The following is a 57,671-nucleotide window of genomic DNA, read 5'->3' on the forward strand; positions in this document are numbered from 1 at the left end:
AGCAATCTCTTAAGAGATGAAATCTCGAACGATGCAGAGTTTGCAGCAAATGCGCAAAAATTGCAGTTAACAAAAAAATGGAAACTTACAAACACAAATGCTCCTTACAGTCTCACAAAAGTCCAGTTTGGTGTATGGACAGTCATCATTGCTTCAGCTTACATCTACCTTTCGCTCTGCAAAGGAGATCTTAACCTGGATTCCATCAATAAAACAGCCCTGGTACTGATGGGTATTTTTGCAGGGACCGCTGTGGCATCCACTTTTATGGATAAAAATGAAATCAGCGACAATCGGCCCCGTCACCAGAATACTCCCACCCAGGGATTTTTGATGGATATTCTCTCAGATGATAATGGTATCAGCCTGCATCGTTTCCAGAATTTTACCTGGACTATCATTGCAATAATAGTATACCTGTATAAGTTATCCGATGCCGTGGCCGGATCAGCACTACCGGAACTCAGTGACACTTTACTGGCACTTACCGGCATCAGCAGTGCAACCTATCTGGCGCTGAAAACAAAAGAGAACGACCCCCCGGTGGCTTCTGCGGGACAGGATGTTCCTGATAACGCAACCACCTCAGTACCAATCGCTCAGTAACATCCCTTCACCACTAAAACAAATATTATAGAAAAAGATAATAAAGCTTCAAAATTAGTACTACATGTTAGCACCTGAAAGAACGCCTTCAAAAAGAGCGTTCTTTTTTCATTATTGTCAGTTTTCAAAAATCAATAGCCTGTTTTAGCTATTGTCGAAAAAATATATCCTGCTTATTTTTGTTATCTCCAAATTCGGTAAAACCTTCCCAAAATCACCGGAATCATTCTGTTTGCAACATATGTTCAAGCCCTGGAACATATGTGATAGTCCCTGCAACAACTTTTATACTTCATGCAACAAGCGGTATAGCCTTCAGCCGCGATTCTCAGCAATTTTACATCACGATATTTTACTGCGCAGGTAACCAATCGTATCGGTTCTAAACAAAAAAATTAATAGTAATTCTCTTATCATCATTAAAAAACTATCAAAGTTCATTTATGAAAAAGTTGAACATACCCTTATTAGGTTTATTGACACTGGTGGTGGCAGCCTGTGCATCCTGCACAAAAACTCCACCGCTGGATAACTTGTCAAGCGATTTTGTTGTACAAACAAAATATGACACTTCTGCAAGTTTCGGCTCCTATAAAACATTTGCCATTCGTGATACCATAACTGTAGCTACAGAAAATCCCAAAGATTCTGTTTGGTATGATGCGGATGCTCAATCCATTATCAATGAAGTAGCGAGTCAGATGAAAGCTGCAGGATATACCCAGGTAGCTGCAGGGCAAAAAGGGGGTGCGGACCTCGGCATTCAGCTGGTTGGCATCCGTAATAAGACCGTATTTGGTGTAACACCTGGTTACTGGTGGGGGTTCCCGGGATACGGTGATCCTTACTACTGGGGAGGATATTATGGTTACTCTTACTGGTCGCCATACTGGTATAGCTATTCAATTAAGACCGGAAGTTTAATCGTGGAAATAGCAGATTTGAAAAATGCTATAACGGATCAAAAATTAAACATTGTCTGGACCGGCATTGGCAGTGGACAGATCGGCAATTCTAAATCCTTTATTCTCGACCAGTGCATCAAAACAGTTGACCAGGCATTTTTACAGTCACCGTATTTAAATCAACATTCAAAATAAGCTTCCCAACGTCAATAAAAATTTTATGAAAAAGATTATAACATTTTCCCTTGTCCTGTTTGTTGGTATTGTTTGCTATGGACAGCAAAAAGAGGGCTCAGAACTATATTTTAACTGGAATTTAGGTGCTCCCGTCTCCAACAGTTTTGTAAAAGGATTTAACGGTAGTGGTGCTAACCTGGGTTACAATAAGTTCATCCAAAAAAATCTTTCTGTCGGTGCAGCCATTGGATGGAACAATTACAATACCTATTATGACCGGCAAACCTATAGCAACAAAACGGGCGCCATTACCACCGACATGTATACTTACATTTTTGCATTGCCAGTTACTTTAACCGCGACGAAATATTTCGATCTCGGAAAAATAGTCTCACCATATATCAAAATTGGGGCAGGTGCGATGTACAGTGAACAAAATCAGTATTACAACATCTACCAGGATGGCAACAACAACTGGGGATTTACTGCAATCCCGGAAATAGGGGCACGATTTGATTTGGTGCCCGGGAGTAAATGGTCCTTGAATGCATCGGCCCAGTACCTGTATGCAACCAATAAAGCAAGCGACTATGGGTTAAAGAATCTTAAGACACTTAGTGCGAATATCGGTGCTAGCTGGAGATTTCACTAAAAGTTCGATCATTTGACTAATTACTAAAACCAGTGATCCCGGAGGTGATCAAATTCCTTAAGCATATTATAGAGAATTCATTATTCAAATTTAATTGGAAAAACAAGTTGGATAATAAATAACATCACTCTTAGCTATCAAACAAAAAGTTCCGCAATCAAAATTTTATTATCACAAAATCGATTCAAAACAAATACAACATCTATTAATTAATAACGGAACATATTCTTAAAAATCATCAAAAAATTATCAAAAAATCAGTTCAAAAAATCAATTCAAAAAAAATCAACATTTTAACATCAAAATTTATGAAAAAGTTTTTTTTAGCATCAACAGTAATCGTTTTAACATCTATTTCATTGCACAGTATGGCACAAACAAGCTCAACACTGCAGGTTGTAAATAAGAAAGAAATAAGAAAACAGGCACGCGCCATCAGGAAAATAGAAGTAGGGGAAAGGACTTTGTCACAATTCGCAATTGATTTTCCGGGGGCAAAAAGACTTACTTCCGGCGTAAACAGCAATATGAGCGTAATCGCTTTTATTAGTAATGGGGTTGAGTACAAAGCTTATTACGACATTGACAATAACCTGATTGGTACGATCTCACATAAACTTACATCGGATCTGCCCGCTGCTGCATTAAAAAGTATTAAAAAACATTATCCTGGTTATACAATCAGCAATGTGATACTTTTTGATGACAATGAAGCAAACGACAGTGATATGTTGCTTTACGGAAGGCAATTTGCGGATGCCGATAATTATTTTGCAGAATTACAGAAAGACGGGAAAGCAATTGTGTTGCAGGTAAAGACAAATGGACAGGTTTACTTTTTTAAAAATTTGTAAAATTTAATTGTCAGACTTCAGAGACCGGCTCAGCAATGAGCCGGTTTTTTTGTCTGCGTGGTCAGGCAGATCGATGTATGTGAACGGGTTAATCAGTTTCATGTAAATGAAACCGACAATCATTACCAGCAGCATTGGCGTTCTCAGTGAAGTGAAATGTAAAAAAGCGGGTAGTAGTGGACTGGTTCATAGTAAGTACCAGATAATGCTTTCGCTGTTGAAAGCTGTTAGGAATTGTTTCTTGCAATGTAAAGATGAAATCAAAGTTCGGATAAGTACATATACATAACTGACAACAAGATGGACTGAATTAATGTAGTTCCAAAGACAAGGATCGGGTAGAAGCATCACGGGAACAGGCGCCTGCTAAGTCAAAAGCCCCGTTCTTAAACGGGAATTGCCCGGCAAGCCGGGCAGAAGTTAAGGATGTAGCCACATCCGGAAGGAAAATATTTTTGTCGGTTTGGATTTTTAAAGCTTTAGCTGCTCCGATTACCCTACAAAATTACAGCTGGATAGAAGCTTACTCTATACGGGTTGTTTCGATTACTATTAAAATTTGTGCATAGGAGAAAACATATTGAAAACGATAGGGATAAATTGTAAACTGAGATAAATTGCAAATTGATGAACGAGGTATGAAGATCTTATAAAACCAAAAGCCCGGATAAAAATCCGGGCCGAACCAAAACCAACCGCCTGCCATCATAAGATTGTATCAGCTCATTGATTTGCCAGCTTTTTAAACAAAGCGCCAGCTGAAATAGTGAGTATTGGTTTTTCAGATGGGTCATTCACTTCAGTATCTATTTCTAAATTTTGTTCCTTAATTACAAAGCGGTCTATAAAATCCAGTATCAATGGGAGTTGCGTAATCATCGGTATAACAGAAACCTCATGGCCGAGATTTTTTGCCCTGTAGATATAATAGGGATAACCATTGGTTTTATAAATATCAGCCAGGCTCGAAGAACCAAAAAGACCCTTGTTGAATAAACGGATAGATTTGTATGGAACAATTTTATCTGCGGTGCCATGAAAAAATAATGAAGGGGCAGGACTTGTTTTGTACGCAGGTTTACCTTTATAGCTGAAGATTGCACCCGAAAAAGCAATCACACCAGCATAACTGAATTGTTGCGGTAATTTCCTGGTTTGCTGATTACATTTTATGAGCTCCGCCTGTAAAACGGTTATCGCTCCTGAACTGGATCCTGATAAAATAATTTTATGCGGATCTACTTGCAGGCTGTCGGCATGTTTAAGTATCCAGTTAGTAGCATCATAAACATCGTCTACTGCCATATCAATGGCTTTTTGTAAAGGTTTTGTATGAATTACAGACAGGTCGGTTACTCCCTTTAGACCCAAACGGTAAGAAATGGAAGCTACTTTAAAACCCTGCTCCGCCAGGCTATTGAAATAGCGGATATAGTTTGTGTCATCACGTCTTCCTCCTACAAAAGCGCCACCGAATACAAATAACACACAAGGCTTTTTGACTAAGGTATCGCCCTTTCTGCCATAGAAATCAAGGGATAACGTTTGCGTATCTTTCGTGGCATAAATAAAACTTTGTTTGGTTACCTGTGCTTCCGCACTGAGACAGGTACCCAGCCACAGACTTATTAATAAAATTTTTTGAACCATATTAACTGATAACATTAAAAGCGAATAATAGTGTTGTGATGAATAAAAGAAATAGCCCGCACATAAACACCAGGTCAGCTATGTTTTCAAATGCGCTTGCTCTTTTACCGAATCTTCTGAATGAGAGAAATGAAAAACAACAACTTGACATAAAAAAAATAATCGCCGCAACTGCTAACTCGTCTATTATCGTTCCTTTTGATTTGCCCAATAGTTTTAAAGAAGTTAAAACCACGAAACAAATACCTAGTAGGGTAGACGAGACACTTAGAATATGAGCGCTTTTGCGAACACCGGTTTCTTTATCGGGAGATGGGCTTTGAGCCATTGAATAGATATTATTGTAAAATTTGCCATAAAAATTCATCACTCAGGATGGTTTCGACCAGCTCCACCGGCACACCAGCATCATCAATTATGGCAACCTTGTATCCGGTAATGGGTTCATATGGGCCGAGAAGAAGTTTTTTGCCCTCGATTGCAGTATTAAGGTCATCAACTTCCAGCGCCACATGCGGCATGGTTTGAATAAGTGGATGTAACGGACACCCAGGGTCAAAACGATGGTATTGTATCCGGAAGCTTCCGGGGTTATCTGTGGTATACATCTTAAGGGCAGAGTTGTATCTTTCCCCCGGCATTATGGTATTGGTCGGAATGCCCAGGTGATGAAATCTGAATTTTAGATTGTTAGTCAGGCTCATAAATTTTACGACATATTTTTTTTAAAACACCAGGCAGGTTGCAATTACGCTGAAAACGATAAAATCATAAATCAAACTGATCCAGCCGGAAGCTGTGGCAGGTTTTTTAAAATCATGTTGAAGGCCCGCCAGGCCCAGGTAGACACCAACGGTTATCGCCGCTAATAGTGATCCTTCGCTGCTTGCGACGCACAGAAAACCAAGGGCTGACAATACCAGGTTAGCAACTCCCGTTGCTTTTTTTACCATCCCGCTGTCCTCCCTGGCCGAGAGATGATTCCGGCTATTCGACTTCCGGGTAAGCTGCATGAAACCAGCTACTAACAGGCGTATTCCTATTGCCCAGAATGCAAACCATTTACCGATTAGCGTTCCTGTCAGGGCCGCCTGGCCAAAATGGTGTTCGCAGGCAACCGACAACACCGGCAGCGCAGTCAGCAGGATAGCGTTTGTAAATCTTGATAAAGACTGGCGGTATTCCAACGATAACCCGGCTGCCTGAAAGGGACTTAACTGGTACTGCATAGTGTGTTTTTTTATGGATACAAAACTATCCTCCAGGCAGAAGTATCGCTATACCACTTGTTGTAGAAAGTATAAATTTTGAAGCAAGAACCGTGTGCGTATTGGCTATGACACAATGTTTATAGCCTTGTGCAACGGGATTGATAGCATGTGGAGTCGATCCTTAACCGGTTTAACCAAATCGTTCACTGGTTCCGCAAGGTCGCGTTAAAGATCTGTGTCTAACTGTCGGTGTTGTTTACAGTAGGGATTAATGAGTTCTCAATTAACGATTAACGGTTCCCGATTGAAACAATAATTACAGTATACGCCGCAATGGATATGGTCGCCCTTCGGGCTGCAGGGTAGCTTTGCATCTTAATCAAAAACAATTTTATTTATGAAGATCAGAAAGTTTCAGCCCAAAGCATCCCTGCTGATTGGGCTTGTACTCACCGCGTCAATCCATTTTGCGGATGCCCAGGATATGAATCACCATACCTCGCAGCGTTCCTTCGACAACAGCGGTCGTAACAACCACGCTTCTAACGGTAGAAATTTTAATTTGCCAGGTAGAAATGGCCCAATTTCACCGGGTTTTATCAGAAGACCCCCTAACACCTGGCAAGGAAAAAGGTATTATTCTTTTCGGCCCTATTTTTATCATCCATACCGTCCTTATTCCTGGGGGCCGCTGTGGCGCCCATGGGGATTCTTTTCACCCCGCATCCCAGCAAGCGCCATTGTTATAAATTTTCAAAATCGAAATTATCGCTATGACCAGGGTATTTGGTACAATCCAACTAATGGGGGATATACTGTTGTGCAGGCACCTATCGGGGCACTGATATCTTTTCTTCCCGCGGGCACACAAACCCTGTTTAACAACAATGTCCCCATCTATTATTATGGAGGAACATATTATCAGCAATCAGGACCAGGATATGTCGTGATAGCTCCACCAGCCGGAACAATAGTGCAAAATTTGCCTCCCGGTGGACAGGAAGTAACTATCGGTGGCCAGGTATATGTAAATGTAAATGGCGTGTTTTACCAGCCTGTTGAGAATAATCAATATGAAGTTGCACAGGTGGATTCAAATATTTAGTGATCAAAAAATCCTGTTTTAGCTTCTAAAAAAGAAAATAAACCAAACGATTCAAAATTTATACGCATTGCAACATCTGGTATACTTGAATGAAGCTGCGCAGTGTAATTTTGATTTATCAATCAGCTCTTTAATAAACAATATAAACAGATTTATTACGGGTTAAACCGTGAGTCAAACATGGGTGCAAAAGCACCCTCAACTTTTTTTCATGCAGGCAGTTAGTTTTAGTCCGGCCCGGGTTTCTACCCGGGCTTTTTTGTGTGCGCCACGCACACCATCGCTCTTTAAGGTTCAAGTCCTGAACAGGCCATCTAACGGGAACTGTTAGTCCGAAGCAAGGGTGTTTACTGCGAAGTAAAATCTGAAGGAAGCAGAGGACAAATTTGTGAGTTAACGCACAGAAACAGGATATAAGGCTTACTCATTGGATGAACTGGCATTAGACAGTAAAGTCCTACAGTTAGACGTACAACATGAGGTAGTAAACCCTGTAGCTTACAAAGGCGGAGTGATGAGTTTACCATGGGAGATCTGTTTAAGTATCAGAGGCGGAGGTACGAGAGAGTGCCCGAGCAATGGGGGCTAAACAGAAGTCAGCAGAGGCCGTAGTAGTGAAGAAGTTTCTGTAATGGGGATGGAGCGAAGGGCTGAATTTTCAAGGCGGGTGAGTTATCCGTTGAAGTAGTAAAAGTCATGAACAAGAGTACAAACAAGGATATCAAAGTGTTGCGTTCCCGGATGAATCCGATGGAAGAACGAGGAGGTAGCAACGGCCTGTTCGCAGAGGCTGTACCCGTATGGTATGGCCAAAGCGGAGAGGTAAATCCTGAATGGCTTTCTGCATGCACGGAACAACGCAACCTGACGAAGCGTTTAATGGATCGCATAGCCGATCCATTGAATTTAAGTAAGGCATACCAAAAGGTTAAAAGCAACGGCGGTAGTGCGGGCGTAGATAAAATGACAGTAGACCAACTGCAGGAATGGTTAGGTGCAAACCTAAACCAACTGCAGGACCAACTACTTAATAAGCACTACGAACCACAAACAATCCGCGGAGTTCAAATCCCAAAAGCATCCGGAGGCACTCGTCAGCTTGGCATACCCACGGTGATAGATCGGTTGGTTCAACAGGCTATACATCAGGTGTTGAGTATTGAGTACGACAAAACTTTCTCCGATAAAAGTTATGGGTTCCGTGCAAACAAGAATGCCCACCATGCACTAAAGCAGGCAGCTACTTATGTGGCATCCGGCAAAAGTTATGTAGTGGACCTCGACATGGAAAAGTTCTTCGACGAAGTAAATCATCACCGGTTGATGTGGTTGTTGAGTACACGTGTAGGAGATAAGCGGGTACTGCATTTAATATACCGGTTCCTGAAAGTTGGTATGATGCAGGATGGGCTTGCCGCACAACGCATCAAAGGTACACCGCAAGGCAGTCCGCTAAGTCCTCTTCTATCCAACATCGTGCTCGATGAATTGGATAAAGAGCTGGACAGGCGCGGGTATAGCTATGTTCGGTATGCGGATGATGTGAAAATTTTTGTCAGCAGTAAGCTCAGGGCCGAAGAAGTGCAAGCGAAGATCACTGGCTATATTACGGAAAGACTCAAGCTCAAAGTAAATCCGGGCAAGAGCCGGATATGTCGGGGATACGAGCTGAACTTTTTGGGCCATAGCATCTTGCAGAAGGGACGTGTTGGGCTGAGCAAAGAAAGTGAACGTCGACTCAAGGATAAAGTCCGTGAAGTGACCAAACGCTCAAGGGGCGTGAGTCTGGAGAAGATAATATCTGAACTGCGAACTAAAGTACAGGGATGGCTTAACTACTTCAAGCACGCAATGATGAGTTCAAGGATGGAAGCAATGGACGGATGGATAAGACGCAAACTAAAATGCTTCCGGCTGAAGCAATGCAAACGAACGATAGGCGTTGTCAGGTGGCTTAGGCAACTGGGCGTGCCCGAGAGGGACTGCTGGCTAACGGCTCTGAGTGGTAAGGGGTGGTGGCGATTAAGCAACGCTCCGGCACTCGGTATTGGTATGAACAAAATGTGGTTCGCGAAGCTCGGCTTTTATAGCCTGCACGAGAACTATAGATCCTTACATCGTACATTACCTTGAAGAAACCGCCGTACACGCAAGTACATACGGTGGTGTGAGAGGGCGGCAAAGGTTATACCTTTGCCCCCTACTTTAATTTGCCGGACCTTGCCTTTCCCACAAAGGCAAAGTCTTTTGTTAGTCCTTTTACTGAATCCGCAAATTTTTTACAGGATTAGCCATGGCAGCTTTAACTGCCTGTAAACCCACCGTCAGCAACGCAATAAATATAATTGCAAAGCCTGCGATGAAAAATGCCCACCATTCAAGACTAATTCGATAGGCAAAATTTTCCAACCATTTGTTGGCAGAATACCATGTAAAAGGAATTGATATCATAACTATCTGCCATCCCTCACATTTAATACTTAAAAAAGGGGTGATTCATTAACTTGGGCTATAACTTTTCAGGGCATTATGAGTGATGGCAAATACCTCCTGTTTTTCGTGGGTGCAATCGGGGCGTTTAATGGTCTCATGCTGAGCATTTACTTTTTACGTTTTGTAAAAAAGAAAAACCTGTCAAGCTTTTTTCTGGGTTGCCTGTTGGCGGCATTAAGCATCAGGATCGGTAAGTCAGTTTTTGTTTATTTCAACCCGGCTTTGCCAAAAGTTTATTTGCAGATTGGACTGTCTGCCTGTTTGCTGATCGGTCCGGCATTGCTGTTTTTTATCAGATCCGCGATCGAACAACCAATAAATTTGCCCCGAAGCTGGAAAAATCAGATCATTGCTTTGATATCCGTCATCCTGGTAGCAGGGTTGTTAGTTCCTTATGCAAAATACCCGGAAACCTGGAATGCTTACATTATCAGGATTATCTATGCCATATGGCTCGCCTATGTGATAGCAGCCGGACTAAGGTTAAATAACATATTTGTAAGGCTCTTTAAAGATCCTGCATCCCTAAAAACTGCCGAGCAGTGGCTGGCAGCCATTTTTGCAGCAAATGCAATCATATTTTCATCTTTTTTATTCTCAATGCTATTCCCCAAATTGTACCCGGTCTATTATGGTGGTGCGGTGATTTTTTCGTTTGTGTTATATGGGATGATTTTCCTTCAACTCAAACAGGCAAAAACTACTGACCAGATTTACCTGGTCTCTGTTAAACCGGTAAGGAAACAACTAAATATAAATTCTTCATTATTGTTAAAGGAGTTAGACCAGGTAATGTCTTCGAAAACCCTTTTCAAAAATCCGAACCTCACAATTGGCGAATTGGCTAAATTAATCAATGTCACCAGTCATCAGCTATCCCAGATTTTGAATGAAGATCTTGATAAGAATTTCACCTCTTATATAAATGAATACCGGATTAACGAAGCTTGCCGTATGATCGCTGCAGGCCACCCATACTCGCTGGAAGCAATCGGCTATGAAGTTGGATTCAATTCCAAATCCACATTTTATACCGCCTTCAGGAAAATAAAATCAACAACTCCTCTCGCATTTAAAGAAGGTCTGGCGAAAAATCCACGGGCTGAATCTGCCTGAACCTCAACCGGTTGACTTTGTCACTCCGTACGGATTTATAATTCCGTACTACTGAAATCTTTAATTCAGACGTCTGTAGCAGCACCTGCATTTATTTTTGGTTTGATTGATTCTCAAACAGACCAATTGTAATTCATGACGAGGATTCTGCTTCTACTTTCAGTTTTGTTTATCAGGGTATTTTCCGTCGGTGCGCAGGTGACTATCACCGGTATAGTGACCGATGAAGAACGAAAAATTATTCCGCATGTTAGTGTAACCATATTGACGGCGAAGGATTCAGCATTCATAAAGGGGATGCTGACTGATTCAACCGGCAGTTTTACATTTGCCAGGATGCCGGCAGGACAATATTTGTTAAAAATTTCTTTCGTGGGATACAAAATTCATTGGCATGAACTGCTAATCAATGAGCATGAAAATCTGAAAGAGAAGCCGGTAAATATGATTTTGTTCAAAGAACAAACACAGCTTGATGAAGTAGTTGTGAAAGCCGAACGAAAAGCCATCAGGTATGATCCCTCAAAATTGACGCTGCAGGTTGCCGGGAATAGTATATTCAAAACTTCGGCAAACGTGATGGATATACTTCGCAAAGCACCCGGACTAACAGTGAACCCGGATGGTTCGCTGCTCGTGACCGGCCGCAACATCCCGGTTGTTTTTATCAACGGGAAACCGACATTGATGAGCCCGGAAGAGTCATTGGCCTGGTTGAATGGTCTGACTCCTGATCAGGTAGCCACGATTGAGATAATAGATAACCCTTCATCGAAATATGATGGTCAATTTAAGGCGATAATCGATGTTAAACTGAAAAGCGATGAGACACTTGGCTGGAAAGGCAACCTAAGTTCATCTTTCCGCCAGAATATCTACTCATCATCCGATAATAACCTGGCCATTTCTTACCGTCCGGGCAAAGCAATTTATACTTTGCGGGTTGGTTATGTTTTTGGAGACGATTTTTATCGTTATACCGCCTTACAAAAGTTGGCAAATACCAATTATATGGCCACGTTCACGGAAACGCGTAACAAAAACAATAATCTTTCCCTGCAACTGGGAGTTGATTATGCAATCAGCAAAAATCGAAGTCTTGAGTTGTCTTTGAAAACCTACCAGGCGAACAGGAGACTGAATGCCTTCAATACACTTACTTTCAGCGAACCGGAACAAAAAGATATCCTCGGTATCAGCCAAACCATAAATCTGTCAGAACCTGGCCAGGTAAACTATGCTTTCAACACCGCCTATTCCCAAAAGCTGTCGCAAAAAAGCAACCTCATATTTTTGGGTTCGGCAACTGAGGTCAGTAACCGCTTGAATGAAGACATTCAAATCAGCGACCAACTCACCGGTAAACCGCGAAGCTATTGGAAGACCTTATTAAGAAATGATATAAAGATCAGGAACTTGCAGGCTGATTACTCCAGGATTTCCAAATCAGCCACAATTGAAGCCGGACTGAAGTTTACTTTTATTTCAACCGATAACAACATAAGATATGATACGCTGTCTCCTGCCAGTGTGTTTGTGCGTGATTCAAACCGCACCAATCATTTTATCTATAATGAATATGTAAACGCAGGATATTTTGCCTACGGGTATAAAAATGAAAAATTTGATTTTAAACTTAGTCTGCGTACCGAGCATACTCACACGTTGGCAAATTCAGTGACCGAAAATAAAACCATAAAGAGAGCGTATCTCACCTGGCTCCCCGGAGCCAGTGCCGGATTTATCATCACTAAAAACCAACGCATTAATATTGTCTTTGCCCGGCGAATGACCAGGCCTGATTTTGGCCAGTTAAATCCTTTTCGATTTTACCTGAGTCCACTCAATTACCGTGTGGGTAATCCTTACCTGCTACCATCAGTTATCACATCATTAAATCTTTCATACAATTTTCGTGATTTAAATATCGCCTTCACAGCCGGCCGTGAAAAAGATTTGATGACAAGGTACCCGGAATATAACAGGGTAACCAATGAACTGCTTTATCTCGGGGCGAATCTGCCTTATAATGACTTTGCCAATATTCAGACCGGGTATAATTTTTCCATAACAAAGTGGTGGAAAACAACCCATACTCTTGGTGTCTATTACAACAAAGAACAGATGCCATACCTGGGCAAGACTTATGCGATAAGCGTTTTTGATTATGGCCTAAATGGCAGCCAGGTTTTCCTGCTGCCAAAAGGTATCACTGCAGATCTCGTTTATCGTTATCAATCACGAAGCGGAAATAGTCTTTACCTGGCTATCCCTGCGGGCTATGTTGATATAGGATTGCAAAAGAACTGGGCTGCAGGGAAGCTTAATACCAAATTAAATGTTTATGACCTGTTTTACACGAATAAAATCAAGCGTGTATTTCGGGAAAAGGAAATTATTGACAATCGCCTTACCCACCAGTGGGGTACCCGAAGAGTGGTGCTGACCATTGCATATAGCTTTGGAAAGGCCAGTTACAAAACAAAACAAAGCAGGACCAGCGATGACGAAAAAAGAGCCGGTAATTAAATATTAAAATATTGCAACATTTTACCGTGTTGGCATTCTAATCTGATATCATACTTCTTTTTTTCCTTCAGGTTAACTCAGCAAACATGATTCTTTCTAAAAATTTCTTTTTGAGTATTACATTGTTTATAACGACCGGTGCCAACACGATCGTTATAAGCCAGGAGCAACTTCAAACCAAATCCCATTTGAAAGAGAATGTGATTTATGGAATGTATTCGGGATTCGCATTGCTGATGGACGTTTATCATCCGGATAAACCGAATGGTTATGGTATAATATTTATTGCCGGTAGTGGGTGGAGCGGCCCGTTGGCCTACAGTGCCACACCGTTAAAAAATAACTCCCAGGTTGAAATGTATTGTAAACCATTAATTGATGCGGGTTATACTGTTTTTGCGGTTAATCATCGTTCTTCACCGCGGTTTCATTATCCGGGTGCGGTTGAAGATGTACAAAGAGCAGTAAGATATATTCGTTATAACGCCGGTGTTTTCGGGATCGATTCAGAAAAGATAGGAGCGGCTGGTGGCTCTTCCGGAGGGCACCTGGTGAGCCTGCTTGGAGTATTAGACGGGAAAGGAAATCCGGATGATCCCGATCCTGTAAGCCATAAAAGTGCAAAGGTGCAGTGTGTGGTTGCAAGGGCTGCGCCCACTGATCTGATTAACGGCATTCCCGATGCCGGAGATTCTACCTGGTATTTTGCAGTTTCTGCCTTTATGGGATGGCATATTAATGACTCTTCCTCAGCTATTGTTTATAAAACATATAAAGAAGCATCCCCTGTTTCCCATGTCTCCCAGGATGATCCTCCGTTTCTTCTTATAGATGGAGATGCGGATAAAGTGGTAAATATCAGGAATTCTGAATTGATGGAACAGGCCCTGAAAAAAGAGGGAGTGAAGGTAAAACTACTGCGCATTAAGAACGGAGGGCATGGCTCTGATTTTCCTGGAGCAAAATATCCCCCGGATTATCTCCGGGAAATAGTCCTGTGGTTTAATCAGTATTTTAAACTCAATTAAGCTACTTCCTGAATATATATGCCACCAATCGCTGCACTTTTGGTGAAACCATTATGATAACCGGAATCGCCGTGAAATAAGCTATCAGCCATGATTTGATCCAGGCTTCAATAAACCCCGGCACAAATCCCCGAAGTACAACAACAAGGGTAAAAGACACAATAGCTGTGGTCACTATTCCCATGAGCATTGCGAATGTTAGTCTCTCTTTCATAATTATCTGATTTATAAATTATCTGTTTTTCCGGCTAAAATATACCGATCGGTATATTTATCACAAAAAAAAATCAGCGTTTTAATTCCCTATCAATAATTTTGTGTATTCTTTCAACACAGGTTTGTAATAGTGAAATATCGCCTGTTGTCCTGGCTAACAAAATTCCACCTTCTATCAGCGCTATATATTCTATGGCAAACGCTGCCGGATCCACAGCTGATTTTATGATTTTTTCCGCTATGCCCTGTTTAACCAAATTCTCAAGATCTTTTTTCCATTTTCTTAGGCTTTTAGAGGCTTTAGCCTTTAAGAGAGGATGGGTGTCATCTGCTTCTACAGCTGTATTCAAAATAGGACAACCGCCCCGGGTAACGGAACCTCCGTTTTCAGCGATGTAACAATTTGCCATCTTATGGAGCTTGCTGACAGCATTGGTGCTGCCCTCAGCAACAGCACTTACCCTTTTGTTGAGTAAGGAAACATTATAATCAAATACTGCTAAGGCGACTTCATCCTTATTCTCAAAATTGCCGTAAATGCTCCCTTTAGTTAAGCCTGTTGCATTTGTTAAATCGCTTATAGAAGTTCCAGCAAACCCTTTCTCATTAAAAATCGGTGCTGTTTTTTCTATTATCAGCTGTTTTGTTCGTGTTGCCTTGTCCATAATGTGTATTGGAATCACAAATATATACCGATCGGTATATATTATGAAAATATTTCTGTTGTGTTTTAGTTAAAGGATAAATTTACCCTATCCAGGCCCGTTGGGCCACCGGTTATTTCGTAACTGGGATACTTAGCCTCAATGCCATTGTTCTAGTTTTGTGATAAATAAATCTTGTAAATTTTAAGAAATGAAAACACGAATTAACATTGCAACATTAGAACCAGCGGGTTACAAAGCCGTTCTCGGACTGGAGAAATACATTGAAAGTACTCAGCTTACAAGAAAACATAAAGACCTGATTAAGATCAGATCGTCGCAAATAAACGGATGTGCTTTTTGCATTGACATGCATACTAAAGATGCCCGTAAAGCCGGTGAAACAGAACAGCGCATTTATGCTCTCAATGCATGGCGGGAGACTGCTTTCTTTTCAGAAGAAGAGATGGCGATATTGGCCCTGACCGAAGAAGTTACTTTAATTAATAATCATGTAACAGATGCAACCTATGAGCGCGCAGCCCAGGTACTGGATGAGAATTACCTGGCGCAGGTAATATTGGCAATCACTACGATAAATGTGTGGAATAGAATTGGTATCGCAACCAGGTTAATGCCAGTATAGAATGTATATCAGGAAATTAAAAAATTAAGCCCTCGTACAGAGGGCTTTTTACATATTCACACTTACACCGATCATAAGTTTTGATTTACCTGCTTCGAAATCATAAGCCGGCATTGACCAGATGGTTGATGATAGCTTTGGGAAGATGAAACGGAGGTTTGGTCCTGCGCCGTGGAATCTCCAGGCGGTAACGCCTAAGGTAAACCTGTCTGTGTATTTATGAAATAGGTTTGCCTTATACAAATAGTTCTTTTTTCCCTGCCCTAATTCACCTAAAATAATAAATGAAGTTTTTTCTTTCCCCGTCCATATACTCATGCCGAACCTGGGACTTTTCGTACCATGTTCTATACCGGCACTGGCACCAATGGAAAATGAGCCTGTTAAAGCGTATGAAGCCCCAATTAGCGCTTCACCCCATTTTTCTTCAACAAGGCCAAAGAAAGTCAGTGAGAATTTTTCTGTAATTTTTTTTGTTCCAAAGAAATTGATATTCGGTTGAACCGCCCCGCCTGTAGTATATCTGCCGTATAATTCAAGTTGGGCTAGTGACCAGGCAGGCAGAAAAATCAGTAAAAACACAAGTTTCTTTTTCATGTAAGAGAGGTTAAACCGCTGAATAAACGAAAACATATTTAATCGGCTTTAAGCCTGAGGAAATTGTCAATACTCCAATCGTAAAAAGGAACTGTTGCTAGTAACAGGCTGGCGGTACTGACTGGAAATACTGCGAAGTTGATGGGCGCTTTTACGCCTAAAAATGCTGACATGGCCAACCCGAAAATAAGTGTCAGTATAAAGCTGCTGATTGCGGCCAGTCTTATTTTAAATCCAATGATAAGAAGGACTGCAATAGTGACTTCCGTCAATGTTGCGATACTACCCAGAACGTTGACAACTGGCTTATCCAGGAAAGGCATTAGTGTTCCGGTATAATTAATGAAACTATCCCAGTTACCCCATTCAATATTGTTGGTTCCAAAAGGACCCAAAAAGCCAAGCCTGTCCGAGACCGTCGCCAGGAAGCCTATACCCAATGCAATCCGTAAAAGAAGTTGTGGAATTTTAAATGAATTTTTCATAAACATCACTTTATTGTTATTATTTAATGATGTAAAACTAGCACCTTGCTAAACTATATTTCCAGGCCAGTTGCAACAAAACAACTGGCCCAGGTTATATAAAGGATAACGTTTAAGGTTAACTTTATCTACTATTTGTTATTAAAACTCCCATGTCGATGTTGCCATACAAATCACTGATTCAGATTGACCGGAACGCTTCTGTATCATTATATATTCAGGTTTGCAATGCCATAATATCATTGATTACGAATGGCACGTTAAGGCCATCTGAATTGCTTCCAGGTTCCCGTATCCTTGCAGAATTGATTGGTATTAATAGAAACACGGTGAAACTGGCATATGAGGAATTAATTAACCAGGGGTGGGCTGAGTCGATCGAGCGCAAAGGGGTGTTTGTTATTTCGAGGATTCCAACAATTTCCAAAGCTAAAGTACCGGAAACCAGCAAAAACAATAGTCCACAGGAAGCTTTTATATGGATTAATAATTTTGAAAATGCTACAGCAAGTGAGAATTTCCAGAAAACTATTCTTACTATTGATGATGGGTTTCCCGATGTGCGCCTGGCACCGGTGGAACAGCTTATGCGTGAATATCGAAGTATTTCAAAAAAAGTTTATGGCAAAAACTTTCTGAAATATGGTAGCTCAATGGGATCAGAACATCTACGCGTTTCTATTTGCGACTACCTTGCAAATACCAGGGGGCTGATTGTCTCTTCTGAAAATATTCTGATTACAAAAGGCAGCCAGATGGGAATCTACCTGGCTGCTCAACTGCTGCTTAATCCTGCTGATAAGATAGCGGTCGGAATTTCAAACTACGGTTCTGCAGATGACACTTTCAGGCATGCCGGTGCCAACCTTTTACGGGTTCCAATTGATGGCAATGGAATGGATGTAGATTATCTCGAAGAAATTTTACTTCATAATAATATCAGGGCGGTATATATAATACCACATCATCATTTTCCCACTACAGTAACCATGACTGCTGAACGGAGGATGAAACTATTAAATCTCGCGAGAGAATACCGTTTTGCTATTATCGAAGACGATTATGATTTCGATTTTCATTATGATAATAAACCCTTCCTGCCCTTGGCAAGTATTGACCACAATCATAATGTAATTTATATTGGCTCGATTTCTAAAACGTTCACACCCGCATTGCGGATCGGGTTTTTGGTGGGTCCTTCCGCTTTTGTAAAAGCTGCATCTTCATTAAGACAATTAATAGACAAACAGGGTGATACCTTGTTAGAAGAAGCTTTTGCTGTGCTGTTTAACAATGGCGAGATGGAAAGGCATTTCCGGAAGTCGTTAAAGATTTACAGGCAGCGAAGGAACCTTTTTTGTGAGATACTTCAGACTGATTTTCAAGATGAGATTGAATTCAGCATGCCGGAAGGAGGACTTGGTATATGGACCAATTTTGATAAGAAAATTGACTTAGTCAGGATGTCAGAAACGGCATTTAAAAAAGGGCTCTATATCGGCAATGGAAATTTTTATAAAAACGAGTCTTTTTCTACGAATGCTTTGAGAATGGGCTTTGCTTCTCTTAAGGAAAATGAAATGGTTGAAGCACTCGGGATTCTGAAAAAGATATTAAGTTAGGTTCGCTGGACTACCTGGTATTTTGTAATTGGCATAATAAGGGTAAATGTCATTATTCTAATTTCGTTGCAAAAAAAATGGCAAATACGTATGAGGTAAAATTAGTCAGGACTGCATTAGAAATTCAACAATGTTGGGAGGTTGCTTTTTTGTTGAGGCCGAAGTTGAATAAAAATAATTGGTTTTCCATGATTTCGGAAATGATGCAAAATGAAAAATATGCCATCGCAGGAATTATGGACAATAACAAATTTGTTGCATTTGCAGGCTACCGCATCATGACTTCATTGCACAGTGGTAATATAATTTATATTGATGATCTTTGCACGCTGGAATCTTACAGGGGAAAAGGGCTGGCGACAGAACTACTGGAACATGTGAAAGCTGTTGCTTTATCAAATAATATGGATGCGGTTATCCTTGACACAGATTTTAATAATAACACAGCTCAAAAACTTTATCTAAAGAGTGGACTTAAACTCTCTGCGCTTCATCTCACATATAATCTAAGAAATTAGCAATCAAATTATAAAAAAATCATGGAGAAATTTAGAATGGTATTGTTTGTCCTGATAGGGTTGGGTTTCATGTTGTCTTCAAAAGCCCAGCAACCAAAGCAAGCCATCAGGGAAAGTATAGAATGGCTGGATGTCTGGATGCCCGACACTAATGATTCGGCTTTACCAAGGATACTGCTGATCGGGAATTCAATAACAAGAGGATATTATCCGGAAGTTCAAAAAACCTTAACCGATAAAGCTTATGTTGCCAGATTAACAACTTCCAAAAGTATCGGGGATCCGGGTTTATTGTCGGAAATAGCGCTGATCCTGGATTATTACAGGTTTGATATAGTTCATTTCAATAATGGCTTGCATGGCTGGGGATATACTGAAAAGGAATACGCTGATGCCTTTCCCGACTTTATTAAAATCATTCGACAAAAAGCGCCTGATGCAAAGTTGATTTGGGCGACCACTACATCAATTCGTACCAGGACTGACATCAATACTTTTGATGCCAGGACAGAAAGAGTAAAAACACGAAATAAGATTGCTTATGATTTTATTTCAAAACAAAAAGACATAAAAGTTGATGACCTTTGGGGATTTACTATAAACAATCCTGAATTCTACCAGGGCGGTGATGGTACTCACCCAAACCCATCGGGATATCATGAAATTGGTCAGAAAGTTGCCTTAGAACTTTCTGCTTTGTTAAATGAATTGAAAACAAAATCAATGCGGCTAAAAACAAATCAATGAAAAAATCCAGTGTTTGTAAATCCCTGCAGGTATTAGTAGTGTTGATCGTTTTCATGATCAGCAGTTGGAGAACTTTGGGACAAAAACTTTCCGACAGTGTTGGGTTTATAAAAATATTTGATGGCAAAACGCTAAAAGGTTGGGAAGGCGATCCGGCCTACTGGAGAGTAGAAAATGGCAACCTGGTCGGAGAGATAAAGCCTGATAAGCTTTTAAAAAATAATTCTTTTATAATATGGCGCGGAGGCCGGCCGGCAGATTTTGAATTAACACTTGAATATCGAATCACGAAAACAGGAAATAGTGGCATTAATTACCGAAGTGTAGAATTAAAAGATTTGCCTCATGCATTAAAAGGTTACCAATCAGATATTGATGGGCAAAACCAATACACAGGACAAAACTATGAAGAACGAGCCCGGACAACGCTGGCATTTATGGGAGAAAAAGTTATCATAAATAAGGCCGGGAATGCTGCTGATTCTCTGAAAAACCATGTTAAAAATAATGCATGGACCGAAAAAACCGTAACAGAATCATTAGGCGATCCGAATTTATTAAAGGCCAAAATTCATGTTGACGGTTGGAATAGATGCCATTTAGTTATCAAAGGAAACCATCTTCAACATTTTATCAATGGCATCCTGATGAGCGATGTAACAGATAATGATCCGGCAAATAGCAGGCAGGAGGGATTGTTGGGAGTGCAGGTACATGTGGGGCCGGCGATGAAGGTAGAATATCGGAATATCCGGCTCAAAAGACTTTAACAACTTAAAGGAGCTTAACAATTACAAGATGCTTTTCATCCACCCTGTAATTTTATTTAAATTCATTCCCGTACATTATTTTTTGAACCCAAATGCATTCATCATTTTGCTGAAGATATCCGTATTATCATAGATGCCTGAGAAGCTTTCAGCACCTGGGCCAAAAGCAAAGACCGGTATCATTACACCGGTATGGCTCTTGGTATTGAACCTGGCTTCAACCTTTCCCTCGTTTGTATTACCGCTGGTTATAGCCATGCCACCTGTTTCATGATCACCGGTTATGATTACCAGTGTGTTTTTATCTTTTTCTGCAAAATCAAGTGCTGCACCAATTGCTTTATCAAAATCAATCATCTCGTCCGTGACATAATCAGTATCATTATCATGCCCGCCCCAGTCAATTTGTGAACCTTCGATCATCAGGAAAAAACCTTTTTGGTTTTTACTTAGAATATCCAACGCAGATTTGGCAGAGTTTAAAAGCTGACCGGCTCTACCTTTGGAGGCCCTGGCCGGTTCTTCGTCTGCAATAAATCCTGCAAGTTTACCTGATTTTATTTTCAGGATAGCAGGAAGGCTATCAGCAACCTGGTATTTTTGCAGGCGAAGATTATCAATGAGATTGGCCCCGTCTTTTCGTTTTGTGAAATGATCTTTACCGCCACCTATAAAAACATCCGTACCGGATTTTAAAAGATCCTGCGCTATCTCCTCTACTGATGCGCGTGAGGATTTGTGGGCATAAAATGATGCCGGAGTTGCATGTGTAATCGAACAGCTTACTACCAATCCGGCTGACAGTCCATGTTGTTTTGCGATTTCAAGTATTGACGGTTTAGCAACTCCTGTGCTATCAACGCCAACTGCGCCATTTGAGGTTTTCTCCCGATAGCAAAAGCCGTTGCACCAGCACCCGAGTCGGTGACATAATCATCAGAAGATTGACTGTTATGAAATCCGATTGCAGTACAACGATCCAGGTTCAATTTTCCCTTGTTTGCTGTTTTTCCTGCATAGATCTGTGCAGTACCCATTCCATCACCAATCAACAGAATGATGTTTTTGACCCTCGCAGCTGAACCTGCCTTTTGAATGGGATCGTTTTCAGAGCTGCAACCGGAAATGATTATCAGGAAGAGGTACAGCCATGCAGGCCAAAATTTCTCTCTTTTGAACAGGCTTGTTAAAAACATTGTTGGCAGCATTTAGGCAAAAAAAGCAAGTTAGTGATTTGGGAGCCAGTATTCCTGCTGTTATTGCTTTATAATTTTGTAGATGCGGCGCTGTGTTTTTGACGTCATTTCAACCAGGTAAGTGCCCGATGGATAATGGTCAATTTCAACATGCTCTGTATATCTTCCGTGGTTCCTGAGATTGTTTTTTAAAACTCCCAGACTTCGGCCATTCATATTCAACAAGCTTATACTTACGCGCGATGCCTCATCCAGGTAATAGGACAGTTTAAACGAACCATTGTTTGGATTTGGATAAACAAGATTGTCCCGGCCCACCAGAGTTGCGTTTGGAGTACGCGACGGCCCCAATTGCGCAACGGTAACAGCTGACCGGAGATGTATCTTATTGACATGTTTTTGAGGCGATGCACCGGTGCCAAGTATATAAAAATCATCAATATCGATTTCAGTATTTGACCATCCTTCTTTATCGAGAAATATCGGGTAGTTCATTTGTGTTTTGTTCCAATCCAACGATTCACTTACAATAAGATTGCGCTCCGTCCAGGTAGTCAGATCTTTTGAAAAACGCAAAGCCACCTTAAACTTTTTAGCATCCGCTACATCAATATATTCTTCTACACCGATAAAATAGTCCTGACCGCGTACCTTGGCTACACTGAATCTGATCTCCTGGGACAAGCCTGTTGTATCATTCATAATGTCAGTAGACTTCGCACCCTGAACAGCGATAAAATTCAACATGCTTTCTTTGGTAAAGCCGATCGGCAAAGATGGCAACCAGGATTCCCTTCCAGACTGGTTCTTGTAGTAAACCTTATATGCCTTTGGATCCAATGCATCAGCAATCGGTGCCCGCGCTACTTTTACACCTTCCTGCCGCCCTTCCTCAACTGGAATATTATTGCCAAATGGACCGCCATCAGTATAAAAAACATAAACATAACCGCCTGCTATAATCGACGACGGATGTTTCAGGCCACTAGTACATTTAACCCCGTTAACTGTTATATATGCAGTGGAGGGCCATACAATTGGTCCCAACTCATTATTAAAAAGTTGCTGTCCCCAATTTGTACCTGCGTTATTTGGAACCCAGGCAGCGCTGATCATTGCATTGTATGCGTTCCAACCCTCTTCGAAGGGTTCACCGCCAGAATAAGATTGATGATCAGCCGTATTTATGAGCAAATTTTCCTGGATGGTGTTTTGATACTTGCCGGCAAAAGCGTTATTGAGACTGCCCACTACCTGGTTCTTATTTTCGCCATGTAAAAAACCCAGGGAGACAGGTCCATGAACCGGATGCTCGATATAAGCACCGCTGTAAATGGCATGATAATTCCGTTTCCAGTTTTTTATTTTGTTTGCAGGATGATAACCAGGGGTATGAATATAGCTTACGGATGCCAGTGAGGGACCCACTGCATTATCGAGGTCAAGGAGCTTATCATGGACCATGGACGAGGAAGTTGACCATATATAAGTATCGCTGCCGTCAACAAAAAAATAAGATCTTAATCCGCCCCCGATGATCCAGGGCGGTACTTCAGCTTTATTTTTTCCCTTGCCGGATGATCCGGTTTGAGAGAAGTTAACTGTTGAAATATCGCTTAAGATATAATCTTCAAGGTAGGGAAACTGAGCATTCGAAACTGGACATACGAACAATGCCAGCAGATTGAGCAATGCTAATCGTATCAATTCAAGAGCTTTTAGGGACAGGGTTTTTCCATTATCGACAATAAACAAATTACTACGGCCTGACGGGCAAAAGTGGATTAAAAAGGAGTAGGCCGGTTAAGCGTATGGGTGAGATTGTTGTAACTAGTAGAAAATGCTTATTCAAAGTACTCATAAACCCGAATCTGGATGGCTACTGAAGCACTCGCCTGGAAAGTGGCGAAACCACTCCGCAATCCAAATGGATTGCTATCTTGGGTAATAAATAAATTGATAAGTGGAATTATTTTTTAGAGTTTACAAGCGGAATCACCTTCTTCCCAATCAGTTCAATAGATGACATCAGCTGTTCATGTGTTAGACCTGCATTATCCATTTGGAAGGTAAACCGGTCTACACCACCTAATGCTTCGCTATGACGTAATAACTTTTCAGCTACCTGTTCAGGACCGCCGAGTACGAGCACACCCCTGGGTCCGGTCAACGCATCAAACTGTCCTCTGGTCACTGGTGGCCAACCACGTTCACGACCGAGCTTTGTCCAGAGTTCAGCATAACCAGGATAATAATCTGTAGTCGCCTGTTCGTTGGTCGGCGCAACATATCCGGGAGAATGAAGTCCTACCTTTAATTCTTCAGGTTTAAATCCTGCAATGGTACCTGCCTTGCGATAAAGATCAACCAAAGGACGGAAACGATGAGTTTCTCCTCCGATCACTGCCACCATCAGTGGAAGTCCCAGGCTCCCGGCCCTTGCAAATGATGCCGGTGTTCCGCCCACACCCAGCCAAACAGGAAGTTTTTCCTGGACAGCCCTTGGATAAACAGGTAAATTTTGTAATGCTGGTCTGAATTTACCGGACCAGGTTACAAACTCATTGTCCCGGATTTTGAGCAATAACTCAAGCTTCTCTTTAAACAGTGCATCATAGTCATCAAGACTGAACCCGAACAGGGGATAGGCTTCAACAGAAGAACCACGTCCCACCACCAGTTCGGCCCGGCCTTTTGAAACCAGGTCAAGGGTTGCGAAACTCTGGTAAAGACGAACGGGATCTGCAGCACTCAGTACTGCAACTGCACTACTGAGCCGGATCCGTTTTGTTCTTGAAGCAGCAGCTGCCAATATCACCACCGTTGCAGAATCCAGGAATTCTTTTTTGTGATGCTCACCAATCCCAAAAACATCAAGTCCAGCTTCGTCAGCAAATACAATTCTATCTACCAATTGTTCCATTGCATCAACACTATTAAGTGTCTTGCTGCCATACATTGCTGAAGCGAAACTATCTATGCCTATTTCCATCTTAATTTAACCGTTGAAGTTTTTATAACGATGTGTTTACTCTTTCTACAAAGTTCCTGAAGTACTAAAGGTAAAAGAAAATTTACGTCATCAACAGGCATCACAGTTTATGCAAAGCAGAGAGCTTCAAAACATACATCCGGTTTCAATCTAGTCCCGTTTTTGTGCAAAAAGCCACTCAATCAGGCCAGGTGTAAACTTTACTTCATTCCAGATATTATGAGCCTGGTCTTTATATTCTGTATACTTTGGATTTCCACCAGCTTTTTTGATTGCATTGATCATGTCGCGTGATCCGCTGACTGGTACATTTCTGTCCTTTGCCATGAAAAGCCCATACAGCTCCATCAATCTGCCTGATCGTATCAGTTCCCGGTTGACCTCCATATGGCAAACTAATCACAAGGGGGTAAAACTTTGATGAATCATAGTTAAGTGGCTTCAATAAGCGGTAACGCAAAATCTCTCCCTGCTTATTAGTGAAACGCCTTGCTTCAAAAGTTTCAAAAAGAGTTGAAGTTTGTTGATCATTACGCTTTTTCCAGTATAAGGTCGAAGAAGTTTCGATAGCGATCATAACTCCGAAAATTGCAGTACAAAGTACAACCGGAAAAAGCACCAGCAACATAATATCCTGGAATCGTTTTATGGAAGGTTTCTCTATTTCAACAGGGAGTAGTCGAAGATTTTGTTTAACAAAATGCACAATTAATAGCAGGGAAGGGATAACACCAATCATTATTATCCAGCTTTCTGAATTTCCTGACCGGTCAGCAGATAACAATGGCAACTTTATTAAGGGAGAAATCAACCTCGCCCCATGGAACATTGAAATCAGCATTGCAGTAATCGCCGATGCCTTTAAAAAAAGTTGGTTTTTTATATTTGCGAAAAGAACCGCGAAAGCATAAATAATATTTGCCAGGATTGAAATAAGCAAAAGGGCTGCACTGTATGTAAACTGTTTGCCTGAAATCAAAACTTTATAGACGGTAGATATATAGCACAGTTGCAGTAGAATGGAAACAATTCCCGCGTAAAATATTGCCATGTAATTCCCGGAATAAAAATACTTCAGCATTAGTATATTAGTGGCAAGGATCAAAATGTTCAGCGCTGAAAACCAGGCTATAAATGTATCAAGCCAGAACATCTGTGGTCCCAGTTGCCAATAAAGGATGCCGTGAAATAATCCTGTAGCTGCAGAGAAGGCTAAAAAAAAGATCAATAAATTATAAAGTGTCTTGCTCATTGGACTATGTCGTGTGTCAACATGTACAATTAGTTTTGAAAACATGTTGTTCTCCGGATTTCACTTGTCGCAACTAAATATAACCAATTTTCTCATTTTAATTTCTCCATCAGCTGTTTCCATCTTTCATCAGATCTGAGTGGTTCCAGATCCGCATCGTCCTCATAGTTTTTCTTTGCGTTGTAGCCGAGCTCCACGGCTTTGTTGAGTCCATCAAATGCCTTGTCTTTGTTACCTATATGTGCATACCCACAGGCACGGTTGTACCAGAAAACACTGTGAGAACCGATGGCCATTGCTTTTTCAAAATATTCATCACTTCTTTCAAACTTTGCCATTTCAAAAAGCGAATTGGACAAATACAGATATTTCTCCCGCGGTTGATTTTCAGCTGCCAGAACCGGTGTTAATAGTTTGATTGCTTCATCATCTTTGTCAAAGGCGAATTTTATCAGCGCCTGTTCAATGATGATGTTTTTATTGCCATTCCACTGCATGGCTTTTTTAGTCAACAACTCTTCTGCTTCTGAATAACGTTGTTGTTTTCTAAGGATAGAACCATAAATCAGGATAGCGTCAAGACTGTTGGGATAAACATTCAGCCATTGATTTATTAAAGTTGCAGATTTCGCAACATCATTATGATAAAGTGCATCTATTATTTCATTACCCAGGTGGTGATCGAGTATCATACCAGCTGCTCTGTCTTTTTTCAATTCATCTATCACCTTTGCATCTATCCAAAAAATATCAAAACCCCAATTGGTATCTGACATATTCCTGCTGCTACCAAAAAATAAATATTTGCCATCGGGTGAGAGCCTGGCAAACCGTTCAGAACTCCCGGAATTAATTTTCGGACCCATATTAACCGGGATTCCCCAGGAACCAATTTTATTTTTAAACGAAATATATAAATCCAGGCTGCCTTCAATTCCCCCTGGTCTTTGAGATTCGAAAATCAGGAAGCTTTCATCGGGAGCTATATATGGACCATCCTCATAGTCCACGCTGTTGATATTGAAAGGAAGTAAAACTGGTTTGATATTAGCCCGGTTGTTTTTTCCGATTTACGAATATTCATGTTCGTGCCTCCGCCCAAAGCGGATGAGAAATAAAGAGTCCCTTTCTCTGAAACGGAATGTGCATAATCCTGTCCTTTTGAAACAGTCGTATCAAAGGGGACTGGTTTGCCCCAGCCATTTTTTTTTCTTTCCACCTCCCAGATACATATATCCTTTCCCTGTGTATATCCCGCTGGCATTTTCCTGCGTGAACTGAAATACAATTTCCTGCCATCTATTGAAAAGGATGCATAATAATCATCAGCTGTTGTGTCTGCAAAAGAGGGGCTTGATGGTTTCGACCATTTGCCATTTTCATTTCTCATTTCCAACAGGTAACCACGATAACTTTTATCCATAACTGTCCAGATAACAGTGTTTCCGTCCGGTGAAAATGCCGGTGCACTATGTTCACTCAGCCCTGTACTTATCAGGCCCGGAGCAAAAACCTCGGCAATCAAACCTGGTGATTTTTGATTGAGATAGTTTATTGCTGTTTTTGATTGAGCGACAAGTTCTGTGCCTGTGAAGAGTAGCAAAGTGACAATTGCTGTTTTCATCATAATAATTTAAGTGGGAATAAAAGATGATTCTGCTTCGCACCCTGACTATAAATTCCCGAAAAATATTGGAAAGAGATATACTATTGGTATGAGCGGTTGAGGAAGAATGACAAACAGAAGCAAAGATTAGTCAAACAGAAGCGAAGATTATTCATGGAGAACTTAGTATTATTCGTGTAGAACTTAGTGTGTTTCAAAAATTAATATTCTTCGAGGCCTTGGAAAACTCAAATATTCCTTTTAACTTTGAATTGCAAAGTACTTTTATATGAAAAAAGACCAGGATTATATCCAGGATATAGCCGAGATGCGTTCAATGATGGAGCGTACTTCAAAATTTATGTCGCTCTCCGGTTTGTCGGGCATAATGGCTGGCATCTATGCTTTAGCAGGAGCCTATATCGCTTATAAAGTTTTTGATTTTAATATTGATGCAGTTTTATTCAACGACTCACCAGGTAATCCGTCATTCGGTTTATTGAAGGTTGTACTCTTAGCTTTTGTGGTATTGATACTTTCTATAAGTACAGCAATGTTTCTTTCCTGGAGAAAGGCAGACAGAAATGGTGAAAAACTATGGAATGCTTCGGCAAGGCGGCTGGTAATAAATATGGCAGTGCCTTTAATTACCGGTGGGCTTTTGATTCTTGTTATGATCGTTAAAGGGATGATTGGTTTTGTAGCACCCTTTACATTGATATTTTATGGCCTCGCTCTATACAATGCCAGCAAATTCACCTATGAAGAAATGAGAAGCCTGGGCCTGATCCAGATAGGGCTGGGGTTGATCAGTTCATTTTTTGTTGAATATGGATTATTATCCTGGGCATTGGGATTCGGAGTGATCCATATTATTTATGGCATTTATATGCATTACAGGTACGAAAGATGAAAATAGCAATCCATAATTTTCATAAAGCATTTGAAAGCAGGATCAGGCTCGGTATTATGTCGGCACTGGCTGTTAATGATATGGTTGATTTCAATTCATTGAAGGAATATCTTGACCTGACGGATGGCAACCTGGCCAGTCATCTTAAAACTTTGGAAAAAGAGGCTTTTATTGACATGAAAAAATCATTTGTTGGCAAAAAGCCAAACACAAAATATTTTATGACCAAGGCGGGAAAAAAAGCATTTGATGATCATCTGAAAGCCCTGGAAAAACTTATTAAGGGGAATGGCAGGAGAGAAAGTTAAAATCTTATTGTTTTGGTTTTGAAAGGTGCATCGGCCCTGCAAAGGTCTTTATTGATCAACAAAATAATCTTGAAAAATGGTTAAACTATAAACTAATGAAAGACGAAATACTTGCTCATATAAATGAGCCAAGGGAACTTGAGAAAATGTATCGCAATAACAAGGCGCCTTTTAAGCGTGAGTTCAGCTCATTGTATCCGCAGGTTAAAGGCAATGCAATTGCTGATTTCTGGAATGAAAGGCTTAATTACGAAGGTGATGAGATTAGTTGGGGTTCGGGCCGGGAATTGGTTTTTGTATTAATTGCTTCGCTGGTAGGAGGTGTTATAGCGAAACTGCCTGCATTGTTGAACATTGATGAAGACTTTTTTTATCCGAGAAACCTGGGATTCACGATCTTTCCTGTTTTGGCCTTTTATTTTGCCTGGAAGAATAAGCTATCAGCCGGTAAATCAGCCTTTATATTAGTTGCAACGCTGGCGGGCCTGGTCTTTATCAATTTACTTCCTGATGTCGAAAATAGCGATACCCTGATTTTATCATGTATTCATTTAGTCCTTTTTCTATGGTCGATAATGGGTTTTGCTTTTGTTGGTGAATACCGGAACAACGAGGAGAAAAGAATCAACTTTCTAAAATTTAACGGTGACCTGGTTGTAATGACAACACTCATAGTAATTACAGCCGGAATTTTGAGCGGAATAACTATCGGACTTTTTTCATTGATCGGTTTTAATATTGAAAAGTTTTATTTTGAAAACATTGTGCAGTTCGGCCTTCCGGCAGCACCGATAATAGGCACTTATCTTACCCGGACAAATCCACAATTGGTTAGTAAAGTTTCACCTGTGATTGCTAAAATATTCAGTCCATTGGTATTAGTGATGCTCGTGGTCTATCTCGTCGCTATGGTTTATTCAGGTAAGAATCCTTATAACGACCGTGAGTTTTTGTTAATATTTAATGCTTTGTTGATTGGGGTCATGGCCATCATTTTCTTTTCTATCGCCGAAACATCCGGGGAAACTAAAAGCAAGGCCGGATTATGGGTGCTCTTCCTGTTATCTATTATCACTGTAATTGTAAATGTTATTGCGCTGTCAGCTATTCTGTTCCGGATTTCTGAATTTGGTATAACACCGAACAGGGCTGCAGTATTCGGAGGCAATTTGCTGATCCTGATAAATCTGGTATTGGTCACTATTCAATTTTTCAAAATCATTTCAAATAAAGGAAACATAACCAGGGTGCGTAACACGATTACCTATTACCTGCCGGTTTATTTCTTCTGGACCATCATAGTGACTTTTATATTTCCGTTAATTTTTGGTTTTAAATAAATAATAAAAACTAAAACAATGCCTATTATCATTTTAATTATCGTGCATGGATTAACCCTGCTAAAGATGAGCTTTTCATAAATCTATTTTTTTGCCCACAAACTTTGAAATGCAAAGTTCTTTTTAAATTTAATCTGACATGAAATACATCCTCATTGCATTTATTTTTCTTGCCTGTGATAATCATCCTGGCGAAATCGATTCCCGGAAAATTTCAACCGAACTGCTTGATACTATTAAATCATCACCGGGAAAAATTATTGCAACGCCTATTCTGTTTGAGACGGCTTTTATAAATGGATCGACACAACTGGTTAATAAAAATGTCTTCAGCTTTTATGGAATAACAATTGGTAAAATAAAAATCAACAGCGGATATGTTATCGCCTGCGACCCAATGCATATCGATGAGTATGGGATACCGTTTACCCAGGTCTTTCCAGCCGGTGAATTTGCTATGCAGCTCGCTATAACAAAATTTAAAAATCAGGAAAGCATTGCATTCGCGAGGATCAAATTCAGTGATGAACCAGTTCAGAAATGGGAATTTGCATTGCTTAAAGGACAAAAGCCAATGCCAATTGGAGGTGAAGATATGCCCGGATATTCTGTAGACGCAGGTGTGGGACTATTTATAGACAAGGAAGCAAGCAAAGTGTTTGACAGAAAAACGGCCGAAAATACAGATAGAGAAGTTTTCAAAGAAATGGAAAAACATTACCATAACAACTGGAAATACACCATGTACAATTTTGGCAACCATAACCTGGCAGCATTTTCTACAGGTTTGGGCGACGGTTATTTTGGAACTTATATTGGTTTTGATGCAAATGGTAATCCATGTAGATTATTAACAGATTTTGGTCTTTTTGATTGGAAACAAAATAAGAATTAACACAGAAGTCAGCAACTAAAGTAATTTAAATTCAAGGAAGGTTGCTACAATTGGTTTCAACCTTAAGCGCCGAAAATATGAGCATTTCATCAAAACTTGAGCGGCTTCATTTCCAGGTAAGACAAAGCAGATGGCTTGGTTATTTTGCAGTGTTTAATCGCATAGGCCTGGCTGTTGGGTTCCTTCCATCCGGATTCGTAAAAATTGCCGGCGAACGGTTCACTGATTTATCAGACAAGCATCCAATGGGAAATTATTTAGGCGCCTTGCACAGGACCGGGTTTTACTACACTTTTATTGGCGTGTTGCAGGTGACAGCGGCTATTTTATTGTTGATTCCCCGGACGGCAACACTTGGCGCCCTGATCTATTTTCCGATAATCTTAAACATTTGCATACTGTCGATAGCCTTGCGTTTTGAAGGCTCATGGGTTAGTTCACCTTTGATGGTACTCGCTAACCTCTACCTGCTTTGTTGGGATTATCACAAATTGAAATTTATATTTCCCTGGGAAAAACAAAAGTTCAACCTTAATCAAACCGTCCTTTAATAACGAGTCAGCGGGTATGTATTGGTAAAAAATAATACGATATGAAAGCGTTCCCGATTATTATCCTTGCCATCCAGGTATTTTTGACATCCTGCGAAATTATGCCCCGCAATACAATTTCAGATTGCAGGGGACAATGCAAGGATAGCAACAAATCAAAAGCTTGCCTGGAATTCTGTGATTGTATTCATGTAGATGGCCGGCCTCTTGATTCATGCCTGGATGTTTATGATAAATCACCGGTAGACAGTCTCAGGGCACGATAAAAAAATTGTTGGCTTTTTAACAATTAGAAAGTGGGTAAACAAACTGATAATTTCTATAATAGATTTTCATTTCTCTATCCTTTGGTGGACATTTTTTTGAAACCACAAAAGCGACGGCTGTTCCGGGAAATCAACCAACTTCCATTTGGACAATTACTCGAAATAGGGGTAGGAAACGGAAAACATTTGCCACTTTATAAAACCCACAAAATTATTGGCATTGATACCTCCTTAAATATGCTCGCAATTGCAAAAAAACATCAAAGCAGGCATATTGACACGCATATTGAACTACTGCAGATGAATGGCGAAATGCTGTTGTTTGAGGAGCAGGCTTTTGATTATGTTGTATTGTCGCATGTTATTACAGTAGTTGACAACCCTGAAAAATTATTAGAAGAAATACACAGGGTACTAAAACCCGGGGGAAGAGTTTTCATTCTCAATCATTTTACACCAGATAACTGGTTAAAACTTATTGACAGATCTTTTCAAATTGTTTCAGAAAAATTTCATTTTAAATCAGTTTTTTATGTAAACAGTTTAACCGCAATACATAGGTTTTCATTGTTGAAGGAGATCAGCTTCGGCCGGCTTTCTTATTTCAAACTTTTAATTTACGGTAAAGCGTGAATAAAAATTATTTTCTTATTGTTTTATCCTTGCTTTTTAGCTTATTCATTTATATGTTTTACCGTACTGAAAAAACGGTGATCAATGATATCTTTATTTCCATGGTGTCATGTGATAATTTTGTTGGATGGAGAAAGACTGTTTCAACTCACTTACCTCTGAATGAAACAATCATTTATTCTTTGCCTGAAGGATTGTGGGTGTTTTGCATAACATTGACCTCAAAGTTTTTATTTTTGAAAGTTGGTGATCGTGAAATCCAATTGCTTTTTCTTCCGCTTGTATTTTCAATAGGCCTGGAGTTATTTCAGCTTTTTCATCTTACCAATGGACGATTTGACCTTTGGGATATTGGTGTTTCTATTTTATTTTGGGCTACTGCTAATTACTTTATTAGCTATGAAACTAAAAGGCAAAATATCTTTGATCCGTTTACAATGAAAAGTGTGATCTGTGTTTCGAGTTATCTGATTGTTTATCTGGCCCATGTCTGGAATTATTGAATCGTTCAATTAGCTTGTTGTTTTGTACATTGGCAGCAAAAACGGAGAATGGGTAGATTTTTGATAATTTTTTTTCTTAGCCTGGTATTTACATTTTCTGTGAATGCTCAAAAGAGTAAAGCAGACAGTATACGCGGCAAAATGGAATGGTTTGGTGATGCGAAACTTGGGATCTTTATTCATTGGGGGATGTATGGCGTAAAGGACGTTTCGGAAAGCTGGAGCTTTCACAACCGTCAGATAACTTATAATGATTACATGGATCAGATGAAAGGATTCACTGCATCCCGTTACAACCCGGAAAATTGGGCAGCACTTATCAAAGAATCGGGTGCACGATACGCCGTTATTACCACGAAACATCACGACGGGCTTGCATTATGGCCCACAAAACAAGATCACTACAGCGTAGTCAAAAATACCCCTGCCAAACGCGACCTTTTGTCTCCATTTTACAAGGCACTGGATAAAGAAGGGATAAAAAGAGGTGCATATTTTTCTTTGATCGACTGGAGCCATCCTGATTATCCTGGTTTTTTTAAGGATAGCAGCCGTTACAAAGTTGCAGACAATCCTGCGAGATGGAAGAAGTTTCATCAATTTATGATGGCTCAGCTGAATGAAGTCAATGAAGCTTATAAACCTGATCTATGGTGGTTTGATGGCGATTGGGAGCATTCTGCCGAAGAATGGCAAAGTGCAAATATCAGGTCTGAGATACTTAGGAAATATCCCGGGGCTATTATTAACAGCCGTTTGCAGGGATACGGAGATTATGAAACTCCGGAACAAAATTTCCCGGTCAGCAAACCGAAATTTGACTGGTGGGAACTATGTATGACTATTAATGACAACTGGGGTTATAGGCAAAGTGATACCAATTGGAAAACACCTTTTGAAATCATCAGCATATTTGCAGATGTTGTAAGCAATGGTGGCAATATGTTGCTTGATATCGGCCCAAAGGAAGATGGAACAATTCCTGCCGAGCAGGTCCATGTGTTGAAAGAACTTGGTCGCTGGAATAAAAAACATGGAGAAGCTATCTTCAATTCGATACCCGGATTACCACAGGGGCATTTTTATGGTCCCTCTACTATTTCGAAAGACTCTATGACCTTGTATTTATTTTTGCCTGCGGCTGAGGCCGGTAAGGTGATGATAAAAGGATTAAAAAATAAGATCAGTAAGGTTACCGTATTGGGCACAAAGCAGGAGCTGGTACCAAAGATAGTTGGTAAGATTTCGTGGAGCCAGGTTCCCGGATTAGTGTTTATTGATGTACCTGAAAATGTAAAGGATGAGTATATGACTGTCCTGAAATTGACATTGGATAAGCCATTGGATCTTTATCGGGGACAAGGTGGATTGTAGCCCGAACCTGACGCAAATTTTCTACCGGGTTGTGAACAATGACAAAACATGATATGATAACTTATTACTCACCTTATCCAATTGCCTTATTGCTTATACAAGATATAATCGCTAACCAGGGGTTCAATTCCTTTTAGTCTGAATTCAGTTGCGATTTGACCCCTGTGATAAGTCGAGTGATTAATTACCTGGAATAATATATCACGAATACTGTTGCTGGCAGCCTGGCCTCTGCGTTTATAATCAATCCGGTTATTTATATCATACTTCTCAAGTATAATCAAAGTATTCTCGTAATTGCTATTGTCTATTAATTTGCATTTTTCAATTGGGTGATCGGCCCAAACCTCGAAGGGTGTTTGACCTGGTTCTATCCTGCTATTCCAGATCTGATGAGCATTCAGAATATGGTTGAATAGTTTTACCGACTTTTCTGATGTTCGTTCGCGATTGAGAGTAAAAATTTCAGCGAGCTGTTGATTAACACTATGCCCATAATCAAACAGTTCCTTAAAAAAATCTTTCATTGTCTTATCATATCTATTCAGTCAATCCACCAATTAATTTACCCCAAATTAATTTTAACCCCAAAAACTTACTCATAACTCCAATCACTCATCACTCACTCATCACTCACCACTCATAACTTTTCTCTCCTTCCGCTTTTTGCAGATTTATAAATAGCTTCTACAACTTTGATATCTCTAAGTCCTTCTTCACCACCAACAGGCATAGGCTTTTTTTGCATGATGTTCATAGCATCATCATCCATCTGGTTAGCCTGCTGCCACGGCACTTCATAAGGAGTATAAATGGCTCCTAATGGACTGTTACCACGTAAACCGGCGTAGGCAGAGTAGGGCTCCATTCGGACCTCACCTTTGTCGCAGGTAATATTCAGAAAGTTAACGTTTTCGCCGAAGCTGGTTTTGATATCAGCTATAACACCACCCGGAAATTCGAGTGTGGCAACAGTAGTTTCATCCAACCCGTTTTTATAAATCTCAGGTCTGGTGGTTGATGTTTTAGCCGACACAATGGCTACAGGTTCCATGCCGGTACCAAGCCGGGCACCTTGTATAGCATAGACACCCATATCATACAATACTCCGCCACCCATTTCTTTTTTCTGCTTCCAGTGATCGGTCCGGTTATCCCGATATCCTGCTGCACAATTCACTTTTTTCACATTACCCAGCAATTTGTCTTTCACAATCCTGCGCCATTCCTTAGTATGCGGTTCGTGCTGCAGCCTGTAACCTATAGCCAGTGACTGCTTATTTTTCTTACAAGCATCAATCATCTCCTGGCATTCAGTTGTTGATATGGCCATTGGCTTCTCGCACCAAACATGTTTACCGGCATTTGCGGCACGAATCACATATTCCTTGTGCATAGAAGGGGGCAATACGATATAGATCACATCTATATCAGGATTATTGGCAATTGTATCGAAACTGCTGTAGTTATAGATGTTCTTATCAGGAATGTTATATTTTTTCTTCCAGGTTTCAGCTTTCGAGGGAGTACCTGTGACTATACCGGCGAGGTAGCAGTTTTTTGTTTGCTGCAATGCAGGGGCCAGTAGATCCGTGCTGTAATAGCCGAGTCCGACCAATGCTACCCCAAGCTTTGTTTTTTTCTGACTTGTTGCAGCCAGCAATACATTTGGTGAATAAATCATTGCGGCCGTACCCGCTGCAATCGTTTTGATGATAGTCCTGCGGGAGGTCGAAAATTGATAGTTCATTTTTGTATTTTTTAAGAATGAATTAGTTAAACAGTCGGCTCGTTGAGATGACGATTTGATATGACTATTTGCAAATAATAAATCGTGGTAATAAATTATTTACCTCCTGAAGTTAAAACATAAATAAAACTTAAGAAAAAAACATAATAATGCAAGTGAGTGAACTACCAGTCATCCTTCTCCAGAATAAAAATTTCATCAACAGGCTTCTTAAAGATATATGCAATTTTGAATGCCAGCACGGTGGATGGAACGTATTTTCCTATTTCAATTGAGTTGATCGTTTGTCTCGATACGTTGACTTTTCGTGCTAATTCCGCCTGGGTCAGGTCTATCCGGGCCCTCTCAAGTTTAATCAGATTTTTCAAACCCTTTCTTCTTTGTGTTTGAAATAATAAAAGGTGGCTAAAGCTACCACCATTACAATAGCGAACATTTTATATGCTGAAATTGATTCGACAAATTTCCCGGAATCAGGTTCCACCTGGCTCAGAAATATATAATTTACCAAATGAGTTATGAATAAACCAACCGGTAAACTGAATGTAAGTGCCCGGAACTTTAAATGATGAATCCGCTCATCATCATGTTTTTCTTTTGCGAAGAATATGAAGCAGAGTCCCCAGCTAAACAGGGCTGACAACAGGTTAAAGTCCCAGATCGCACTACGATAATGCTTCATGTAAAATGAAACGATACCCCAGGCTATACACAAAAGCCCTACAAACTTAAGACGGTAACTGTAGAAAAGATTAACTATGGACTTGTTCATATCATCAGGATTTATAGAAAAGGGGACATTCCGGTGTTTGGTTAAAAGTACAATAAACTCATCAAAAAGACAAGTAAACTTGACTTAGCTTAATGAAAAATTGCATTAACTTTTCAACCGATGTCTTATTGTCGTATTATAAACACCAGGTCCGTAGCAAAAAGTTAATTGCAAGGCGCACATGAAGTCGATTGTCCGGTGTATGCAGGAGTGCTAAAAAAGATACCTATGTGGATGTATAAATAGACGGTTACTATGCACTTTCTAAATCAAATCTCCCGGCGGGAAATGTTGTCCGATCTTGCCGGTATTTATTCACTTGTTTTAGCAGGCTCTGCGCTTGATGTTTTTAAATCCGGAGAATCTGGTCAATACAAAATCAGCGCATGTGACTGGTCGATAGGAAAAAGAAATGACCCTACCGCGATGGAATACGGCAAACTACTCGGACTGGATGGTGTTCAGATAAGCCTTGGAAGCGTTGCTAATAATATGCATCTCCGTCAAAAAAATATCCAGGAAATTTACAAACAATCAGCTTCAAAATCCGGGACCCGGATATCCGGCGTCGCAATAGGTGAACTCAACAAGATTCCATATAAATCCGCCCCGGAAACTGAACAATGGGTGAGCGATAGCATAGACGTTGCGAAAGCCATGGATTGCAAGGTAATTCTGCTTGCGTTTTTCGAGAATGGTGATCTGCTTGATGACAACGCCGGGCAGGAAGAAGTGATCCGAAGATTAACAAAAGTGGCTCATAAAGCGGAAGATCTCGGTATCATCCTTGGTATCGAATCGTGGTTAAATGCCCGGCAACATCTGGATATTATTCATGAAGTCGGTTCAAAAAATGTTCGTGTATATTATGATCTCGCAAATTCCCATCTCAAAGGTTATGACATTTATGACGAGTTGGAAAAATTGGGAAGCGAATATATCTGCGAAATTCATGCAAAAGAAAATGGATTTTTATTGGGCCAGGGCAAGATTGATTTTCCGAGAATAAAAAAGATTCTTGACTCGATAAATTACCAGGGCTGGGTGGTAATTGAAGGAGCCTTACCCCAAGATGCGGATCTGACTGAATCTTACCTGGCAAATGTAAAATTCCTTAGATCTACTTTAAATAAATAGAACTTTCACGAACTTTATTACCGTCGAATTATGAAATCTATATACAGATCTTTCCTGTCCCTGGTTATGATATTGAACATGATGTTAATGATGGCTTCATGTTCAAATGATGAAAAAGAAATCAAAACACATGCTGCTTTATTCGTGCCTGATGATCTTGAAGCAACTCTTTGGGCAGCGTCTCCCATGTTCTTCAATCCAACAAATATGGATGTGGACCTAAGGGGCCGGATCTGGATTACCGAAGCAGTGAATTACCGTGATTTCAGAAATGATTCTACCAAACATTTATATCATACGGATGGTGACCGCGTAATGATTCTTGAAGACACGAACCAGGATGGTGTGGCAGACAAATCAAAGGTTTTCGTTCAGGATATTGAATTGCGTTCGCCGCTGGGTATTGCAATAAGTGGTAATAAGGTTATTGTAAGCTGCTCCCCATCAATCATCATTTATACTGATACTAACGGTGATGATAAACCGGATCAAAAGCAGGTGTTACTAACAGGTTTTGGCGGACGTGACCATGACCATGGTTTACATGCTGGTATGTTGGGTGCGGATGGTAAATTATATTTTAACGCAGGCAATGCCGGGCCACATTTGGTTACTGATAAAACAGGTTGGAAATTAAATTCCGGCAGTGTTTATAACTATGGCTCACCTTATGCGAAACAGAATAAACCGGCAATGGAAAGTGATGATGGAAAGATCTGGACCGGGGGGCTGGTGTTCAGGATTAATCCGGATGGTACTGGTCTCGAAGTAGTGGCTCATAATTTCCGCAATTCTTATGAAGTAATGATGGATTCATTCGGTGATTTCTGGCAGAATGATAATGATGATGAAAAAGCTGCCTGTCGCACCAGTTTTATAGTGGAAGGAGGCAATGCTGGCTTTTTTGCAAAGACCGGCGAGCGTACCTGGCAGGCCGACAGGAGAGCCGGGCAATCTATAACACAGGCACACTGGCACCAGGAAGATCCGGGAGTTATGCCTGTAGGAGATATTTATGGTTCGGGTTCGCCAACTGGTATAACCATGATTGAAGGAGATGAACTGGGTTCTAAGTACCGCGGCACCTTGCTAAGTGCCGATGCCGGTCGGAACATCATATTCGGATATAAACCCAAAAGAGTTGGTGCAGGTTTTAACCTGGACGAAAGAATAAATTTTATTGCATCGGTTGATGCAGATAATAAAAACTATATCTGGCATAAGTTAGCAGAAGATACCACCAAATGGTTCAGGCCAAGTGATGTAACCATAGGAACAGATGGTGCCATTTATGTTGCTGACTGGTACGATCCGATAGTTGGCGGTCACCAGATGAATGATTTAAAAGGTTTCGGCCGTATATATCGTATTACACCAAAAAATAAAAAACTTGTTTCACCCGCTATAGATACAACCTCTGTTGAAGGTTTAATCAGGCTCTTATTCAACCCGGCAGTCAATGTTCGCAACCTGGCTTACGAACTTTTGAAATTGCAGGGCGAAAATGCATTGCCTCTGTTGAAAAAAAATCTGGCTGTAGCAAATCCCTATCATAAAGCCAGGTTAATCTGGCTGATCGCAACAATGGGCAAAGAAGGGCTCACAATTGCGGAAACCCTCTTAAAGGATAAAGATCCGCAAATCCGTATCTGCGCTTATCGAAGCATCAGCCAACATCAAAAATCCGTTGTTCCGGCTTATGCGTCGATGTTGGCTACTGATCCTGATCCGGGTGTAAGAAGGAGTGTAGCCATTTCCCTGCGCAACACGCCGGTCAAATCTTCGCAGGATATTATGTTAAACCTGGTTGATGGTTACGATGGAAAAGATCGTTGGTATCTTAACGCAATTGGCATCGCCATGGAAGGCAAGACCGATGCCTTTTACCCGGTATTAATGAAACATCTTGGTGATCCGGACCCTGTATCCTGGTCACCCGGGTTACTAAATCTCATCTGGGAATTTCATCCCTCAGCAGCAGCGAAGCCATTAGGCAAACTGATCAATGATCCGGCTGTAAATGCATCATTAAAGAGCCAGGCCATAACGGCTTTAGCTTTTATACCTACTGCTGAAGCCGCTGATATTATGAGACAGGTTGAACTCAGTGACAACAAAAGCCTGGTTGTTAAAGCAAAATACTGGCTGCAATTTCGTAAATCAAATGTCTGGCGTCCTTACCTTAAAGACTGGAAATCACCCCCTGAGGCAATGCCAGACCCTCAACCTGGATTGCTGGCGCTTCGGTTGAAAGCTGCAGATACGACGCTTAATTTGTCATCGCGAATAAAAGCCGCAACTGAACTTACAAAATCGAGGCCGGGCAAACTGCACCTCGTTCATTTGGCTGCAACAAAAAAAATACCTGACAGCATCATCAAATTATTATCAAGCCAGGTGATGAACGAAGAAGAAAAATATCTGAAATCGTTAGCCGCTCATTTTTTTCTGCCCCAGGATACTTCAGCCTATGATTTTAAGACCATAACCTCATTAAAAGCAGATGAAATAAAAGGTAAAAGTCTTGTTCTCAGTAATTGCCTGGTTTGTCACAAAGTAGGTTCAATGGGTGGCGAGACCGGCCCGGTATTAACCAGTATTCAAAATAAATTTGATCAGGCGGGTTTGCTTGAAGCCATTGTTGAACCTGATGAAGGAATTGCATTTGGGTCTGAAACTTACCTGGTCACTACAAAAAATGGTGGCATCGTTTATGGCATACTACTGTCAAACGGGGCCGTAATAACTGCTCTTGATGTATATGGCAGACAATTTATGATTGATGAGAAGGAAATCCTCACAAAACAATCGCTTAAAAATAGCCTGATGCCTTCACCTGAATATATGAAACTAAGTAAACAGGATCTTTCAGATATATCCGCTTTTTTGTTATCGCATAAAGGAGACTGATTGTAAAAAAAACACATTGTTACAATAAACAACCCTTTTGTATTTCTTACGTATCAACTTGTATACATCCGTAATCTTTGAGCAACGGCTAAAACTGCTTTCATTTTTACCTCAAAAATTATTGTATGCAAGTATTCAAAAAATCCAATTTGAACAGGGGCCTCCGTCCGCAGTTAATGTTATTTGTTTTGCTGCTCTTCTTATCTTTTTTGGGTTGTAAGAAAGATGATGATCCTCCAATGAAAGTAACACCAGACCTGGGAGTTGTAGTTTCAGACCTGGTTTCACCTATTACTCTTGCCCAGCCTTCAGATGACACTAAACGATTGTTTGTAGTAGACCAGGTTGGAAAGATCTGGATTATAGACGACAAGGGACAAAAATTAGCTCAGCCTTTTATTGATGTTGCAAGTAAAATGGTGACTCTCAACCCAAATTACGATGAAAGGGGACTTTTAGGACTTGCTTTTCATCCGAACTACAAAAGCAATGGAAAATTTTATTTGTGTTATACGGCTCCGCCTCCTGATGGAGGACCAACAACGGATGCAGGCAATACCGGTCTCCCGAAAAGGTGGAATAACACAACCGTTATATCTGAATTCAAAGTTTCGGCTGATCCAAACATAGCGGATCCCGCCAGTGAAAGGAAACTATTGCAGGAACCTCATCCACAGGGTAATCACAATGGTGGGACCATTGCGTTTGGCCCGGATGGATTTCTATATATCTCCATTGGTGATGGTGGCAATAAAAATGACCTGGGACCTGGTCATGTTGAAGACTGGTACGCTGCGAATGCAGGCGGGAACGCACAAGACAACGATCAAAACCTGATGGGCAATGTCTTAAGAATTGATGTAAACTCATCCGGGGCCGGAAAAAATTACGCTATCCCGGCTGACAATCCTTTTGTTGGCAAGGCCGGATTAGATGAAGTTTGGGCATATGGATTACGTAATCCTTATCGGTTCTCTTTTGATATGGGTGGTACGGGTAGCTTGCTGTTGGGCGACGCGGGTCAGAATCTATACGAAGAAATTGATCTGGTAACCAAGGGTGGCAATTATGGTTGGAATGTGAAAGAAGGCACTCATTGTTTTAACGCCGCCAACGAAAAAATAGAATTGACTACCTGCCCAGGTGTGGATGCGGCTGGTAATCCATTGATTGATCCCGTGATTGAAACAAAAAACTTTGCAAACCCGGGCGGAGGTAATTTTGTTGTGATAGTGGCCGGTTACGTTTATCGTGGCAATGTTCTTCCGGAGCTTAAAGGCAAGTATGTGTTTGGAAATTATTCATCTGCCGGCACTCAGCCCCAGGGCGAAGTTTATGTTAGCACACCTTCAACGGGCACTGGTCTCTGGACTTACGATAAGATCGCACTTAAAAGTTTCCCGGACAATCTCCAGCTGTATGTAAAAGGTTTTGGACAGGACTCTGGCGGAGAAATTTATGTGTTGGCGTCGAGCATCGCAGGTCCTTCAGGTACCACTGGCAAAGTTCTTAAACTGGTAGCAGCTCAATAAAGTCTTATAGGAAGTTTTTTTTCAAACCTGCTTCGTAAATAGCGGTGGGATAAAAAACATAAGCTGTAGCTTTATTAGTAATGCAGGTTTGATGAACAGATCAGCATATATCGCTTATGCTTTATGATTATATAATCGTAGGGGCAGGTTCTGCCGGTTGTGTGTTAGCTAACCGGTTATCTGAAGATCCCTCGTGTTCAGTATTATTGCTGGAGGCGGGCGGTAAGGGTAGTTTAAAAACGGAAATACCCGGAGCATATGGCACCTTGCACAATTCCTCAGTAGATTGGGCATTCTGGACGGAACCACAGCGTTATGTTGATGACCGCAGATTGTTTATTCCCCGCGGCAAAGTTTTAGGTGGTTGCAGCACTACCAATGCTATGGCTTATGTAAGGGGCAATCCCGAAGATTATAATCAGTGGGCGGAACTTGGCAACAAGGGCTGGAGTTACCCGGAGGTTTTGCCTTATTTCAAAAAATCAGAGAACAATGAATCATTTGATGAACCCTATCATAGCAAAAGTGGGTCACTTAGTATTGGCTTTGCAAAATATCCTTCTCCTTTAAGTAAGATATTTATCGAGGCCTGTGTTGAGAATGGAATTCCCATAACGGAAGATTACAATGGCACCACTCAACTGGGTACTAGCTTATTGCAATATACCATAAAAAATAACCGGCGACAAAGTACCAATACTGCTTTTTTAAAACCTGTAATGCATCGTAGCAATCTGACTGTACGTACAAATGTTTTGGTAAAGCGGATCATCATAAAGCAGGATAAAGCTTCGGGGGTAGAGTTGATAACCGGAAAGGCAACTACCGAAAATATGTACTGCAAAAAAGAGGTTATTGTTTCGGCCGGAGCTATAAAATCACCTCAACTGCTATTGTTTTCCGGTATTGGCGACTATTCCATCCTGAAACATGCAGGTATAGACATGAAACTATCTTTACCGGGCGTCGGTAAAAATTTACAGGATCATATATGGACGGGTGCAGGTAACCTTAGTGAAATTGCCACTTCTAACAATGAGTTGAAACCAATAAACAGAATCAAAGGACTGTTGAATTACCTTCTCTTAAACAAAGGTCCACTATGCAATTCGCCTGTTGAAACCACTACATTTATAAAGACAAACCCGGGTCTGAAAACGCCTGATATCCAGTTTCATTTTATCCCCTTTCATATAGGAGACAATTACCAGACTGACATTTACAGCATCAACACCTTTCCCACAACAAATGGCTTTGGAGTTATGGCTATTCTTCTTCATCCGCAAAGCAGGGGAGAGGTCACTATCCGATCCGGTGATCCTTTCGGACCTCCTGTGATAGAACCAAATTTTTTGCAGGAAGAAAAAGACAGGACAACATTATTGGCCGGCTTGAAAATAGCAATGAAATTAGTCGATGCAAAAGCATTCAGATCCATTTCTCCAGCGGGAATAAATCATCCCTCGCGTGATGCAACAGATGAAGCTTTAATGATTCACCTTCGGAAAAGCCTCGAAACTTTATATCACCCGGTTGGTACCTGTAAAATGGGTGCAGATCCGATGGCTGTGGTCAATGAAAGACTACAAGTGCATGGTGTTGATAGTTTGCGTGTGATTGATGCTTCCATTATGCCAACAATTATTTCCGGCAATACGAATGCGGCCTGTATAATGATTGGCGAAAAAGGAGCCGACCTGATCAAAGCTATTTTGTAAGTATTGATATAGCAACAGATTCTAACTAAAAAACAATTTCAAAAAGCTCCAGGAAAACACATTCAAAAGCTCCCTGGGTTCTTATTCAGATCTTAAACTTTTTATTGGGTTTGTAACAGCAGCTTTTAATGATTGGAAACCGATAGATAACATTGTGATAAGTATTGTTGAAATGGCTGCAATCACAAATATATCTATACCGAGGTCAACGCGGTAAGCAAATCCATGTAACCATTGATACATCGCCCACAAGGATATTGGAAATGCAATCAGAATACTTATCAATACCAGTTTCAGAAAGTCTTTTGATAGCAGTATCATAACATTATTCGTCGAAGCCCCAACCACTTTACGGATACCAATTTCTTTCTGTCTTTTTTGGGCAGTAAACGCAGCCAATCCAAAAAGTCCCAGGCAAGATATGATGATGGCTAACCCTGCAAAATATTTTGATAGGGTAGCTACCTTTTTTTCTGAAGCATAGAGTCCCTGGTAATCTTCATCAAGGAACCTGTATTCAAATGGTAGTCCATTATTATCTTTTTTATAAAGGGCATCCAGTCGGGCAATCACCGTGATACTCAGTATAGTCAGGATAAAGTTAAGATTGAATGGGATGCTCAGCTGTTTACCTGTAATGAGATTAAACTGCGGCAACAAAAGGAAAACGAATCCGATCGCAATTATGGTTGATAGAAAAGCCAGGAGCAGGGACTCACCAAGAGTTTGTGCAATAAGTGTCGAACGTTGAGCACCAAGTATTTTCTTTATGCCCGCTTCCCTGATCCTGCGTATTGCCTTTGCGGTAGACAGGTTCATAAAATTGATGCAGGCAATGAGCAGGATGAAAATGGCTGTAATTGAAAATAAGTTTACATAGTCAATTCTGCCACCATTTGGTAATCCATTTTCATAATGACTTTGCAGGTATCTGTCTGAAAACTTTTGTGCGAAAAGAGTTGCTTTCGATTTGTCGTGCCTGGTTTTAATGAAGCCGGCAATTTTATCATTGAACTGATTAATATCAGTACCTGGTTTTAGAATAACATAAGTGGCTGGTTGGTTGTTGCTCCATTTTTGAAGGTTTGGATTTTTATCGAGGAAGAGTTCATATTGGAAAGCAATATCAAATTGTATAGTAGCATTGACAGGTGGATTTTCAAAAATACCTGAAATGCGGTAAACCCCGCTATATTCTTTTTGGTTCCATTCAATACTTTTTCCTACAACATTTTGAGTTGTCTTGAATATTTTCATCGCCAGCTCCCGGGATATAACAATGGAAGATTTATCTGACAAAGGGGTGGTTTTATTACCATCTATAAAATGATACGAAAAGATGTTAAAATAATCTTTGCCAGCGAATTGATTGGTAGCTGTAATATGATTTCCCTGGTAAGTAAGGATACCTGTTTTATCAGCCCAGGAAACCGTGATAACAGAAGTGGCATATTCCACTTCAGGAAGCTCTTTGGTTAATGCCTGGGCCAGGAGGCCGGGCGATTGCTCGCCGGTTTCGATACCGTTGGGCGTTTCCATATTCATCATAATCTGAAAAAGCTGCTTATCCTTTTCATTAAACTTGTCAACCTGCAGTTCGTCGTTTACCCACAGGTAAATCAACATCGTGCAGGCAAGGCCCGTAGACAAACCAAATAAATTCAGCATTGTAAACTGGCGATCTTTCATGATGTTTCGCCATAATATCCTGAAGCTGGTTTTAAACATTGTTCTAAGGTTGACAGAAATAATTTGAGCCTTAGGTTCAGATCGATTGCCCGATCGTTCCACATTTACAAATAGACATGGCGAATATCAAATTGTTGCATGGCGGAACTGAAGCATCAGGGAATGATATAACATACTAAATGTATCGGTTCAAAGATTAGCAAAGCCTCCTTGGTTATCACCAGGACCTTCGGGTTGACGAATTGAAGTCTTTTGCAGGTAATCCACCGATATATACTTGTTAACGAGCTTCTCTAAGCATTGGGAACAACCGGCGAATTTCTTCAGTACCGGGATTTTTTCCATATTCGCAAATTTCAAAGGCTTCGGCAAACTGAACTTTTGCAGCCTGATCTTTGCCATACCATTTCTCCAATAACGTTAATACTGCGGGTGATACATTGTTTCTTGAACCTCGTTTTTCTGTAAGCCATTTTTTCCGGGCGGTCGAATCGCCGGGAACTGATTTGTCATGCTCTGTCCAGGGTAGCCACTCATAAAATTGGGACACATGAGCATCCAGTGCATCAATCTTTTTATCAATAACCGTTGATATGTCTACCGCAATATCCGGTCTGAAAGGATTGGGACGCTGGAACCTGTCACTGACATATAAAAACAGCGGGTTATTTTTTAAAGGTTGAACCCCCGGTAAAACATTTGGTACAATAACCAGGTAAGCTGCATCCTGTACAAGAACACCGGTATACCTATGGTCGGGATGATAATCATTTGGACGAGGAGCAATTACAATATCGGCCTGCCATTCCCTGATTTTTTTGATCACGGCAAGACGGTTTTCAAGGGTTGGCATTAGTTCCCCATCGTGATTATCCAATACATCATATTCAACACCAAGCCGCCTCGCGACCTCCTTTGTTTCTTTCAGCCTGCGGCTGGCCAGCGGCTTACCTCCCATTGTCTGATGGCCTTTATCACCATTGGTCAAAGAAACAAATTTCACCGCATGTCCCATTGAAACATATAGTGCAGCCAACCCTCCGGTTGTGATATCGCAGTCGTCGGGATGGGCGCCAAAAACTATTACACGGATTTTGTTTGTATCCGGGTTACCGAGGTTATTCTGAGCAATGGATTGATAGCCTGTAAAAAACAGTAGCAAGGCAAAAGTTATTCTCATTAGCAGTATTTTGCATTAATTTAAGCATTTTATGATGAGATTTTTTCTGTTGTTTATCCTTAGCTTTTTTATAGTCTTCGCACAGGGTCAGCAATCAGCGGATTCTGATTCCGGTCTTCAAAATTCTTCCCTGGCCAAAATGGGCTTTCCACAAAATTTTATCGGGGACTGGCAAGGCAAATTGCAATGGATGGTAGCCGGTAAACCGGTCCAGGAATTTCTCATGCGGTTAATTGCGCGGCCAGCTGATACATCCGGACAATACACCTGGCAAATTATCTATGGAGATCAGGGAAAAGACAATCGGCCCTATTTACTAAAGCCTGTCGATACAGCTAAAGGACACTGGACAGTTGATGAACGTGATGGGATAATCCTGGACAGCTATGTTCACGGTAACAGTTTGCATGGAGCTTTCACGAATATAAACCGATAGGTTTTGACGTTCTACCTGACTAGTAGAAATGTGTGCCGGGTCAGGTGTACAAAAGCTTTGCTTTATCGTCAAGCGTCCAGAAAAAAGAAATTTTAAAGCTGAGACACTACCAAAATTTCTCTCAATAGGAAAGTCCTGGTGTTTTTCGAACATAACGACTATCAGTAACCTGCATCAACATAAATAGCGCAACGTCCGCTCTTGAAATCTTCAGTTTTATTTTTTTATCTTCTGGTCCAAAGCCATGTTTGTATAGCCCGGTTATCTTGCCATCAGTAAATGCCGCAGGTCTCACTATTGTCCAGTCAAGCTTTGAATTGAGGATATGATTTTCCTGTTGCTCATGGTCCAGGTAGGCATCCTTAAGAAACCAGCCAAACATTATATACTTCCAGAAGAAATTAAGATTGCCCTTGCTGTCTCCATTGCCTAAAGTTGTCTGGCAAATTAAACGTTTCACATCGTTTTTTTCCATGCCTTCAATAATGTGTTTTGTCCCGGTTGACCTGACTGATCCTTTCCTCCCGGCTCCAAGTGCACACAATACCACATCCTGCCCTTCTATTGCCTTAGCTACCTTGCCTGCCTGCATTACGTCTCCTTCGCAAATCGTGAGTCGACTGTTTTTTATTTGCGCCAGTTTTTCGCTGTTTCTTGCAAAAGCAGTCACTTCATGATCCAATTCAAGTGCCTTTTGTACTAATAGTTGTCCGATGGTTCCTGTCGATCCGAAAATGATAAGTTTCATATGTTGTAAATTTTACAACAAAATTATTTCCCGGGGAAAAGTGGAAATAGAATGAAACCGACAATCTCAAAGTCACTTATCATTCATAACTCAACTCACCACTCACAACTCACCACTGTTTTCTTACGTATTGTAGGGGGCTCAGCCCGGAAAATTGCCTGAAACTCCTGATGAAATGAGATTGGTCGGCAAAACCGTTATGGTAGGCAACATCAGACAACTTATTAAAGTTTTGCTGATCGAGTTGATGCATCGTTGATTTAAACTGGCAAATCCGGGAAAACAGTCTCGGGCTCACACCGACATATTGCTCAAACTTTCTTTCAAATGTTCTCTCAGTGATGTGTAAACGCTTTCTCAGCTCCGGTAATGAAGTTAGTCCTTTTGAAGCGATGATGTGTTCCAGAGCGTAGTGAACAATATTATCTGCGCTTACCTGAATCGCATTAGAAATAGCTATCAGGTAACGACTGATTATATCTATCTGCATATGACTTTCCGTGGTTTCTGTCAATGCCTGGTAATCTGAAAGAAGATTTGCACTTGGCAGTAGTCGCAGATCAACACAATCATCGGTTACCTCATTTGATCTGATGCCGAAAAGGCGGCTGATAGCAGATGGATATAAGAGAAAAATGATCATGCGAAAACTTCCGTAAGGCAAAAGCGTGATTGGTCTGATAGTTTGACCATATAAAAACAGTGAAGACAATTTCCTGTTTTTATCGTTGAGATACATATTGCCGGAAGACTGTTGAAAAACGATACCTGGCACCCCATCTGCATAAAATGGGAGAGGGGTAACAACTCCATAAGTTGTTTGATGATCCATCACCAGTATGTGACTTACAAGGCTGCTTAAACCTGAATATGGTTGTATGGTGAATGACTGCATCATTTCAAGAAAGGTTGGCTGTTTCTGCGAACCCAAGATATATAAATTCTTTAATTGTCACAGGTGGGCCAGATATGAATTATTTACAGGGATTTTTATTTTATGATGATCAATATTATAAACCTTAAACGTCGATGCGTTCGCGATTATATATAACGGTTATCAACAACTTAGTGTTCTTTTTTCTGATGCTTTGAATAAGATTAACTGGTTTTTTTCGAAAATCCACAGAAAAAAATGAAAAAAGCTATCGTTTTAATCACTGAATGGCAGCGTTAGCCCCTGTTTGCATAATCTTTTTTTTTATTCAAAAATAGGTTAACTTAACATCACTATTTATTTTCTCAAACAGATTGCGCCATGGATACTGTTCGCGATATACTACAGATAAAAGGGAATTTGGTATATTCAATATGTCCGGAAAGCTCTGTATATGAAGCACTCGAAACTTTGGAAGACAACAACGTCGGCGCCCTTGTCGTGTTGGAAAAAGACGGAAAGCTGGATGGGATTTTTACCGAACGTGATTATGCGCGTAAAGTTATCTTAAAAGGCCGTTCTTCCAGAGAAACAATGGTGCAGGACATTATGACCGAAAGCCCCACATTCGTTACTCCCGACACAAAGATTGAAGAATGCATGCAGCTGATGTCGCGGAAATACATCCGCCATTTACCAGTTATGGACAACGGCCGTTTGGTCGGAGTCGTTTCTATTGGTGATATCGTCAACTATATCATCACTCAGAAGGATTTCATTATTGAATGCCTTCAGCGTTACATCGTCAGTTGAACATCGTTACATGTCAGTTTGAACATGCAGGTTCAAAGTTTATGTCAGGCCCTGAATTGTTAAGAAGTTGGTTTATTACTAATCGTTGATGTTTGAAGCATTAATGAAACCGCTTTTCTATGCCTGAAAATAACCTTGATAGTGTTCCATTATGGCCCATGCTTTTATATGCTGGTATTGTATGCATATTATTGGTGGCTATTCTCTCATTATCCTATATCCTCGGACAGCATCACAAAGACAGGGCCACCGGCCAACCATATGAAGGTGGAATTGAACAGAGCGGATCTGCACGGATACGGTTTTCAGCGCAATTTTATTTAGTCGCCATGTTATTCGTGGTCTTTGATGTAGAAGCCGTATTTATCATGTTATGGGCAATTGGCTTTTATGAACTTGGTTGGCCAGGGTATATCGGTATTCTCGTGTTCATTGGTCAGCTGGCCGTGGTGTTGGTTTATGAGTGGGGCATTGGCGCACTTAACATTGGAGCAGATGTCAAAAAGATAATGAAAGTTTATAAGATGAAGCAAATGCAAAAAAGCTGATTAACAAAAAAAAGTTGATAAACAAAAAATAGTAAACATAAGCTGATAAGTAAAAGCTGATAAGCAAAAACTGGTAAGCAAATAACAGCAAGCTGATAAGCAGGCAACAGTAAAAGCTCGTAAGCATAAGCAACAGTAAAAAGCTAAAACCTATGGATTGGTGGTTAAACAAAGCGGGTGATATATCGGGAAGAATATCCGGCACCGGCAGCATGGAACAGGCAGTCAGCAGGAGTATAATGCTTACCTCCGTACAAAGCCTCGTGGCCTGGGGCCGAAAGAATTCCATGTGGCCCTTCCATTTCGGTTTAAGCTGTTGTTTTGTTGAAATGGCTACAAGTATAACAAGCAAGTATGATGTAGCCCGGTTTGGAGCAGAAGTGATCAGGGGCACACCGCGCGAAGCAGATGTAATGGTAATAGCAGGAACTGTTTTCATAAAAATGGTACCTATTATCAAAAGACTACATGAACAAATGATGGAACCAAGATGGGTAATCTCCATGGGCAGCTGTGCAAACAGCGGCGGCATGTATGATATCTACAGTGTAGTACAGGGGGTGGATAAATTCCTCCCTGTCGATGTTTATGTGCCAGGGTGTCCGCCAAGACCTGACGCATTCATGCAGGGACTGATGTTATTGGCTGATGCAGTAGGTAAAGAGGCACGTCCACTAAGCTGGACGATTGGCGAACAGGGAGTCATTAAACCAAAAATGATTTCCATGAAGGAGGCTAAACGGGAGGAGAGAATGAACAATCTTACCTTTCGCGGAGTGGATGAAGTTTAATAAAGTGGATCTAACGATATGCATGAAGCCACTAACATACTTGAGCATCTGCAACTCAACTTCGGTGCAACAGCCTTCAGGCAGCAAAACACCGTTGATGAATTGCTCACATTATGGATATCTGGTAATGACTGCCTGCCTATAATCCGGCACCTGAAAACAGAAATCCGTAAACCTTATTCCCTCCTTTATGATCTGTGTGCTATCGACGAACGCGACAGAACTCACAAAAAAGATTTCCCCACCGTTGATTTTTCCGTAGTATATCATCTTTTTTCTTTTGACAGGAATCATTTCATTCGCCTGAAAGTCCCACTGCTTGGAGAGTTCCCCACGCTTCCCTCTATTACATCTGTATATAAAAATGCCAACTGGTACGAACGTGAAGTATACGATATGTTTGGCATCCGTTTCGAAGGACACCCACATCTCACGCGTTTATTGATGCCCCTCACCTGGCAAGGCCATCCACTACGTAAGGAACACCCCGCAAGAGCAACTGAAATGGGCCCCTTTGAACTATGGGATGAAAAGCAGGATCGCGAGCAGGAAGCATTAAGATTTAAACCGGAGGAATGGGGCATGGAAAGAGAAGGAGAGGATTCAGACTTCATGTTCCTGAATATCGGCCCTCAACATCCGGGTACACACGGAGTGTTAAGAATCGTATTACAACTGGACGGTGAGGATATCATCGATGCAGTGCCTGAGATCGGATTCCATCATCGGGGTGCTGAAAAAATGGGTGAGCGCCAAAGCTGGCACACATATATTCCCTATACGGACCGCGTGGATTATTTAGGTGGGGTCATGAATAATCTTGCTTACTTGCTGGCAGTAGAAAAGCTGGCAGGCATAGAAGTGCCGGAACGTGCAACAGTGATCAGGGTGATGTTGTGCGAATTATTCCGGATAGCCAGCCACCTTGTTTGGTTTGGAACCTTTGCGCAGGATCTCGGCCAATTATCACCCGTATTTTACATGTTTACTGATCGCGAAAAAATATTCGATATAATCGAAGCTATCTGCGGTGGCAGGATGCATCCCAACTGGTTTCGCATCGGTGGCGTCGCGCAGGATCTTCCCCGCGGCTGGGATGGATTGGTAAAAAGTTTTGTCGACTACTTTCCAAAAAAATTAAGGGAATACAAGAAGATGGTTTTGCTGAACAGCCTGTTCAAAGCGCGTACAAAGGGCATTGGCGTTTATACACTTGAAGAGGCCATTGAATGGGGTGTTACCGGTTCGGGTCTCAGGGCCTGCGGAATGGAATGGGATTTCCGTAAGAAACGTCCTTATTCCGGTTATGAAAAATTTGATTTTGATATCCCGATCGCACAGAACGGCGATTGTTTCGATCGTTCTGTTGTGAGGGTAGAGGAAATGTGGCAAAGCCTGCGCATAGTAGAACAATGCCTGAACAATATGCCTGCAGGAAATTACAAGGCAGATCATCCGCTTACTACTCCGCCGATCAAGAAACATACGATGCAGGATATAGAAACACTGATCACACATTTTTTAAACGTGAGCTGGGGACCGGTAATCCCTGCCGGTGAAGCAATGAGTTGTATAGAAGCAACAAAGGGAGCCAATAGTTATTACCTGGTGAGCGATGGCAGTACATCTGCATACCGCGTAAGAATAAGAACACCGTCGTTTCCGCATATGCAGATGGTTCCTTATATCAGTAAGGGATACACGGTAGCAGATCTGTTATCGATCCTGGGAAGTGTGGATTTTGTACTTGCGGATATAGACAGGTGAAGAGAATTATGAATTATGAATTATGAGTTATGAAAGAGTTGTAAGGCCGGGGATTTTATAACTGGTATTCTTTCATAACTGATATTTCTTTCATAACGGGTATTTGTTTACAAACATTTAGGAAACTGTTTAATTGATATGATGACGGAAACCGAAATAAAAGCAAAGGTAAGCAGGTTGGCTGAAGAAGAAATAAAGGCGATAGATCATGAGATAAGCTTGTTGCCTTATAAGAAGGCCGGGGTTATTGAAGCCCTCAAAATTATTCAGCAGCATAGAGGTTGGGTCAGTGACGAGAGTGTGGAGGCTGTTGCTGCCTACCTGGAAATGAGCCCTGCCGAAGTGGATAGTGTTGCTACTTTTTATAATCTCATTTTTAGGAAACCGGTTGGCAGACATGTGATCCTATTGTGCGACAGCATTTCGTGTTATGTAATGGGCTATGATAAATTGTATGCAGCACTTAAAGAACAACTCAGCATAAAGTTCGGTGAAACCAGTTCCGATGGTCGGTTTACATTGTTACCCAATGCATGTCTTGGATGCTGCGATCATGCACCGGCCTTAATGGTTGATGAGGACTTGTTCAGGGATGTGAAAGTTGAAATGCTGGATCAGCTGTTGTCGGCATATAAATGAAAAATGTTAAGGACCACATATTTAAGGATCACAATTAAATGAAAATGTTAAGGACCACATATTTAAGGATCACATATAATGAATAATGATAAGGGTTTTTAAAAGCGGCTATTTGTTACCGCCAAGACTTCAATGATTAAAGACTTCAGTAATTAAAGACTTCAGTAATTATGGAACGTCCACTGACAGAAAATATCAAAACCGGCCATCCGCCACTGGACCTAAAAGGTTACGAAAAGACGGGAGGTTATGCTGCAGTTCGCAAAGTGCTGCAGGGGATGTCTCCTGCCGATTTACAACAACTGGTAAAGGACAGTAATCTAAAAGGACGCGGAGGTGCTGGTTTTAATACGGGTATGAAATGGAGCTTTGTCCCGATGGGCAACGAAACACGTGGACCCAAATATCTCATTTGCAACGCGGATGAAATGGAGCCAGGTACTTTTAAAGACAGGTTATTGATTGAAGGCAATCCACATCAGCTGATAGAAGGCATGATCCTTGCGGCTTATGCCATCCAGGCTACTGTGTCATATATATTCCTTCGCTGGGCTTATCGGGAGGCTGCCCATATACTCAGAAAATGTATAGACGAAGCCTATGCTGCCGGCTACCTGGGTCAGCATATACATGGCAGCAGTTATCAACTTGACATGTATCTCCACACTGGTGTCGGTAGGTATATGTGCGGCGAAGAGACGGCCCTGCTGAATGCCCTGGAAGGTAAAAGAGCTACACCCCGCGCGAAACCTCCGTTTCCACAAGTGAGCGGTTTATTTGGAAAACCAACTATAGTAAACAATGTGGAAACCTTATGTTGTATTCCACATATCGTGAATAAAGGTGCAGCCTGGTTTAAGAGTTTAAGTCTTAGTGAAGACAGTGGTGGCACTAAGATCTACGGGGTAAGTGGTAAAGTGAAAAAACCCGGTGCCTGGGAACTGCCAATGGGAGTTACCATGCGGGAGCTTATTGAAGATCATGCAGGTGGCATGTGGAATGGGCTCCATCTCAAAGGCGTTTTGCCAGGTGGTGCATCAACCGATTTTTTAACTCCCGAACATCTTGATATCAAAATGGATTTTACTTCGGTAGCATCTGCAGGCAGCCGTTTGGGAACAGGCACCCTGGTGGTACTCGATGATGCCACCTGCCCGGTAGGATTTGTCCATAACCTACAGCGTTTTTTTGCTCAGGAAAGTTGCGGCTTTTGTACTCCATGCCGGGAAGGTTTGCCATGGGTTGAAAAGGTACTGATGAGCATAGAACGCGGTGAGGGAAGTGAAGAAGATATGGAACTGTTGCATATGCATACAAGACTTCTTGGACCCGGCAACACTTTTTGTGCTTTGGCCCCCGGAGCAATGGAACCATTGCAGAGCGCATTAAAATATTTCAGGGATGATTTTGAGAATCATATAAAAAATAAAAAATGCCCATATAACTAACGTACAATTAACGTACAATGTATGCCAACCATCAACATCGATAAGATTCCTTATGTAGTTAAAGCCGGCAAAAATCTGCTGGAGGCTTGTCTCAGTCTCGGACTTGATCTGCCCTATTTCTGCTGGCATCCCGCTATGGGTAGTGTTGGAGCCTGCCGGCAATGCGCAGTCAAAGTATATAAGGATGAACAGGATACCAAAGGCAAGCTGGTGATGAGTTGTATGGAAAATGCAAAAGACGGGATGTTCCTGTCTGTCACGGATATGGATGCTGTTGCTTTCCGGTCGCAGATTATAGAATGGCTCATGACGAATCATCCTCATGATTGCCCTGTATGTGATGAAGGCGGTAGCTGCCATCTCCAGGACATGACCGTAATGACCGGTCATAGTTACCGGCGTTTCCAATATAAAAAACGCACATTCCAAAATCAATATCTCGGGCCATTGATCAATCATGAAATGAACCGTTGTATTCAATGTTACCGTTGTGTAAGGTTCTATCGTGATTATGCCGGTGGCACCGACCTCAATGTATTTTCAGCGCATCATCATGTTTATTTCGGAAGGGAGAAAGATGGCATATTGGAAAGTCCTTTCAGCGGCAATCTTGCCGAGGTTTGCCCAACGGGAGTGTTCACGGATAAATTGCTCAAGGACCATTATACACGTAAATGGGATCTTACAACAGCGCCTTCAGTTTGTCATCATTGCAGCCTCGGTTGTAATACAATTGCAGGTGAACGTTACGGAACCATCAGGAGTATTGTCAACCGTTTTAATGGAGCGGTCAACGGTTATTTTTTATGCGATCGTGGAAGGTTTGGTTATGAGTTCGTCAATAGTTTAAACAGGATTGTTCGTCCGTTGGTGCGCACCCGTGCAGTGGAATCAGTTGATGATGCAACCTTGATGGAAGAACTAAGGAAACTTATCGTTTCACAAAAATTAATAGGAATTGGTTCTCCAAGAGCCTCTGTTGAAAGCAATTTTGCACTGATGCAACTGGTAGGAAAAGAAAACTTTTACCAAGGTGTTACAGAAGAACTCGCTTACCTGGAAAGAAAGATTATTGATGTGTTGCAATCAGGCAGTCTTCATTCTGCTTCCCTTAAAGAAATAGAGTTGGCTGACGCAGTCCTGGTTTTGGGAGAGGATGTTTGGAACACGGCCCCGGTAATGGCGCTTGCAATCCGACAGTCGGTAATGAAAACCGCCGCCGGTGAAGCTTCGCAACAACTAGGCTTGCCTGTTTGGCAGGATTCCGCAATCAGGGAATTTATACAGGATGATAAGGGCTTCCTGGCCAACATAACGGTGGCCCCTTCACCCTTAGATGAAATCAGCAGCACCCACCAACACGCTGCGCCTGATGATATAGCAAGGCTTGGTTTTGCAATTGCACACCTGCTGGACCCTTCTGTGCCTGAGGTAACTAAACTGAGCGAAAAAACGGAACAAACCGCAGCCGTGATTGCCGAAGCTTTAAAAGCCGCCAGGCATCCCGTCATCATCAGCGGCGCTTCCTGTTACAACGAAGCATTGATCAGGTCAGCTTATGCTGTTGCCACTGCATTGAATAAGGACGGAAGAGAAGTAGGAATATCTTATGTGATGCCTGAATGCAACAGTATGGGCCTGGCTATGATGCGTGCACCTTCCATTGACGGTGCTGTAAAAAGGTCATCATTTGAACACGATCTTACGCTTGTTGTAATGGAAAATGATCTCTACCGTTTCATGCCGGCAAAAAAAGCAGATCAGTTTTTCAGAAGTTTCAAAAATATCATCGTGCTGGACTCCCTGAATAACCAGACAACAGAAAGAGCAACTTTGCTTTTGCCGGCCGCTACTTTCGCCGACGGAGACGGAACCCTGGTTAACAATGAAGGACGTGCCCAACGTTTTTACCAGGTTTACAGCCCGGCAAACCCAAATATCAAAGAGAGCTGGAAGTGGCTATGGAATTTAAACGTGCTGATTACCACCAACAGCAACGGACTTGAATACCATCCGGACGGGTTGCTGGCTAATCTTGAAATGACAATGCCCCAGTTTGCAGGCATTTCCAGTGCTGCTCCCTCCCGTGATTTTAGAATACATGGAGAGATGATTCCGCGTGAGCCACATCGCTATAGCGGTCGTACTGCTATGCTGGCTAATCTTACCGTTAGCGAACCCAAGCCCCGCAATGATGCAGATTCACCAATGACTTTCACCATGGAAGGATACCAGGGAATTCCACCTTCTCCCTTGATTCCCTTTTTCTGGTCACCGGGCTGGAATTCAGTACAGTCCGTCAACCGGTATCAAAACGAACCGGGAGGCAGTTTGAAAGGAGGAGATCCTGGTAAACGTTTGTTTGAGCAAAGGGAAAATGCCGAAACCATACATTTTATAGATTCACCTGAAGCGTATGCAGCGAGGGAGCAAAAGTGGCTATTGCTGCCCCGGTATCATGTGTTTGGATCGGAAGAATTAAGTGCTACTGCCAGGGCTATCAATGAACTCGCTCCTAT

General features: G+C 41.3%; 56 protein-coding genes and 1 pseudogene (1 of these 57 running past the window's edge). 35 read left to right on the forward strand and 22 right to left on the reverse strand.

Annotated elements, in window-relative coordinates; genetic code table 11:
* The 4 genes from VK664_RS28075 to VK664_RS28090 form a co-directional block, all read left to right on the forward strand.
* A partial coding sequence (locus VK664_RS28075) for a hypothetical protein (protein WP_461402052.1) occupies positions 1 to 606 on the forward strand: 606 nt, incomplete at its 5' end.
* A gap of 443 nt (positions 607 to 1,049) precedes the next feature.
* The gene (locus tag VK664_RS28080; RefSeq protein ID WP_461402053.1) at positions 1,050 to 1,706 is read left to right on the forward strand and encodes a DUF4136 domain-containing protein; all 657 of its coding nucleotides are present in this window, start codon (positions 1,050 to 1,052) and stop codon (positions 1,704 to 1,706) included.
* Positions 1,707 to 1,731: 25 nt separating this feature from the next.
* Entirely contained in the window at positions 1,732 to 2,340 is a 609-nt protein-coding gene (locus VK664_RS28085) for an outer membrane beta-barrel protein (RefSeq protein WP_461402054.1), read from the forward strand.
* Positions 2,341 to 2,648: 308 nt separating this feature from the next.
* Positions 2,649 to 3,194, forward strand: coding sequence for a hypothetical protein (locus VK664_RS28090; protein ID WP_461402055.1), 546 nt, complete (start codon positions 2,649 to 2,651; stop codon positions 3,192 to 3,194).
* A 723-nt stretch (positions 3,195 to 3,917) separates the two neighbouring features.
* On the opposite strand, the gene VK664_RS28095 is transcribed toward VK664_RS28090, so the two are convergent.
* Genes VK664_RS28095 through VK664_RS28110 form a run of 4 tightly spaced genes read right to left on the reverse strand, consistent with a single transcriptional unit; the run spans position 3,918 to position 6,073 of the window.
* A complete protein-coding gene (locus tag VK664_RS28095) occupies positions 3,918 to 4,844 on the reverse strand; it encodes an alpha/beta hydrolase fold domain-containing protein (RefSeq protein WP_461402056.1) in 927 nt (308 codons plus the stop codon).
* A gap of 1 nt (position 4,845) precedes the next feature.
* Positions 4,846 to 5,172 carry a hypothetical protein gene (locus tag VK664_RS28100; protein ID WP_461402057.1) on the reverse strand — a complete coding sequence of 109 codons (327 nt, stop codon included), beginning with the start codon at positions 5,170 to 5,172 and terminating at the stop codon, positions 4,846 to 4,848.
* Positions 5,173 to 5,182: 10 nt separating this feature from the next.
* A complete protein-coding gene (locus VK664_RS28105; RefSeq protein WP_461402058.1) occupies positions 5,183 to 5,548 on the reverse strand; it encodes a VOC family protein in 366 nt (121 codons plus the stop codon).
* A 21-nt stretch (positions 5,549 to 5,569) separates the two neighbouring features.
* Complete coding sequence (locus tag VK664_RS28110; protein ID WP_461402059.1) at positions 5,570 to 6,073, reverse strand: hypothetical protein; 504 nt, start codon at positions 6,071 to 6,073, stop codon at positions 5,570 to 5,572.
* A gap of 379 nt (positions 6,074 to 6,452) precedes the next feature.
* Here VK664_RS28110 and VK664_RS28115 point away from each other — a divergent pair, with 379 nt between their 5' ends.
* From VK664_RS28115 to VK664_RS28135, 5 genes are all read left to right on the forward strand, one after another.
* Positions 6,453 to 7,160, forward strand: a complete 708-nt coding sequence (locus VK664_RS28115) for a DUF6515 family protein (protein WP_461402060.1) — start codon at positions 6,453 to 6,455, stop codon at positions 7,158 to 7,160.
* 696 nt (positions 7,161 to 7,856) lie between these two features.
* Positions 7,857 to 9,293, forward strand: coding sequence for a group II intron reverse transcriptase/maturase (ltrA, locus tag VK664_RS28120; RefSeq protein ID WP_461402061.1), 1,437 nt, complete (start codon positions 7,857 to 7,859; stop codon positions 9,291 to 9,293).
* Between the two features lie 396 nt (positions 9,294 to 9,689).
* Complete coding sequence (locus tag VK664_RS28125; RefSeq protein WP_461402062.1) at positions 9,690 to 10,769, forward strand: helix-turn-helix domain-containing protein; 1,080 nt, start codon at positions 9,690 to 9,692, stop codon at positions 10,767 to 10,769.
* A gap of 135 nt (positions 10,770 to 10,904) precedes the next feature.
* The gene (locus tag VK664_RS28130; RefSeq protein WP_461402063.1) at positions 10,905 to 13,298 is read left to right on the forward strand and encodes a TonB-dependent receptor; all 2,394 of its coding nucleotides are present in this window, start codon (positions 10,905 to 10,907) and stop codon (positions 13,296 to 13,298) included.
* Between the two features lie 86 nt (positions 13,299 to 13,384).
* A complete protein-coding gene (locus VK664_RS28135) occupies positions 13,385 to 14,326 on the forward strand; it encodes a prolyl oligopeptidase family serine peptidase (RefSeq protein WP_461402064.1) in 942 nt (313 codons plus the stop codon).
* Between the two features lies 1 nt (position 14,327).
* On the opposite strand, the gene VK664_RS28140 is transcribed toward VK664_RS28135, so the two are convergent.
* Both VK664_RS28140 and VK664_RS28145 read right to left on the reverse strand, forming a co-directional pair.
* On the reverse strand, positions 14,328 to 14,540 hold the full coding sequence (locus tag VK664_RS28140) for a DUF2798 domain-containing protein (protein ID WP_461402065.1): 213 nt from the start codon (positions 14,538 to 14,540) through the stop codon (positions 14,328 to 14,330).
* 73 nt (positions 14,541 to 14,613) lie between these two features.
* A complete protein-coding gene (locus VK664_RS28145) occupies positions 14,614 to 15,207 on the reverse strand; it encodes a TetR/AcrR family transcriptional regulator (protein WP_461402066.1) in 594 nt (197 codons plus the stop codon).
* Between the two features lie 190 nt (positions 15,208 to 15,397).
* Between VK664_RS28145 and VK664_RS28150 the strand changes: the two genes are divergently transcribed.
* Positions 15,398 to 15,832 carry a carboxymuconolactone decarboxylase family protein gene (locus VK664_RS28150; RefSeq protein WP_461402067.1) on the forward strand — a complete coding sequence of 145 codons (435 nt, stop codon included), beginning with the start codon at positions 15,398 to 15,400 and terminating at the stop codon, positions 15,830 to 15,832.
* A 48-nt stretch (positions 15,833 to 15,880) separates the two neighbouring features.
* On the opposite strand, the gene VK664_RS28155 is transcribed toward VK664_RS28150, so the two are convergent.
* Together VK664_RS28155 and VK664_RS28160 are read right to left on the reverse strand one after the other, a co-directional pair.
* The gene (locus VK664_RS28155) at positions 15,881 to 16,429 is read right to left on the reverse strand and encodes a hypothetical protein (protein ID WP_461402068.1); all 549 of its coding nucleotides are present in this window, start codon (positions 16,427 to 16,429) and stop codon (positions 15,881 to 15,883) included.
* A 38-nt stretch (positions 16,430 to 16,467) separates the two neighbouring features.
* Positions 16,468 to 16,914, reverse strand: coding sequence for a DoxX protein (locus VK664_RS28160; protein WP_461402069.1), 447 nt, complete (start codon positions 16,912 to 16,914; stop codon positions 16,468 to 16,470).
* A gap of 158 nt (positions 16,915 to 17,072) precedes the next feature.
* Between VK664_RS28160 and pdxR the strand changes: the two genes are divergently transcribed.
* The 4 genes from pdxR (at position 17,073) to VK664_RS28180 (ending at position 20,571) form a co-directional block, all read left to right on the forward strand.
* Entirely contained in the window at positions 17,073 to 18,536 is a 1,464-nt protein-coding gene (gene pdxR / locus VK664_RS28165) for a MocR-like pyridoxine biosynthesis transcription factor PdxR (RefSeq protein WP_461402070.1), read from the forward strand.
* Positions 18,537 to 18,724: 188 nt separating this feature from the next.
* Positions 18,725 to 19,054 carry a GNAT family N-acetyltransferase gene (locus tag VK664_RS28170; protein ID WP_461402071.1) on the forward strand — a complete coding sequence of 110 codons (330 nt, stop codon included), beginning with the start codon at positions 18,725 to 18,727 and terminating at the stop codon, positions 19,052 to 19,054.
* A 21-nt stretch (positions 19,055 to 19,075) separates the two neighbouring features.
* Positions 19,076 to 19,801 carry an SGNH/GDSL hydrolase family protein gene (locus tag VK664_RS28175; protein WP_461402072.1) on the forward strand — a complete coding sequence of 242 codons (726 nt, stop codon included), beginning with the start codon at positions 19,076 to 19,078 and terminating at the stop codon, positions 19,799 to 19,801.
* Positions 19,798 to 20,571 (forward strand): 3-keto-disaccharide hydrolase, encoded by a 774-nt coding sequence (locus tag VK664_RS28180; RefSeq protein ID WP_461402073.1) that lies wholly within the window; start codon positions 19,798 to 19,800, stop codon positions 20,569 to 20,571. The genes VK664_RS28175 and VK664_RS28180 overlap by 4 nt, the downstream gene beginning before the upstream one ends.
* A 75-nt stretch (positions 20,572 to 20,646) precedes the next feature.
* Here VK664_RS28180 and VK664_RS28185 read toward each other — a convergent pair.
* The 6 genes and pseudogenes from VK664_RS28185 to VK664_RS28210 form a co-directional block, all read right to left on the reverse strand.
* Positions 20,647 to 21,779 (reverse strand): annotated as a pseudogene (locus tag VK664_RS28185) (alkaline phosphatase).
* Between the two features lie 48 nt (positions 21,780 to 21,827).
* The gene (locus VK664_RS28190; RefSeq protein WP_461402074.1) at positions 21,828 to 23,474 is read right to left on the reverse strand and encodes a T9SS type A sorting domain-containing protein; all 1,647 of its coding nucleotides are present in this window, start codon (positions 23,472 to 23,474) and stop codon (positions 21,828 to 21,830) included.
* A gap of 262 nt (positions 23,475 to 23,736) precedes the next feature.
* Positions 23,737 to 24,759, reverse strand: coding sequence for an LLM class flavin-dependent oxidoreductase (locus tag VK664_RS28195; protein ID WP_461402075.1), 1,023 nt, complete (start codon positions 24,757 to 24,759; stop codon positions 23,737 to 23,739).
* Between the two features lie 232 nt (positions 24,760 to 24,991).
* Positions 24,992 to 26,011, reverse strand: a complete 1,020-nt coding sequence (locus tag VK664_RS28200) for a hypothetical protein (protein ID WP_461402076.1) — start codon at positions 26,009 to 26,011, stop codon at positions 24,992 to 24,994.
* Positions 26,012 to 26,103: 92 nt separating this feature from the next.
* Complete coding sequence (locus VK664_RS28205; RefSeq protein WP_461402077.1) at positions 26,104 to 27,021, reverse strand: TPR end-of-group domain-containing protein; 918 nt, start codon at positions 27,019 to 27,021, stop codon at positions 26,104 to 26,106.
* Positions 26,994 to 27,635 carry a TolB-like translocation protein gene (locus VK664_RS28210; RefSeq protein WP_461402078.1) on the reverse strand — a complete coding sequence of 214 codons (642 nt, stop codon included), beginning with the start codon at positions 27,633 to 27,635 and terminating at the stop codon, positions 26,994 to 26,996. The genes VK664_RS28205 and VK664_RS28210 overlap by 28 nt, the downstream gene beginning before the upstream one ends.
* 271 nt (positions 27,636 to 27,906) lie before the next feature.
* Here VK664_RS28210 and VK664_RS28215 point away from each other — a divergent pair, with 271 nt between their 5' ends.
* The 9 genes from VK664_RS28215 to VK664_RS28255 all read left to right on the forward strand — a co-directional run bounded on the left by VK664_RS28215 (position 27,907) and on the right by VK664_RS28255 (position 34,400).
* Complete coding sequence (locus tag VK664_RS28215) at positions 27,907 to 28,530, forward strand: hypothetical protein (protein WP_461402079.1); 624 nt, start codon at positions 27,907 to 27,909, stop codon at positions 28,528 to 28,530.
* Positions 28,527 to 28,838 carry a winged helix-turn-helix domain-containing protein gene (locus VK664_RS28220; RefSeq protein ID WP_461402080.1) on the forward strand — a complete coding sequence of 104 codons (312 nt, stop codon included), beginning with the start codon at positions 28,527 to 28,529 and terminating at the stop codon, positions 28,836 to 28,838. The genes VK664_RS28215 and VK664_RS28220 overlap by 4 nt, the downstream gene beginning before the upstream one ends.
* A 95-nt stretch (positions 28,839 to 28,933) precedes the next feature.
* Positions 28,934 to 30,178: a hypothetical protein gene (locus VK664_RS28225; RefSeq protein WP_461402081.1), complete on the forward strand. Its 1,245-nt coding sequence runs from the start codon at positions 28,934 to 28,936 to the stop codon at positions 30,176 to 30,178.
* Between the two features lie 139 nt (positions 30,179 to 30,317).
* A complete protein-coding gene (locus VK664_RS28230) occupies positions 30,318 to 31,073 on the forward strand; it encodes a DUF4241 domain-containing protein (RefSeq protein WP_461402082.1) in 756 nt (251 codons plus the stop codon).
* 77 nt (positions 31,074 to 31,150) lie between these two features.
* The gene (locus tag VK664_RS28235) at positions 31,151 to 31,624 is read left to right on the forward strand and encodes a hypothetical protein (RefSeq protein ID WP_461402083.1); all 474 of its coding nucleotides are present in this window, start codon (positions 31,151 to 31,153) and stop codon (positions 31,622 to 31,624) included.
* A gap of 41 nt (positions 31,625 to 31,665) precedes the next feature.
* Positions 31,666 to 31,890 (forward strand): hypothetical protein, encoded by a 225-nt coding sequence (locus VK664_RS28240; RefSeq protein ID WP_461402085.1) that lies wholly within the window; start codon positions 31,666 to 31,668, stop codon positions 31,888 to 31,890.
* Between the two features lie 30 nt (positions 31,891 to 31,920).
* Positions 31,921 to 32,523 (forward strand): class I SAM-dependent methyltransferase, encoded by a 603-nt coding sequence (locus VK664_RS28245; protein WP_461402086.1) that lies wholly within the window; start codon positions 31,921 to 31,923, stop codon positions 32,521 to 32,523.
* 53 nt (positions 32,524 to 32,576) lie between these two features.
* Positions 32,577 to 33,026 (forward strand): hypothetical protein, encoded by a 450-nt coding sequence (locus VK664_RS28250; protein WP_461402087.1) that lies wholly within the window; start codon positions 32,577 to 32,579, stop codon positions 33,024 to 33,026.
* A gap of 48 nt (positions 33,027 to 33,074) precedes the next feature.
* Positions 33,075 to 34,400, forward strand: a complete 1,326-nt coding sequence (locus tag VK664_RS28255) for an alpha-L-fucosidase (RefSeq protein WP_461402088.1) — start codon at positions 33,075 to 33,077, stop codon at positions 34,398 to 34,400.
* An 86-nt stretch (positions 34,401 to 34,486) separates the two neighbouring features.
* Here the strand turns inward: VK664_RS28255 and VK664_RS28260 are convergent, their stop codons facing one another.
* The 4 genes from VK664_RS28260 to VK664_RS28275 form a co-directional block, all read right to left on the reverse strand.
* A complete protein-coding gene (locus VK664_RS28260) occupies positions 34,487 to 34,927 on the reverse strand; it encodes a DinB family protein (protein ID WP_461402089.1) in 441 nt (146 codons plus the stop codon).
* Between the two features lie 113 nt (positions 34,928 to 35,040).
* Entirely contained in the window at positions 35,041 to 36,150 is a 1,110-nt protein-coding gene (locus VK664_RS28265) for a Gfo/Idh/MocA family protein (protein ID WP_461402090.1), read from the reverse strand.
* A 164-nt stretch (positions 36,151 to 36,314) separates the two neighbouring features.
* Positions 36,315 to 36,518: a helix-turn-helix transcriptional regulator gene (locus tag VK664_RS28270; RefSeq protein ID WP_461402091.1), complete on the reverse strand. Its 204-nt coding sequence runs from the start codon at positions 36,516 to 36,518 to the stop codon at positions 36,315 to 36,317.
* The gene (locus VK664_RS28275; RefSeq protein ID WP_461402092.1) at positions 36,515 to 36,922 is read right to left on the reverse strand and encodes a hypothetical protein; all 408 of its coding nucleotides are present in this window, start codon (positions 36,920 to 36,922) and stop codon (positions 36,515 to 36,517) included. Before VK664_RS28275 ends, VK664_RS28270 begins: the two co-directional genes overlap by 4 nt.
* Positions 36,923 to 37,177: 255 nt before the next feature.
* Between VK664_RS28275 and VK664_RS28280 the strand changes: the two genes are divergently transcribed.
* From VK664_RS28280 to VK664_RS28295, 4 genes are all read left to right on the forward strand, one after another.
* Positions 37,178 to 38,059 carry a sugar phosphate isomerase/epimerase family protein gene (locus VK664_RS28280; RefSeq protein WP_461402093.1) on the forward strand — a complete coding sequence of 294 codons (882 nt, stop codon included), beginning with the start codon at positions 37,178 to 37,180 and terminating at the stop codon, positions 38,057 to 38,059.
* 30 nt (positions 38,060 to 38,089) lie between these two features.
* The gene (locus VK664_RS28285; RefSeq protein WP_461402094.1) at positions 38,090 to 40,969 is read left to right on the forward strand and encodes a PVC-type heme-binding CxxCH protein; all 2,880 of its coding nucleotides are present in this window, start codon (positions 38,090 to 38,092) and stop codon (positions 40,967 to 40,969) included.
* A gap of 125 nt (positions 40,970 to 41,094) precedes the next feature.
* Positions 41,095 to 42,501: a PQQ-dependent sugar dehydrogenase gene (locus VK664_RS28290; protein ID WP_461402095.1), complete on the forward strand. Its 1,407-nt coding sequence runs from the start codon at positions 41,095 to 41,097 to the stop codon at positions 42,499 to 42,501.
* A 116-nt stretch (positions 42,502 to 42,617) separates the two neighbouring features.
* Positions 42,618 to 44,219 (forward strand): GMC family oxidoreductase, encoded by a 1,602-nt coding sequence (locus tag VK664_RS28295; protein ID WP_461402096.1) that lies wholly within the window; start codon positions 42,618 to 42,620, stop codon positions 44,217 to 44,219.
* A gap of 81 nt (positions 44,220 to 44,300) precedes the next feature.
* Here VK664_RS28295 and VK664_RS28300 read toward each other — a convergent pair whose 3' ends face one another.
* Positions 44,301 to 45,947: an ABC transporter permease gene (locus VK664_RS28300; protein WP_461402097.1), complete on the reverse strand. Its 1,647-nt coding sequence runs from the start codon at positions 45,945 to 45,947 to the stop codon at positions 44,301 to 44,303.
* 241 nt (positions 45,948 to 46,188) lie between these two features.
* Positions 46,189 to 47,088, reverse strand: a complete 900-nt coding sequence (locus VK664_RS28305) for a PIG-L deacetylase family protein (protein ID WP_461402098.1) — start codon at positions 47,086 to 47,088, stop codon at positions 46,189 to 46,191.
* Between the two features lie 31 nt (positions 47,089 to 47,119).
* On the opposite strand from VK664_RS28305, the gene VK664_RS28310 reads away from it, so the two are divergent.
* The gene (locus tag VK664_RS28310) at positions 47,120 to 47,524 is read left to right on the forward strand and encodes a hypothetical protein (protein WP_461402099.1); all 405 of its coding nucleotides are present in this window, start codon (positions 47,120 to 47,122) and stop codon (positions 47,522 to 47,524) included.
* A gap of 121 nt (positions 47,525 to 47,645) precedes the next feature.
* Here the strand turns inward: VK664_RS28310 and VK664_RS28315 are convergent, their stop codons facing one another.
* Both VK664_RS28315 and VK664_RS28320 read right to left on the reverse strand, forming a co-directional pair.
* Positions 47,646 to 48,272 carry an NAD(P)-dependent oxidoreductase gene (locus VK664_RS28315; protein ID WP_461402100.1) on the reverse strand — a complete coding sequence of 209 codons (627 nt, stop codon included), beginning with the start codon at positions 48,270 to 48,272 and terminating at the stop codon, positions 47,646 to 47,648.
* Between the two features lie 109 nt (positions 48,273 to 48,381).
* Positions 48,382 to 49,170: a helix-turn-helix domain-containing protein gene (locus tag VK664_RS28320; protein ID WP_461402101.1), complete on the reverse strand. Its 789-nt coding sequence runs from the start codon at positions 49,168 to 49,170 to the stop codon at positions 48,382 to 48,384.
* Positions 49,171 to 49,527: 357 nt separating this feature from the next.
* Here VK664_RS28320 and VK664_RS28325 point away from each other — a divergent pair, with 357 nt between their 5' ends.
* The 7 genes from VK664_RS28325 to nuoG all read left to right on the forward strand — a co-directional run.
* A complete protein-coding gene (locus VK664_RS28325) occupies positions 49,528 to 49,959 on the forward strand; it encodes a CBS domain-containing protein (protein WP_461402102.1) in 432 nt (143 codons plus the stop codon).
* Between the two features lie 119 nt (positions 49,960 to 50,078).
* Positions 50,079 to 50,507 (forward strand): NADH-quinone oxidoreductase subunit A, encoded by a 429-nt coding sequence (locus VK664_RS28330; protein ID WP_461402103.1) that lies wholly within the window; start codon positions 50,079 to 50,081, stop codon positions 50,505 to 50,507.
* 152 nt (positions 50,508 to 50,659) lie between these two features.
* Positions 50,660 to 51,298, forward strand: a complete 639-nt coding sequence (nuoB, locus tag VK664_RS28335) for an NADH-quinone oxidoreductase subunit NuoB (protein ID WP_461402104.1) — start codon at positions 50,660 to 50,662, stop codon at positions 51,296 to 51,298.
* An 18-nt stretch (positions 51,299 to 51,316) separates the two neighbouring features.
* Complete coding sequence (gene nuoC, locus VK664_RS28340; protein WP_461402105.1) at positions 51,317 to 53,065, forward strand: NADH-quinone oxidoreductase subunit C/D; 1,749 nt, start codon at positions 51,317 to 51,319, stop codon at positions 53,063 to 53,065.
* Between the two features lie 138 nt (positions 53,066 to 53,203).
* Complete coding sequence (nuoE, locus tag VK664_RS28345; protein ID WP_461402106.1) at positions 53,204 to 53,704, forward strand: NADH-quinone oxidoreductase subunit NuoE; 501 nt, start codon at positions 53,204 to 53,206, stop codon at positions 53,702 to 53,704.
* A 170-nt stretch (positions 53,705 to 53,874) separates the two neighbouring features.
* A complete protein-coding gene (nuoF, locus tag VK664_RS28350; protein ID WP_461402107.1) occupies positions 53,875 to 55,152 on the forward strand; it encodes an NADH-quinone oxidoreductase subunit NuoF in 1,278 nt (425 codons plus the stop codon).
* 21 nt (positions 55,153 to 55,173) lie between these two features.
* Positions 55,174 to 57,671, forward strand: the 5' portion of a protein-coding gene (nuoG, locus tag VK664_RS28355; protein WP_461402108.1) for an NADH-quinone oxidoreductase subunit NuoG. It continues 214 nt past the right edge of the window; the window shows 2,498 of its 2,712 coding nt (coding positions 1-2,498); it begins with the start codon at positions 55,174 to 55,176; its stop codon lies beyond the right edge, outside the window.

Origin of the sequence: Flavitalea sp. (assembly GCF_035489435.1) — a bacterium.
In the GTDB taxonomy this organism is placed as follows: domain Bacteria; phylum Bacteroidota; class Bacteroidia; order Chitinophagales; family Chitinophagaceae; genus DATHKG01.

Coding starts and splice junctions, on each gene's coding strand:
- nuoB (WP_461402104.1), top strand. CDS start 50,660: ATGGATTGGTGGTTAAACAAAGCGGGTGATATATCGGGAAGAATATCC.
- VK664_RS28325 (WP_461402102.1), top strand. CDS start 49,528: ATGGATACTGTTCGCGATATACTACAGATAAAAGGGAATTTGGTATAT.
- VK664_RS28105 (WP_461402058.1), bottom strand. CDS start 5,548: ATGAGCCTGACTAACAATCTAAAATTCAGATTTCATCACCTGGGCATT.
- VK664_RS28195 (WP_461402075.1), bottom strand. CDS start 24,759: ATGGAAATAGGCATAGATAGTTTCGCTTCAGCAATGTATGGCAGCAAG.
- VK664_RS28115 (WP_461402060.1), top strand. CDS start 6,453: ATGAAGATCAGAAAGTTTCAGCCCAAAGCATCCCTGCTGATTGGGCTT.
- VK664_RS28200 (WP_461402076.1), bottom strand. CDS start 26,011: ATGAGCAAGACACTTTATAATTTATTGATCTTTTTTTTAGCCTTCTCT.
- VK664_RS28225 (WP_461402081.1), top strand. CDS start 28,934: ATGAAAGACGAAATACTTGCTCATATAAATGAGCCAAGGGAACTTGAG.
- VK664_RS28210 (WP_461402078.1), bottom strand. CDS start 27,635: ATGAAAACAGCAATTGTCACTTTGCTACTCTTCACAGGCACAGAACTT.
- VK664_RS28295 (WP_461402096.1), top strand. CDS start 42,618: ATGCTTTATGATTATATAATCGTAGGGGCAGGTTCTGCCGGTTGTGTG.
- VK664_RS28155 (WP_461402068.1), bottom strand. CDS start 16,429: ATGAAAAAGAAACTTGTGTTTTTACTGATTTTTCTGCCTGCCTGGTCA.
- nuoF (WP_461402107.1), top strand. CDS start 53,875: ATGGAACGTCCACTGACAGAAAATATCAAAACCGGCCATCCGCCACTG.
- VK664_RS28285 (WP_461402094.1), top strand. CDS start 38,090: ATGAAATCTATATACAGATCTTTCCTGTCCCTGGTTATGATATTGAAC.
- VK664_RS28310 (WP_461402099.1), top strand. CDS start 47,120: ATGATGAGATTTTTTCTGTTGTTTATCCTTAGCTTTTTTATAGTCTTC.
- VK664_RS28260 (WP_461402089.1), bottom strand. CDS start 34,927: ATGAAAGATTTTTTTAAGGAACTGTTTGATTATGGGCATAGTGTTAAT.
- VK664_RS28175 (WP_461402072.1), top strand. CDS start 19,076: ATGGAGAAATTTAGAATGGTATTGTTTGTCCTGATAGGGTTGGGTTTC.
- VK664_RS28235 (WP_461402083.1), top strand. CDS start 31,151: ATGAGCATTTCATCAAAACTTGAGCGGCTTCATTTCCAGGTAAGACAA.
- VK664_RS28250 (WP_461402087.1), top strand. CDS start 32,577: ATGTTTTACCGTACTGAAAAAACGGTGATCAATGATATCTTTATTTCC.
- VK664_RS28110 (WP_461402059.1), bottom strand. CDS start 6,073: ATGCAGTACCAGTTAAGTCCCTTTCAGGCAGCCGGGTTATCGTTGGAA.
- VK664_RS28265 (WP_461402090.1), bottom strand. CDS start 36,150: ATGAACTATCAATTTTCGACCTCCCGCAGGACTATCATCAAAACGATT.
- VK664_RS28095 (WP_461402056.1), bottom strand. CDS start 4,844: ATGGTTCAAAAAATTTTATTAATAAGTCTGTGGCTGGGTACCTGTCTC.
- VK664_RS28290 (WP_461402095.1), top strand. CDS start 41,095: ATGCAAGTATTCAAAAAATCCAATTTGAACAGGGGCCTCCGTCCGCAG.
- VK664_RS28180 (WP_461402073.1), top strand. CDS start 19,798: ATGAAAAAATCCAGTGTTTGTAAATCCCTGCAGGTATTAGTAGTGTTG.
- VK664_RS28300 (WP_461402097.1), bottom strand. CDS start 45,947: ATGTTTAAAACCAGCTTCAGGATATTATGGCGAAACATCATGAAAGAT.
- VK664_RS28315 (WP_461402100.1), bottom strand. CDS start 48,272: ATGAAACTTATCATTTTCGGATCGACAGGAACCATCGGACAACTATTA.
- ltrA (WP_461402061.1), top strand. CDS start 7,857: ATGAACAAGAGTACAAACAAGGATATCAAAGTGTTGCGTTCCCGGATG.
- VK664_RS28320 (WP_461402101.1), bottom strand. CDS start 49,170: ATGATGCAGTCATTCACCATACAACCATATTCAGGTTTAAGCAGCCTT.
- VK664_RS28240 (WP_461402085.1), top strand. CDS start 31,666: ATGAAAGCGTTCCCGATTATTATCCTTGCCATCCAGGTATTTTTGACA.
- nuoE (WP_461402106.1), top strand. CDS start 53,204: ATGATGACGGAAACCGAAATAAAAGCAAAGGTAAGCAGGTTGGCTGAA.
- VK664_RS28130 (WP_461402063.1), top strand. CDS start 10,905: ATGACGAGGATTCTGCTTCTACTTTCAGTTTTGTTTATCAGGGTATTT.
- VK664_RS28220 (WP_461402080.1), top strand. CDS start 28,527: ATGAAAATAGCAATCCATAATTTTCATAAAGCATTTGAAAGCAGGATC.
- nuoC (WP_461402105.1), top strand. CDS start 51,317: ATGCATGAAGCCACTAACATACTTGAGCATCTGCAACTCAACTTCGGT.
- VK664_RS28150 (WP_461402067.1), top strand. CDS start 15,398: ATGAAAACACGAATTAACATTGCAACATTAGAACCAGCGGGTTACAAA.
- VK664_RS28085 (WP_461402054.1), top strand. CDS start 1,732: ATGAAAAAGATTATAACATTTTCCCTTGTCCTGTTTGTTGGTATTGTT.
- VK664_RS28280 (WP_461402093.1), top strand. CDS start 37,178: ATGCACTTTCTAAATCAAATCTCCCGGCGGGAAATGTTGTCCGATCTT.
- VK664_RS28255 (WP_461402088.1), top strand. CDS start 33,075: ATGGGTAGATTTTTGATAATTTTTTTTCTTAGCCTGGTATTTACATTT.
- VK664_RS28275 (WP_461402092.1), bottom strand. CDS start 36,922: ATGAACAAGTCCATAGTTAATCTTTTCTACAGTTACCGTCTTAAGTTT.
- VK664_RS28090 (WP_461402055.1), top strand. CDS start 2,649: ATGAAAAAGTTTTTTTTAGCATCAACAGTAATCGTTTTAACATCTATT.
- VK664_RS28080 (WP_461402053.1), top strand. CDS start 1,050: ATGAAAAAGTTGAACATACCCTTATTAGGTTTATTGACACTGGTGGTG.
- VK664_RS28305 (WP_461402098.1), bottom strand. CDS start 47,088: ATGAGAATAACTTTTGCCTTGCTACTGTTTTTTACAGGCTATCAATCC.
- VK664_RS28160 (WP_461402069.1), bottom strand. CDS start 16,914: ATGAAAAATTCATTTAAAATTCCACAACTTCTTTTACGGATTGCATTG.
- VK664_RS28330 (WP_461402103.1), top strand. CDS start 50,079: ATGCCTGAAAATAACCTTGATAGTGTTCCATTATGGCCCATGCTTTTA.
- VK664_RS28145 (WP_461402066.1), bottom strand. CDS start 15,207: ATGGACAAGGCAACACGAACAAAACAGCTGATAATAGAAAAAACAGCA.
- VK664_RS28215 (WP_461402079.1), top strand. CDS start 27,907: ATGAAAAAAGACCAGGATTATATCCAGGATATAGCCGAGATGCGTTCA.
- VK664_RS28230 (WP_461402082.1), top strand. CDS start 30,318: ATGAAATACATCCTCATTGCATTTATTTTTCTTGCCTGTGATAATCAT.
- pdxR (WP_461402070.1), top strand. CDS start 17,073: ATGTTGCCATACAAATCACTGATTCAGATTGACCGGAACGCTTCTGTA.
- VK664_RS28140 (WP_461402065.1), bottom strand. CDS start 14,540: ATGAAAGAGAGACTAACATTCGCAATGCTCATGGGAATAGTGACCACA.
- VK664_RS28135 (WP_461402064.1), top strand. CDS start 13,385: ATGATTCTTTCTAAAAATTTCTTTTTGAGTATTACATTGTTTATAACG.
- VK664_RS28170 (WP_461402071.1), top strand. CDS start 18,725: ATGATTTCGGAAATGATGCAAAATGAAAAATATGCCATCGCAGGAATT.
- VK664_RS28125 (WP_461402062.1), top strand. CDS start 9,690: ATGAGTGATGGCAAATACCTCCTGTTTTTCGTGGGTGCAATCGGGGCG.
- VK664_RS28100 (WP_461402057.1), bottom strand. CDS start 5,172: ATGGCTCAAAGCCCATCTCCCGATAAAGAAACCGGTGTTCGCAAAAGC.